Annotated in this window: 43 protein-coding genes and 1 pseudogene (1 of these 44 cut by a window edge); 21 read left to right on the forward strand and 23 right to left on the reverse strand. The window is 45.4% G+C overall.

Going from position 1 to position 44,178, the window contains the following annotated elements; all coding sequences use genetic code 11:
- Positions 1 to 199: the 3' portion of a LysR family transcriptional regulator gene (locus tag F9L33_RS01495; RefSeq protein WP_152140967.1), read on the forward strand. Its footprint begins 770 nt before the window's first position; 199 of the gene's 969 nt are visible here — the last part of the coding sequence; the start codon falls outside the window, past its left edge; the stop codon is at positions 197 to 199.
- 17 nt (positions 200 to 216) lie between these two features.
- On the opposite strand, the gene F9L33_RS01500 is transcribed toward F9L33_RS01495, so the two are convergent.
- The 4 genes from F9L33_RS01500 to F9L33_RS01515 all read right to left on the reverse strand — a co-directional run bounded on the left by F9L33_RS01500 (position 217) and on the right by F9L33_RS01515 (position 4,871).
- Positions 217 to 1,398: a DegT/DnrJ/EryC1/StrS aminotransferase family protein gene (locus tag F9L33_RS01500; RefSeq protein ID WP_152140968.1), complete on the reverse strand. Its 1,182-nt coding sequence runs from the start codon at positions 1,396 to 1,398 to the stop codon at positions 217 to 219.
- Between the two features lie 99 nt (positions 1,399 to 1,497).
- Positions 1,498 to 2,805 carry an FAD-binding oxidoreductase gene (locus tag F9L33_RS01505; RefSeq protein WP_152140969.1) on the reverse strand — a complete coding sequence of 436 codons (1,308 nt, stop codon included), beginning with the start codon at positions 2,803 to 2,805 and terminating at the stop codon, positions 1,498 to 1,500.
- Complete coding sequence (locus tag F9L33_RS01510) at positions 2,805 to 4,175, reverse strand: glutamine synthetase family protein (RefSeq protein WP_152140970.1); 1,371 nt, start codon at positions 4,173 to 4,175, stop codon at positions 2,805 to 2,807. Before F9L33_RS01510 ends, F9L33_RS01505 begins: the two co-directional genes overlap by 1 nt.
- A gap of 9 nt (positions 4,176 to 4,184) precedes the next feature.
- Positions 4,185 to 4,871: a type 1 glutamine amidotransferase gene (locus F9L33_RS01515; RefSeq protein WP_152140971.1), complete on the reverse strand. Its 687-nt coding sequence runs from the start codon at positions 4,869 to 4,871 to the stop codon at positions 4,185 to 4,187.
- Between the two features lie 143 nt (positions 4,872 to 5,014).
- On the opposite strand from F9L33_RS01515, the gene F9L33_RS01520 reads away from it, so the two are divergent.
- Entirely contained in the window at positions 5,015 to 6,238 is a 1,224-nt protein-coding gene (locus F9L33_RS01520) for an acyl-CoA dehydrogenase (protein ID WP_152140972.1), read from the forward strand.
- Here F9L33_RS01520 and F9L33_RS01525 read toward each other — a convergent pair.
- From F9L33_RS01525 to F9L33_RS01540, 4 genes are all read right to left on the reverse strand, one after another.
- Positions 6,235 to 6,969, reverse strand: coding sequence for a phosphate/phosphite/phosphonate ABC transporter substrate-binding protein (locus F9L33_RS01525; protein ID WP_152140973.1), 735 nt, complete (start codon positions 6,967 to 6,969; stop codon positions 6,235 to 6,237). The two genes, F9L33_RS01520 and F9L33_RS01525, sit on opposite strands and share 4 nt — an antisense overlap.
- Positions 6,959 to 7,879: a fatty acid desaturase gene (locus tag F9L33_RS16030; protein WP_152140974.1), complete on the reverse strand. Its 921-nt coding sequence runs from the start codon at positions 7,877 to 7,879 to the stop codon at positions 6,959 to 6,961. Before F9L33_RS16030 ends, F9L33_RS01525 begins: the two co-directional genes overlap by 11 nt.
- A gap of 92 nt (positions 7,880 to 7,971) precedes the next feature.
- Positions 7,972 to 8,409, reverse strand: coding sequence for a TerB family tellurite resistance protein (locus F9L33_RS01535; protein WP_152140975.1), 438 nt, complete (start codon positions 8,407 to 8,409; stop codon positions 7,972 to 7,974).
- Positions 8,410 to 8,491: 82 nt separating this feature from the next.
- Positions 8,492 to 9,241 (reverse strand): MarR family transcriptional regulator, encoded by a 750-nt coding sequence (locus F9L33_RS01540; RefSeq protein WP_193221932.1) that lies wholly within the window; start codon positions 9,239 to 9,241, stop codon positions 8,492 to 8,494.
- A 290-nt stretch (positions 9,242 to 9,531) separates the two neighbouring features.
- On the opposite strand from F9L33_RS01540, the gene F9L33_RS01545 reads away from it, so the two are divergent.
- Together F9L33_RS01545 and F9L33_RS01550 are read left to right on the forward strand one after the other, a co-directional pair.
- Positions 9,532 to 13,815 (forward strand): Hint domain-containing protein, encoded by a 4,284-nt coding sequence (locus tag F9L33_RS01545; protein ID WP_152140977.1) that lies wholly within the window; start codon positions 9,532 to 9,534, stop codon positions 13,813 to 13,815.
- Positions 13,816 to 13,979: 164 nt separating this feature from the next.
- The gene (locus F9L33_RS01550; RefSeq protein WP_152140978.1) at positions 13,980 to 14,531 is read left to right on the forward strand and encodes a pseudouridine synthase; all 552 of its coding nucleotides are present in this window, start codon (positions 13,980 to 13,982) and stop codon (positions 14,529 to 14,531) included.
- A gap of 6 nt (positions 14,532 to 14,537) precedes the next feature.
- Here the strand turns inward: F9L33_RS01550 and gloA are convergent, their stop codons facing one another.
- On the reverse strand, positions 14,538 to 14,963 hold the full coding sequence (gene gloA, locus F9L33_RS01555) for a lactoylglutathione lyase (RefSeq protein WP_152140979.1): 426 nt from the start codon (positions 14,961 to 14,963) through the stop codon (positions 14,538 to 14,540).
- A gap of 36 nt (positions 14,964 to 14,999) precedes the next feature.
- Positions 15,000 to 15,539, reverse strand: a complete 540-nt coding sequence (locus tag F9L33_RS01560; protein WP_152140980.1) for a protein tyrosine phosphatase family protein — start codon at positions 15,537 to 15,539, stop codon at positions 15,000 to 15,002.
- Positions 15,540 to 15,709: 170 nt separating this feature from the next.
- Between F9L33_RS01560 and F9L33_RS01565 the strand changes: the two genes are divergently transcribed.
- Positions 15,710 to 16,588: an AraC family transcriptional regulator gene (locus tag F9L33_RS01565; RefSeq protein WP_152140981.1), complete on the forward strand. Its 879-nt coding sequence runs from the start codon at positions 15,710 to 15,712 to the stop codon at positions 16,586 to 16,588.
- Positions 16,589 to 16,643: 55 nt separating this feature from the next.
- Here F9L33_RS01565 and F9L33_RS01570 read toward each other — a convergent pair whose 3' ends face one another.
- The 4 genes from F9L33_RS01570 to F9L33_RS01585 form a co-directional block, all read right to left on the reverse strand.
- Positions 16,644 to 17,273 (reverse strand): LysE family translocator, encoded by a 630-nt coding sequence (locus F9L33_RS01570; RefSeq protein ID WP_152140982.1) that lies wholly within the window; start codon positions 17,271 to 17,273, stop codon positions 16,644 to 16,646.
- Positions 17,274 to 18,917: a CTP synthase gene (locus tag F9L33_RS01575; RefSeq protein ID WP_152140983.1), complete on the reverse strand. Its 1,644-nt coding sequence runs from the start codon at positions 18,915 to 18,917 to the stop codon at positions 17,274 to 17,276.
- 173 nt (positions 18,918 to 19,090) lie between these two features.
- Positions 19,091 to 19,456: a preprotein translocase subunit SecG gene (gene secG / locus F9L33_RS01580; RefSeq protein WP_152140984.1), complete on the reverse strand. Its 366-nt coding sequence runs from the start codon at positions 19,454 to 19,456 to the stop codon at positions 19,091 to 19,093.
- A 216-nt stretch (positions 19,457 to 19,672) separates the two neighbouring features.
- Positions 19,673 to 20,503: a PHB depolymerase family esterase gene (locus F9L33_RS01585; protein WP_152140985.1), complete on the reverse strand. Its 831-nt coding sequence runs from the start codon at positions 20,501 to 20,503 to the stop codon at positions 19,673 to 19,675.
- Between the two features lie 156 nt (positions 20,504 to 20,659).
- Here F9L33_RS01585 and F9L33_RS01590 point away from each other — a divergent pair, with 156 nt between their 5' ends.
- Positions 20,660 to 21,844, forward strand: coding sequence for a winged helix-turn-helix domain-containing protein (locus F9L33_RS01590; RefSeq protein ID WP_152140986.1), 1,185 nt, complete (start codon positions 20,660 to 20,662; stop codon positions 21,842 to 21,844).
- Here F9L33_RS01590 and F9L33_RS01595 read toward each other — a convergent pair.
- Positions 21,828 to 22,181 (reverse strand): helix-turn-helix domain-containing protein, encoded by a 354-nt coding sequence (locus F9L33_RS01595; protein WP_152140987.1) that lies wholly within the window; start codon positions 22,179 to 22,181, stop codon positions 21,828 to 21,830. The genes F9L33_RS01590 and F9L33_RS01595 overlap by 17 nt on opposite strands.
- An 85-nt stretch (positions 22,182 to 22,266) precedes the next feature.
- Here F9L33_RS01595 and F9L33_RS01600 point away from each other — a divergent pair, with 85 nt between their 5' ends.
- The 3 genes from F9L33_RS01600 (at position 22,267) to F9L33_RS01610 (ending at position 24,316) form a co-directional block, all read left to right on the forward strand.
- Positions 22,267 to 22,698 carry a GFA family protein gene (locus tag F9L33_RS01600; RefSeq protein ID WP_152140988.1) on the forward strand — a complete coding sequence of 144 codons (432 nt, stop codon included), beginning with the start codon at positions 22,267 to 22,269 and terminating at the stop codon, positions 22,696 to 22,698.
- Positions 22,699 to 22,805: 107 nt separating this feature from the next.
- The gene (locus tag F9L33_RS01605; protein WP_152140989.1) at positions 22,806 to 24,101 is read left to right on the forward strand and encodes an adenylosuccinate synthase; all 1,296 of its coding nucleotides are present in this window, start codon (positions 22,806 to 22,808) and stop codon (positions 24,099 to 24,101) included.
- Positions 24,101 to 24,316 carry a DUF2842 domain-containing protein gene (locus F9L33_RS01610; protein ID WP_152140990.1) on the forward strand — a complete coding sequence of 72 codons (216 nt, stop codon included), beginning with the start codon at positions 24,101 to 24,103 and terminating at the stop codon, positions 24,314 to 24,316. Before F9L33_RS01605 ends, F9L33_RS01610 begins: the two co-directional genes overlap by 1 nt.
- A gap of 27 nt (positions 24,317 to 24,343) precedes the next feature.
- On the opposite strand, the gene F9L33_RS15675 is transcribed toward F9L33_RS01610, so the two are convergent.
- Positions 24,344 to 25,840, reverse strand: coding sequence for a hypothetical protein (locus tag F9L33_RS15675; protein ID WP_193221933.1), 1,497 nt, complete (start codon positions 25,838 to 25,840; stop codon positions 24,344 to 24,346).
- 182 nt (positions 25,841 to 26,022) lie between these two features.
- Here F9L33_RS15675 and F9L33_RS01620 point away from each other — a divergent pair, with 182 nt between their 5' ends.
- Positions 26,023 to 26,634 carry a thiamine diphosphokinase gene (locus F9L33_RS01620; RefSeq protein ID WP_193221934.1) on the forward strand — a complete coding sequence of 204 codons (612 nt, stop codon included), beginning with the start codon at positions 26,023 to 26,025 and terminating at the stop codon, positions 26,632 to 26,634.
- Here F9L33_RS01620 and F9L33_RS01625 read toward each other — a convergent pair.
- Positions 26,631 to 28,001 carry an L-serine ammonia-lyase gene (locus tag F9L33_RS01625; protein ID WP_152140992.1) on the reverse strand — a complete coding sequence of 457 codons (1,371 nt, stop codon included), beginning with the start codon at positions 27,999 to 28,001 and terminating at the stop codon, positions 26,631 to 26,633. The two genes, F9L33_RS01620 and F9L33_RS01625, sit on opposite strands and share 4 nt — an antisense overlap.
- 196 nt (positions 28,002 to 28,197) lie before the next feature.
- Here F9L33_RS01625 and rpiA point away from each other — a divergent pair, with 196 nt between their 5' ends.
- From rpiA to F9L33_RS01655, 6 genes are all read left to right on the forward strand, one after another.
- Positions 28,198 to 28,986 carry a ribose-5-phosphate isomerase RpiA gene (gene rpiA / locus F9L33_RS01630; RefSeq protein WP_152140993.1) on the forward strand — a complete coding sequence of 263 codons (789 nt, stop codon included), beginning with the start codon at positions 28,198 to 28,200 and terminating at the stop codon, positions 28,984 to 28,986.
- 21 nt (positions 28,987 to 29,007) lie between these two features.
- On the forward strand, positions 29,008 to 30,360 hold the full coding sequence (gor, locus tag F9L33_RS01635) for a glutathione-disulfide reductase (protein WP_152140994.1): 1,353 nt from the start codon (positions 29,008 to 29,010) through the stop codon (positions 30,358 to 30,360).
- A 65-nt stretch (positions 30,361 to 30,425) separates the two neighbouring features.
- Entirely contained in the window at positions 30,426 to 31,577 is a 1,152-nt protein-coding gene (hflK, locus tag F9L33_RS01640) for an FtsH protease activity modulator HflK (RefSeq protein ID WP_152140995.1), read from the forward strand.
- Complete coding sequence (gene hflC / locus F9L33_RS01645; RefSeq protein ID WP_152140996.1) at positions 31,577 to 32,446, forward strand: protease modulator HflC; 870 nt, start codon at positions 31,577 to 31,579, stop codon at positions 32,444 to 32,446. Before hflK ends, hflC begins: the two co-directional genes overlap by 1 nt.
- Positions 32,443 to 32,637 carry a DUF2065 family protein gene (locus F9L33_RS01650; RefSeq protein WP_370452068.1) on the forward strand — a complete coding sequence of 65 codons (195 nt, stop codon included), beginning with the start codon at positions 32,443 to 32,445 and terminating at the stop codon, positions 32,635 to 32,637. The genes hflC and F9L33_RS01650 overlap by 4 nt, the downstream gene beginning before the upstream one ends.
- A gap of 185 nt (positions 32,638 to 32,822) precedes the next feature.
- Positions 32,823 to 34,310, forward strand: coding sequence for a Do family serine endopeptidase (locus F9L33_RS01655; protein ID WP_370452069.1), 1,488 nt, complete (start codon positions 32,823 to 32,825; stop codon positions 34,308 to 34,310).
- A gap of 45 nt (positions 34,311 to 34,355) precedes the next feature.
- Here the strand turns inward: F9L33_RS01655 and F9L33_RS01660 are convergent, their stop codons facing one another.
- Entirely contained in the window at positions 34,356 to 34,862 is a 507-nt protein-coding gene (locus F9L33_RS01660) for a peptidoglycan-binding protein (protein ID WP_152140997.1), read from the reverse strand.
- A gap of 212 nt (positions 34,863 to 35,074) precedes the next feature.
- On the opposite strand from F9L33_RS01660, the gene F9L33_RS01665 reads away from it, so the two are divergent.
- Positions 35,075 to 35,398 (forward strand): 2Fe-2S iron-sulfur cluster-binding protein, encoded by a 324-nt coding sequence (locus F9L33_RS01665; RefSeq protein ID WP_152140998.1) that lies wholly within the window; start codon positions 35,075 to 35,077, stop codon positions 35,396 to 35,398.
- Positions 35,398 to 36,096 carry a VCBS repeat-containing protein gene (locus F9L33_RS01670; RefSeq protein ID WP_226803889.1) on the forward strand — a complete coding sequence of 233 codons (699 nt, stop codon included), beginning with the start codon at positions 35,398 to 35,400 and terminating at the stop codon, positions 36,094 to 36,096. Before F9L33_RS01665 ends, F9L33_RS01670 begins: the two co-directional genes overlap by 1 nt.
- Here F9L33_RS01670 and F9L33_RS01675 read toward each other — a convergent pair.
- Positions 36,093 to 36,974: a bestrophin family protein gene (locus tag F9L33_RS01675; protein WP_152140999.1), complete on the reverse strand. Its 882-nt coding sequence runs from the start codon at positions 36,972 to 36,974 to the stop codon at positions 36,093 to 36,095. The two genes, F9L33_RS01670 and F9L33_RS01675, sit on opposite strands and share 4 nt — an antisense overlap.
- Positions 36,974 to 38,236 carry a phosphoribosylamine--glycine ligase gene (gene purD / locus F9L33_RS01680; protein ID WP_152141000.1) on the reverse strand — a complete coding sequence of 421 codons (1,263 nt, stop codon included), beginning with the start codon at positions 38,234 to 38,236 and terminating at the stop codon, positions 36,974 to 36,976. Before purD ends, F9L33_RS01675 begins: the two co-directional genes overlap by 1 nt.
- A 77-nt stretch (positions 38,237 to 38,313) precedes the next feature.
- Here purD and xseA point away from each other — a divergent pair, with 77 nt between their 5' ends.
- Positions 38,314 to 39,747, forward strand: a complete 1,434-nt coding sequence (xseA, locus tag F9L33_RS01685) for an exodeoxyribonuclease VII large subunit (protein ID WP_152141001.1) — start codon at positions 38,314 to 38,316, stop codon at positions 39,745 to 39,747.
- Here the strand turns inward: xseA and F9L33_RS01690 are convergent.
- A complete protein-coding gene (locus F9L33_RS01690) occupies positions 39,744 to 40,139 on the reverse strand; it encodes a hypothetical protein (RefSeq protein ID WP_152141002.1) in 396 nt (131 codons plus the stop codon). The genes xseA and F9L33_RS01690 overlap by 4 nt on opposite strands.
- 1 nt (position 40,140) lies before the next feature.
- Positions 40,141 to 41,172 (reverse strand): alkane 1-monooxygenase, encoded by a 1,032-nt coding sequence (locus tag F9L33_RS01695; RefSeq protein WP_193221935.1) that lies wholly within the window; start codon positions 41,170 to 41,172, stop codon positions 40,141 to 40,143.
- 153 nt (positions 41,173 to 41,325) lie between these two features.
- On the opposite strand from F9L33_RS01695, the gene F9L33_RS01700 reads away from it, so the two are divergent.
- Positions 41,326 to 43,023 carry an NAD(P)H-dependent oxidoreductase subunit E gene (locus F9L33_RS01700; RefSeq protein ID WP_152141004.1) on the forward strand — a complete coding sequence of 566 codons (1,698 nt, stop codon included), beginning with the start codon at positions 41,326 to 41,328 and terminating at the stop codon, positions 43,021 to 43,023.
- Here F9L33_RS01700 and F9L33_RS01705 read toward each other — a convergent pair.
- Entirely contained in the window at positions 43,020 to 43,883 is an 864-nt protein-coding gene (locus tag F9L33_RS01705; RefSeq protein WP_226803891.1) for a lytic transglycosylase domain-containing protein, read from the reverse strand. The genes F9L33_RS01700 and F9L33_RS01705 overlap by 4 nt on opposite strands.
- 141 nt (positions 43,884 to 44,024) lie before the next feature.
- On the opposite strand from F9L33_RS01705, the pseudogene F9L33_RS01710 reads away from it, so the two are divergent.
- Positions 44,025 to 44,178 (forward strand): annotated as a pseudogene (locus F9L33_RS01710) (signal recognition particle-docking protein FtsY); the annotation flags it as partial.

Here is a 44,178-nt window from a genome sequence, read left to right on the forward strand (position 1 = left end):
TCATGATGATGTGGATATCCTGCCCTTGCCGTTCAAAGAATTGTCGCGGACAATTTCATTGATCGCGCGTAAAGGTGTTTTGGATACAGTTCCTTATGATATCGCACAGCAAATTCGCCCGCTTGTCACGTCAATGCTGGTGGATCCATGTGTTGAAAAATTTCCTTGGATGAAAGATAAACTGATCATCCAAGAATAGGGTAAAGGACTGATAAATCAGGCTGCTTTTCCAGATTTGATTTGTTCTACCGAGGCCAAAAGTACATCACCAATCGTGTTGACCTCTTCAAGCGTTAATGCTGCTGGAAGACGTACATCACATGCACGTGCCAGCATCGCTTTGGTTTTTGGTAATTCAGGTGTTTCTCCTAAGAATTTCCAATTCCAATAAGCGCGGGCGTTACCCGTGTGTAGGCCGAATATGCTGACAGGTACACCTTGTGTATGAGCTTCTGCCATAAAGGCTTGTGCTTGGCTGTTTGTGAAACCAATAAGGTTGAATTGAATGCTGTCTGGTGCGCGTTTTTCAGGTGCTAATGCTTCAGGCACATCGAAATAAGGGGAACTGTTCAGTTGGTTTGCAAGGCTGTCGTGATTGCGTAGGCCATCATCAACGCGGCGCTCAACCTCTTTTAACTGTGGGCGGATAACAGCGGCAGATAGGTTGCTCATACGTGTATTGTAAAGTGGTAGTTCGTTTTGGTATTTACTGAACGCGTTGCAATCTAGCCCATGTTTTTGCCAGTTACTTTCGTATGCACCAGACATGATCACACATTTAGCAATCATATCAGCATCGTCAGTGACCAAAATACCGCCTTCACCGCCGTTGACCAATTTGTAGGATTGGAAACTGAAGCAACCAACTTTGCCGATTGTTCCGATTTTTTGGCCGTTCCAAGTCGTGCCCAATGAATGAGCGGCATCTTCGATCAATGGAATGTCTTTTTCATCACAAAGCGCTTTGATTGCATCCATATCGGATGTGTGACCGCGCATGTGGCTGATGAGAACGGCTTCGATATCATCTGTGAATTTTGCAGCAAAGTCTTCTACATCGATACGATAATTATCGTTTACTTCGACCAAAACTGGGGTGCAATTTGCGTGAATGACTGCGGATGGAACCGCTGCGAATGTAAAGGCAGGGATCAGGACTTTGGCATTATGTGAAAGTTCTAAGCCGCGTAGTGTTAAGAATAGTGCCGCAGAACAAGAAGCCACAGCCAAAGCGTATTTAGAACCCATCATGGCGGCGAATTCTTTTTCCAACAGTGTTACTGGGGCATCTTCAGATGCGTGGTAACGGAATAAATCGCCGCTTTCTAAAAGGGCATCAATATAGGCGCGTGCTTCTTCTGGAATTGGCTCTGCTTGGTGGAAATTCTTCTTTAGCATAACATTCTTTCGTATTATCCGAAACTGAGTTTCGGTTTTTATAGATGTAATTTTATGCTGTGACTACCCAATAATTGCAACAGATTTATGAAAGGCGAATTAAAGCCCAAGTCGGTCGCGTAGAGCGTACCAAGTCATGGCTAAAACGAGACCTGGCCAGCGTAAATGCGCGCCACCTGGAAAGTTATGTGTGGGGATATGTGCCATGGCATCAAATTGTTCTGCGTTGCCTTGAATCGCGCGCGATACGATTTTTCCAGCCATCGTTGCCATGCCAACACCGTGACCTGAATAACCAGATAGAGAATAACATGTTGAGCTAAGTCTTTGAAAGTTAGGCATTCTATTCAATGTAATGCCGAGTGTGCCGCCCCATGCATATTCGATCTTGGCGTTTTTTAATTGCGGATAAACCTCTAGCATGGGTTTGCGCACAAGGGATGCGATGTCTTTTGGAAAACGGTAACCATAGGTTTCACCACCCCCAAACAGCATGCGGTTGTCTGCGCTGCGTCTGAAATAGTTTACAACGAATTTACTATCAGCCACGGCGACGTCTTGTGCGATTAAACTTTCGGCCATGTCTTGTTCCAATGGCTCGGTTGCAGCGATGAAATTGTTGATTGGCATGACTTTTGCGGCTGTTTTGCCCTCAAGTTTGCCCAAGTAGCCATTGCAGGCATAAATCAGGTTGGTTGCTGTGACATGTCCTTGTTTGGTGCATATTTGATGGGTGCTGTTACGTTGAACTTTGGTTACTTCTGAGGTTTCATAAATTTGAACACCGGCGCTTGCAGCGGCCTTTGCTAACCCTAAAGCGTAGTTTAGAGGGTGCAGATGTGCGCCCCCCATATCCAATGTACCACCATGATAAGCCTCTGATCCGATCAATGCACGGGTCTGGTCAAAATCGAGTGCTGTGATTTTATCATAGCCGTAATCACGGTTTAATTTTTCAACATAAGCATGATCATGCCCAACATCAGACGCATGCCAATTGGCGTGTGCGATACCATCGCGCAGATCGCACTCTATGTTATGCGTTTTGATTAAGCCACGCGCGGTATCCGTGGCTTCTAACGCGATGTTCCAAAGTTTTTTGGCTGGGCCTATACCCAGCAGTTTTTCCAGATAATCTTGCTCTTGGTTATGCCCGCTGCCCAATTGCCCACCATTGCGCCCAGAAGCACCCCAGCCAACGCGGTGGGCTTCTAAAACAGCAACTTTAAACCCTGCTTGGGCTAAGTGCAGTGCGGCTGATAAGCCTGTATAACCGCCCCCGATAATGCAGACATCTGCCTTTACGGCACCCTTTAAGGTCGGGAAGGGCACTAATGTGTTTGCTGTGGCTGCATACCAGCTGTTGGGATATGTGCCTAAACTATCATTTGAATGAAGGAGGTCCATCAGACACTCATAAGCAAATGTTCACGCTCCCACGGGGAAATCACTTGCTGGAACTCTTCATTTTCTGCCGTTTTAATAGCACGGTAAATTCTTACGAAATGTTCGCCCATTACGTCTGCTAATTCTGGACAATCATCCAATAGAACCAGTGCGTCATGGATTGTTTCTGGAATTTGGCTGTGCCCAAAGTATGCAACGCCTTTGGCGGCTTTGCGTGGCTGAATGCCTTTTTTCATACCCAAATATCCGCAAGCAAGACTTGCAGCTATGGCGATATATGGATTGCAATCCATACCTGCAACGCGGTTTTCGACACGGCGTGCTGCTGGCACTGATGTTGGGATGCGAATGCCTGTTGTACGATTATCAGCGGCCCATTCCAGATTGGTTGGGGCCGAGTATTCGGCAACGAAACGGCGGTATGAATTCACATAAGGTGCGATAAAAGCCAATCCAGCCGGTAGATATTCTTGTAGACCGCCAATGAAATGATTGTGCAAATCTGTGGCTTTGCCTTTTTCATCTGTGAACAAATTTTTGCCTGTCTTTGGATCAACGATTGAATGATGGATATGCATCGCAGATCCAGGCTGGTCCGCCATAGGTTTTGCCATGAACGTGGCAAAGCAATTGTGACGTAATGCGGCTTCTTTGATCAAGCGTTTAAAATAGAACACTTCATCAGCCAATCTGAGTGGATCACCATGTTTCAGATTGATTTCTATCTGACCGCCACCTCCTTCTTGGATAATCGTGTCGATTTCTAAACCTTGGGCTTCGGCAAAATCATATATGTCGTCAATGACAGGCCCGTATTCATCAACTGCTGACATGGAATAGGATTGTTGGCTTGCCGCAGGGCGACCTGTGCGCCCGATCATTGGTTCGATTGGAACATTTGGATCAACGTTAGGGCTGACCAGATAAAATTCCATTTCAGGCGCTACAACTGGCACCCAGCCCTCTTTTTCGTAAAGAGCGATAACGCGTTTCAATACATTGCGCGGCACCATTGGAATTGGTTTGCCTTTTTGATCCTCAACGTCGTGGATCACTTGAAGTGTGATGTCGCCTGTCCAAGGGGCCGCTGTGGCAGAGGAAAAATCTGGTTTTAACACCATATCACCTTCGACATATTGGTCTTTTAGATCGTCAATGTCGGCGTAACCGCCAGTAACTGTTTGGTAGTAAATAACATCAGGCATGTACATATGGTCCATGCTTGAAAACTTGAGCGCAGGCATAGCTTTGCCGCGCGCAATCCCTGTGGTGTCTGCAACGATGCATTCCACTTCTTCCAGTCTGCGTCCGTTGATATAGTCGCGTGCAGCTTGCGGTATTTGATCCAGCCAGTCATTTTGCGTGCTCATGATGTCCCCTTAGCATTTGGACTGTTTGAAGATAGCGGTAAACATATCTGCGATTGTTTCTGCTTGTGTTGGGCTATCTATACGCGATTGTGCTTCTGTGACCAAATCTTTGGGTACAGCACCTTTGCCATGGTGATCGATCAGACCTTGAACAATATCGCTGCCAAATTCTGGGTGTGGTTGAGTGGTCATAACGGTATCGCCATAAGCAAGAAATGCATATTTGCAAAAGTCGCTAGAGCCAATAACACGAGCATCTTTTGGTAATTCAACAACTTGGTCTTGGTGCCATGCGTTCAATTGCATCGGAGTATCTTGACCATCCATCAGATAGTCTGTGTGACCAATAGACCAGCCACCGTCGAATTTCTCAACTTTGCCACCTAAAGCTTGAGCAATGATTTGATGGCCAAAACATACGCCAACTAATGGGATGTTTGCTGCGTATATCGCGCGGATAAACTCTTCTAATGGTGGAATCCAAGGGTGGTCTTCATAGACGCCATGTCTTGAACCTGTGATGAGCCATCCGTCTGCATCTTTTATAGATGTGGGAAAAACAGCATTAACGATACTGTAACGGTCAAATTCAAAGCCGCGATTGGCCAAGAAACGTTCAAACATATCTGGATATTCGCCATGTTTGGCTGAGACTTGCTCTGGCGTAATGCCTGTTTGCAAAATACCGATTCTCATTCATCACCTGTTTCATCTTGTCTCATGGCTAGCAGAGGGCTTGTGGGGTGCGCAAGAATAATTTGATCAAATTATTTGCGGATACCTCTTGCGAACCCTGATTTCCCTCGTTAGCCATACCATATTGATTGATGGAGTTTGCAATGCCGAGCGATAAACCAGTTCTTAAAGCCAAAGATAATCCGTCCTTATCATCGTTTGATTGGGAAGATCCTTTGATGCTGGAAACCCAATTGAGCGAAGAAGAACGGATGATCCGCGACTCTGCACGGGCATATGCACAAGACAAGCTACAGCCACGTGTGATTGAAGCTTATGCGAATGAACAGACAGACCCTGTGATTTTTCGCGAAATGGGTGAAATGGGACTATTGGGGGCAACAGTTCCAGAGCAATATGGTGGTTTGGGCGCCAATTATGTGACATACGGTTTGGTTGCGCGTGAGATTGAGCGTGTCGATAGCGGATATCGTTCAATGATGTCTGTGCAATCTTCGTTAGTGATGTACCCCATCTATGCTTACGGTAGTGAAGAACAGCGGGTGAAGTATTTGCCAAAACTGTCTTCCGGGGAATTTATTGGTTGTTTTGGTCTAACAGAACCTGATGCAGGTTCTGATCCAGCAGGTATGAAGACACGCGCTGAGAAAACGGCGAATGGGTATAAGATCAGTGGCTCAAAGATGTGGATTTCAAACGCGCCAATTGCTGATGTGTTTGTGGTTTGGGCAAAATCTGATGCGCATGATGGCAAGATCAAAGGCTTTGTTCTGGAAAAAGGCATGGAAGGCCTGTCTGCCCCCAAGATTGATGGCAAACTGTCTTTACGCGCTTCGATCACAGGCGAGATTGTGATGGATGGTGTTGAGGTCGGCGAAGATGCATTGTTGCCAAATGTAGAAGGTTTGAAAGGCCCGTTTGGGTGTTTGAACCGCGCACGTTATGGTATTTCTTGGGGTGTTATGGGGGCAGCGGAATTCTGTTGGCACGCATCACGTCAATATGGGTTGGATCGCCATCAGTTTGGGCGCCCATTGGCACAAACACAGCTTTATCAGAAGAAATTGGCGGATATGCAAACGGATATTACCCTTGGGTTACAAGGTGCTTTGCAAGTTGGTCGTTTGATGGACGAAGCGAAAGCAGCACCAGAAATGATTAGTATGATGAAACGCAATAACTGCGGTAAAGCATTGGATATAGCGCGGATGTCACGTGATATGCATGGCGGTAATGGGATCAGTCAGGAATTTCAGGTGATGCGCCATATGGTGAACCTAGAAACTGTGAACACCTACGAAGGAGCGCATGATGTACATGCGCTGATCCTTGGGCGTGCACAAACGGGTTTGCAGGCTTTTTTCTAAGGGTTGAGAACAGATAGGTAATCCGCGCTTGGGATGTCTATCAGCGCTTTGATACCTAAGATATCGCGATCAGACGCCGTTAGCTCTGCAATTGCTGTTGCAACGGCTTGTCTGATATCATTTCGGTCAAAATGTAAGGCACAGATATAGGGTAGGCCTGGTGTAGCTGGTGTTGTGTCGATGATCCTTAAGGAACTTTCGTATCTATCATAGCGTTGAATGTCGCGCCATGTGACAGCATCTATGGCGGCTATGTCAGCGTCCCCCTTGGCGACCATTTGCGCGGAGGCGCGGTGAGCACCAGATAGGGTGATATTCTCAAACTTAAAACCCAGTTCTTTGGCCATGTTTTGTGGGGCGGCAAAGCCCGATTGGGATATTATAGCATTCACAGCCAGTGTGGATGTTCTATAGTCGCTTATCTTTTCGCGGTCATCCTGAACATTCACAATCAGAACACTTTTATAATATCCCGCAGGGCAACCTGTAATGTCAAAATCAGGCGTGCCGACCAATTGAACCTTGTCCTTAAGCACAAGGCGATAGGGCATGCCGCAGGTTTGACTGAAAACCATGTCTTGTTGTTGCCAATGTGCAATCGTTTCAACATCACTTAGGGTTTGTGGGGCCTCTATTCCGATTTCTAAAAGCTGTATACGTATCGCGGACCAATATCGTTCATATGCTGCGTGGGTTTCTGGACGCATATACATAGGTAAACTAGCGATCATTGCGGTTTTCTATACTCCACAGTGGATGAGGCACAGTCTCTTTGGCTTGGAACATGTATTTGGAGAAAATTGTTTTGTAGTTTGGGTAAGAATAATTATGTTTTTTATTTATGAACTTACTGCGGTTCTCGTTGAAAAAGAGAGGCAAATTATACCAGGGAATCTGTGGTTGTGCATGGTGTGCTGCGTGATAATTGTTGTTTAAGAATAAGAATGACAAAAGCCCTCTATCTTCGATTATGACACTGCGGTCGTTCATGTTTTCATGGGCGCGATGCTCTAAATAGGTGCGGATTTTTAAGATGGACAAACCGCAGTAACACGCGAGTATATATGTGCCCATTCCGATGGTTGTATATGTTAACAGACCCCATAAAACACAAGCGACAGATATGGCATGGATCAACCATGCTTTCAGAATGGATGTATCGCCCTTTAGTATGGCTTTAAAATCTTGATGCATAAATGCAATTTGGCCAATGCATGGGCCTATGAGGATCCGACCGATCAAGGTGTTGTTAAACGTCAAAACTTTTTGCACCCAACGGGGTTGGGTCGCCCATATTGTTTTGCACAAATAATAGCTTTCGGGATCATCATATGGATCCGTAAGATACTCATTCACATGGTGGGCTAAATGTGTGTCGCGAAATCTTATATAGGGTATAAAAAAGCCAATGGCTGGGAAAACCAACGATTGGCCTAGGAGCTTTGATTTTGGTTCTATGATGTGTAGGGTTTCATGCTGCAGCGATGAATGGAGTGTTATGATGGGAGCCAAGCACAGAATTGTAAGTATAGAGCCTAATGTCGATGCATAATACGTGAAGCAGCCCCATAAGAGGTATGTGATGCACAATAAGATAAGCGTAGGCCATTCATAGGCGCGCGACGGAATGAACCGCGACATATAAAACTCCGAAATCTTGGAAAAGTGATACTCACTTCGCGAAAATGGTACTCGATTTCATCAAAATCTCAAAATAAAAACTGAATGGGTTATTATGACTTCATAACACGTTGTCTGGCCAATGCGCTGTCGCGGTCATTCACACCCAACAAGTTCGCAACCAAGCGCATAAAGCTGTTTTCTTCGTCATCGCGTTCTCCATCAGATAAAACAACAGACCAAAGCGCTTCCACAATGCCAGAACGCTCTTCGTAAGCAACGGCCTCTTTGATTACGCGCGTGAAACGTACGTCATCGGGAGCAATAATCTCTAACTCTTCGGCTTCTTTTCGTAAGTCTTTGGCGGCATCTTCGCTTAATGTGTATTGCTTGATTAAGACACGCTCGATTGTTGAAATTTCTGCGGCCGCATATGTGCCATCAGCTTTAGCCACTCGTACCATAAGAGCTGCTAAAGCTGTATGGGCATCATCGGTGCTTAGCGATGGTTTTGTGGTTGCTTGAAAGGCTTTCAGAATATCTTTTATCATAAAGCTGGTTTAGGTCTTTAGATCGCTGTCATCAAGCAGTGTTTATCGATTTTCTAAACAGGTTTTCGTGATTGAAAGTATTTTACCGTGGACTGATAACTGGTTTGTTTTTAAAAACTTGGGGTAAGTGTCTGTGCAATTCTGTCGCCACATAGGATAGCGTTTGTCGCCCTGTTTTAGATACATATTTTTGCCTGAGACGTACCGCCCCATAAAGTTTTGTTTTATCGTAAAAGGGGATGCTGACATATGAATCATTATAATCCCATGCCATATTGCCATCTTCACGTGCTTTGACAATCCGCATTGCTAGACCACCAGAAATGATATCGTTTTTTTCATCGTCTTCCATGGTTTTCATTGCAATTGTGGACAAGCGTGTAATTTGCTCTCGTTCCATAATGCTAAATATTGCTGTAGATATATCGGAGTTCACTAATGATAGAGGTTGGGTGATGTCATATTTACTGTCAGTACTTTCTACCAGCCGTACAATGCCGCCCCCAAATAAGAAAGCAATGTCACCGTGTAAATAATGAGCGGTGCAAAGCTCTTTGAGAATTGGGTAGATTTGATCTTGTACTGGCTGACTAAAATTTGCATCCGCAGCGAGCTGGTCAAATTGATATGTGGCGATGCAGGCACGGTCGCCCAATTGAGTGCGTACCCAACCTTGTTCTACCAGTAAATGGATGCTGCGATGCACTGCACTGCGTCCTAATTGTGTCATTTCACAAATTTTAGCAGGTTTTATCGGGCCGTTTTTAAGAATCACCTCTAAAACAGTAAATGCGCGTGCAGCTGCGCCAATTTGTGCTGCTTCTTTTTTCATCACCATTTGCGCCTCTAGGTGGTTTATGTTAAAAATTAACACCTTTAAGTTGCATTTTGGCAACCTAATCATATCGTGAATTTGGTTATTGTTTCTTGTTATATCGTTTTTTCAATATATGCAAAAATAAATTTTACTTCCGCTCAAAATGTGGCATTCCTGTGTTCAATTGTGTCAGCAATGTGCGTTTTGCAGTTATTTTGGACAACGTACTGGGGGCCGACATTTTATAATTTGCGGATAAATACCGTTTTCTAGTGAGCCTTTTTAGGGTGTGGAGTGAGTGTAAGATGACTGTTTATGGTGGTGGAAGTTCAAATTCGAATGTTTTGAATTGGGAAGATAAAGCGGACAATACGGATTTAGAGGGGGGCGCTACATATGACATGGGCCTTATTTCTGCGTTTGTATCGTTCCAAGATCAGTCTGGTGGAGCTGCAACTGCCACAGTAAGCGACGAAGATATATTCCGCGGCCCAGAAAATTTTGATGGCGACAGTTCACTGCGTTTGTTTGGCCCAGGTGGGGATGGTTCTGCGGCGGATGATACAATCAAAGCCACAATCGATTTCTCTGCTAATTCTGGTTCGAACCTAAGTGACAATGTTTCTGACGTTGCTTTCCGCATCAACGATTTAGATATTGGTACAAATAGCGATCAACACATTGATATCGTTACGATCACAGCCTTTGACGCTTCGGGTAATGAGGTTGCGGTGACACTCACACCAACATCTTCAATGTCCCAAAACGGCAATACTGTAATAGGTAATGATGAACACTTTCTTCCGACTGATTCAGAAGCCTCTTTACTTGTAAACATCGATGGACCTGTTTCTAAGATCGTTATCGAATATGCAAATGGCGATGTAACGGATCAACAGGTGAATGTTTCTAATATCACTTATGACACACTTCCAGCAGATACGAGCAATGACATTGTAGATGGCACGGATGGTGACGATACAATGCTAGTTGGCTTTGTCGATGCAGACAATGACACAATTGACGGTGCTGATGGTGATGATGACATTATCGCAGGTTACGATGGTGACGACAGCATCCAAGGTGGTGAAGGCAATGACGTTATTTATGGCGGCAATGTTCCAGGTCAACCGACTGTATCCGCACGCGAGTCTTTCAACTGGAGCGATGTGCCTGATCCTGATGATGGCGGTCAAATCGATAAGTCTGATGACTTTGAACCGACATTCACACAAAATACGGGGTCTGTGGATGTTACATATACACAGTTGAATAACCTGAACATTGAAACAGATTTTGAAGACGATGATCAGAATATCACAGGCATTGATGGTGGTTCTGAGACTGTAGACAACAATAGTGCATTAGAATCTCAAACCGAGAACGATGGTGAGACAGCAACGTATCAATTGGAATTCTCTGAAGAAGTGGCAAACATCGATTTCCGTGTGAATGACGTGGACAACGATTCTGTTTTACAAATCCTAGCCTTTGATGCGAATGGGAACCCTGTAGAGGTATCTATCAGTGGTGCGGGCTCTGATGTAACACTGTCAGACGAAGACGGTGTTGCTGGCAATGACACAATCACTTCTGACGGCGGTAATTCTTCGAACGCAGGCGCAGATCACTCTGCTTTGGTTGAGATTGCAGGTCCTGTTGCCAAAATCCAGATCATACACACGAATGACGGTGGCGACAGCTCGCATGCAACAGTGACAGATGTATTCTTTGACACAATCGTTGCAGGTGGCACAGGTGGCAATGACACCATTGATGGTGGCGCAGGTGACGATGATATCTTTGGCCAAGACGGTGACGATGTATTGTCAGGCGGCACAGGCACTAACGAATTGTTTGGTGGTGCTGGCGATGATGTATTCATCGGCGGTGATGGCGCTGACAGTTTCCAAGGTGGCGCGGACCAAGACAATTTAGATTACTCAAATTCTGATGCGGCTGTGAACGTGAACCTTACAACAGGCGACTTGTCTGGTGGTGATGCGGATAACGATACGATCGTTGGTGGCATCGATGGTGTCATCGGTTCTGACTTTGACGACACATTGGTTGGTTTCGATCAACAAGGTACATCAGTTCCAGATGTATTCACTAACGAGCTATTTGGTGGCGCAGGTGATGATGTTATCGAAGGCAAAGGCGGCGACGACCTTCTTGAAGGTGGTGATGACAATGATACGATCACAGGTGGTGACGGCGCAGACATCATCAACGCTGGCGCAGATCGCGACTTGATCATTGGCGGTACCGATGGTGATGTTATTGACGGCGGCTCTGATGGTGATGACTTTGATACGCTCGATCTAACTGGCCAAGGGCCATTCCGTGTTATCAATCAGGTGGTTGATGGTAATGGCAATGGTACGAATGGTACTATTGAATTCTTGGATGCTGGTGGTGTTCCAACTGGTGCAAGTTTTACATTCACAGAAATTGAAGAAATTCTAGGCGACCGCGTTGCAGGGCCTGTTGATGGCACAGCAGGTGATGATGTGATCACACCAACAAGCGGTGCTGGTGGCGGTGTGTTTGTTGATGCACAAGGCGACAGTGTTGACGGTATTGATGGTGACGATGACATCATCAACGGCTTTGCTGGCGATGACACAATTGACGGCGGTGTTGGTGCAGATGAAATCTTTGCAGGTGCTGATGCAGACACAATCCTACTAGGCGACGGCGAGTTTGATGGTGACGTTATCGAAGGCGGCGAAGGCGGTGATGATAACGATACATTGGACACAACAGATGTTGTTGAAGGTGTGAATGTCACATTTGACGGTAACGAAAGCGGTGAGGTTGAAGGCGATACATCTGGTGATGAAGCGACCTTCTCTGAAATCGAAACTATTGAAACAGGTGCTGGTGATGACGTTGTTGACGGTTCTGTCACAACAGGTGGTATCGATGTTTCAACAGGCGCTGGTAATGACACTATTATTGGTGGCACTGGCGATGACACAGTCGATGGTGGCGATGACGATGATACAATCACAACTGGCGACGGTAGTGATAGTGTAGAAGGCGGTGACGGTAACGATACAATCGATACACGCGGACCAAATTCTGGTGGCCTTACACCTGCTGTAGATTTAGGTGAACCTTTCACAGCAAACGATGCAGACCCATTCAATGACCGCGATGTTGTTGATGGTGGTGATGGTGATGACACGATCCTAACTGGCGATGATGCTGATACAATCACTGGTGGTGACGGTAATGACTTTATCGACGGCGGTATTGATGCGGATAGCATTGATGGTGGTGACGGTGATGACACAATTATCGGTGGTGAAGGCAGCGATATCATTGATGGCGGCGAAGGCGACGATACGATCTTTGCAGCGCTTGACCCAAGCTTCCCTGATGCATTGAACATTCCTGATGATATCGACCCGATTTTGAACAATGGTGACGACACAGTCTTTGGTGGTGCGGGTAACGATACTGTTTACGGTGACGACGACAACGACATTATCTTTGGTGGTGCTGACAATGATGTATTGTTCGGCGGTATTGATGATGATGAATTGTTTGGTGGAACTGGTAATGACATCCTAGATGGCGGTGATTTCAGTGATACTCTTGATGGTGGCGATGGCAACGACACTCTTGATGGTGGCCGTGATGACGACGACATCATTGTTGGTGCTGGTGACATTGCTTTCGGTGGTCATGGTGATGACGTCTTTACTATTGATGCTTCTGCCAATGATGCCAGTGGTACAGGTCCAACTGGTGTAACTATTGTTGGTGGTGAAACTGGTGAAGCGAACCAGCCTGATAATGCTGACACGGATAATGATAACTTCCCTGGTGCGCCAAATGCATTCGGTGATGTTCTTGATCTGTCAGGATTGGTTGCAAGTGGCCAACTTTCACCAGGTGATATTAACTTTACAGATCCATCTCGTGAAAATGGTAACTTCCAATATACGAATGATGATGGCGATCTGGTTACTGTTAACTTCTCTGAGATTGAGAACGTAATCGTATGTTTCACACGTGGTACGATGATTGTGACAGACCAAGGTGAGAAGAAGATCGAAGATCTGAAAGTTGGCGATATGGTTTTGACCAAGGATAATGGCCTGCAAGAAATGAAATGGATTGGGTCGCGCACAGTACCTGCACAGGGTAACTTTGCACCGATAATGATCAAAGCGGGTGCTTTGGCAAATGATCGTGACTTGATGGTTTCACCACAGCACAGAATGGTTGTGGAAGGCTGGCAGTCAGAGCTATTGTTTGGTGAACGCGAAGTTCTTGCAGCCGCTAAGCATCTGGTAAACAATGATACTATCTATGTGAATGAAGGTGGCGAAGTGGAATATTTCCACATGCTGTTTGATCACCACGAGATCGTATTTGCCAACGGTGCAGCATCAGAAAGCTTCCACCCTGGTGAAGTTGGTATCAATGCTCTGACGGATGAAGCGCGTGATGAAATCTTTACCTTGTTCCCAGAATTGCGCGATGATGCCACATCTTATGGCCCAGCAGCCCGCACAAGTCTGAAAGGTCACGAGGCAAAAGTATTGTCAAAAAACCCTGACTTTCTAAGTTAAGAGAATTCAGTTCCAAGACTGATAGAAAAGGCCGGATTGTGTAAAATCAATTTGGCCTTTTTATCTGAAATAAGGCTGTATGATCGACGTATGACTTACGTATGATCCGCGTATGACATTTATGTGTACTTGCAGAACCGAACGGGTTGGTGCACAGACATCCTATGTCCAAAGTTATCCTGTTTAATAAACCTATGAATGTGTTGTCCCAGTTCACCGATAAGGGAACCGAAGGATCAACACGTCAAACTTTATCTGATTATATCGATGTGCCGAATGTTTATGCGGCTGGTCGGCTGGACAAGGATAGTGAAGGTTTGTTGATTTTGACAGACAATGGAAAACTGCAAAATCGTATTGCTGATCCGAAGTTTAAAACATCCAAGACCTATTGGGTACAAGTAGAGGGCGAACCGTCAGAGGATGATCTGCAAAAACTACGGGATGGTGTGCGTTTAAAAGACGGTATGACACGTCCAGCAGAGGTTGAAGTTATGGATGAGCCAGTGGAACTGTGGGATCGCAATCCGCCTGTACGGTTCCGCAAGTCGGTGCCAGACAGTTGGGTGTCTATTACGATCTCGGAAGGCCGTAATCGTCAAGTGCGCCGTATGACTGCGGCCATTGGCTATCCAACATTACGTCTGATCCGATACCGTGTTGGCAGTTGGACGATTGATGGAATTACCAATGGCGAATGGCGGTCTGAAAGCTAAGCCTGTTTAATGTAGAGCTTTTTGTATCAGCTCTATTCGATAACCGTCTGGATCTTCTATAAAAGCGATGATTTCTCGGACACCCGTTTCTGTGGGCGCATATGTCATCTCGCCCGCAGGCCTGATAACCTTAATCCCCATAGACATAAGGTGTTTTTCCATTGCGTATATATCATCGACTTCTAGCGCAATATGGCCATACCCTGTGCCAAGGTCGTAGCTTTGATCACCCCAATTGTAAGTTAATTCGATCACGGCATCCGTTGCCGCATCACCATAGCCAATGAAAACAAGTGTGAATTCACCTTCAGGGAATGTTTCGCGGCGCATTTCATGCATGCCAAGTGCATTTGTATAAAACTCTAAAGAACGCTCTAGATTAGCGACGCGGAGCATTGTGTATAGAATGCGATTGGGAATTGGAGATGTCATTATAAAATCCTGTTATTACGGTGATTTTGCACAGGCTTACTGTGCCTTTGTGATGTTGGTTTTTAAGAAATCTTGCCAGGTTGCATTACCATCAAGGTTATATCCGGCGACGTCTTTCCAGATTTGTTTTAAATCCTCGTACCCTTGTTCTGCGTTCTCAGGGTTTTGTGAGGCGCGGTATGCATATGCAAATGCAGATGCGCGTGCATTTGCCCAGCAATGTACAAGAACCTTTTTCCCTTCAGCTTGTTTCATTGCAGCTAGAAAGCTTTCCAATTCTGATGCTTTTGGATCTGACCAATTAACTGGATTGTGGATGTATTTAATCCCTTGCTTTTCCAGAGTTTCAGCTTCTTTGGGATTATAAATACCTTCAGAAGTTGGCACGAGATTGATGACCACTTGAATGCCATCATCACCTGCGGTTTCCAAAATGGATTGAGCGGGTTGTCCCGATGTTAAAAGGTTTTCATCGAAACTATGGAAATTTCGCGCTTTTGAGATATCGGCATGAGCGAAAGATGTCATGAAAATGAGCGAAAATATAATAGATGTCAGTTTTGTCGAGTAAGTCATTTATGTCTCCTTTTGAGGAGAAACCTGACATAATGTGTGTTTTCACCCCATACACAAAGATGATTTTGATATGGACAAAATGTTCACGAAGCATAAATTAATACTGTTTTCTGCGAATATAAATATGCACATTTCAATTGTCTTTGTGCCTAAATATCAGGATATAAAATATGTCATCTTTTAATGCTACTATGGTGTTGCCGTTTGAAGCGGGTGAAAATGCTGACTTACCTGCTTTGACAGTTCAAGCACAAGCAGGCGTAGCGCCAGAATATTCAATCCAGCTGTATCGGCTGTTTTGGAATACTCAGGCTGATATACAAGTGGTATTAGAAGGTGTCGAAGTAACGTTGCCTAAAGGACAGTTGCTTACCTTATCTCCTGGTGAGGTTGTTGTATTTGATGCAGATACAAAAGTGCAATCCATCTGTTTTCATCACGATTTCTTTTGTGTGCGTGTGATGCGTGATGAGGTCTATTGCGACGGTGTGGTTTTTAACAGGTTGAAAGGTTTACCTATCGTAGAGTTCCCACAATCTGAATGGCCTTATTTAGAGGGTAAGTTTCAAGAGTTACAAGCAATCCTTAGAAATATTGGACCGTTTTCAAATGACCGAGCTGTTAGTGTTATTAGATCATTGTTATTACATGCGGCTGATTTCAAATTAAATACAATGGCCAAAGAACAAGCGTCGCATCGCCGCAGTTTTAGGCAATCTCCTGTTGTTGTGGCTTTCCAAAACCTTGTCGAGGACACATATGCCGAACATCATGACGCATCATTTTACAGTGACGCTTTGAACCTTTCTACGGCTACTTTGAACCGCAGAGTAAAAGATGAAATGGGCAAAACTATCATGCAAGCCGTCAATGAAAGGCTGGCTTTAGAAGCGCGTGTTGCATTGCGTTCTGGCAATCGAAGTGTGAAAGAGGTGGCATTCGATTTGGGATTTCAGGACCCGCTATATTTTTCGCGATTTTTTCGGAAACATTTTGGTAAATCGCCTTTGCATTATTTTACGGGTGGCCAAGAAGTGGCCAATGCATGAATTGACTGAGCGCTTAGCTATATTTCTTGAAACAGATTGATAGGAATAGGGCGTATTAATTTCGAGTGTCGAAGACAAGGCGTGTTGCAAGGCCAACGAACACCGTAGATAAGAATATCTGTGGTAGGCGCTTAAAACTTGCTTTTACAGAAAAAATACTACCAAGTTTATCAACTGTTAGAATGACAATACCATTTACCAGCAGTCCAATAATATTCAGGATTGTTGCAAGGATCATAATCTGAAGGGCAACGTTGCCTGCATCAGGTTCAATAAATTGAGGGAAGAGGGCGAGGACGAATAATGCCACTTTGGGGTTCAAGAGATTTGTAAACATGCCTTGGCGAAACATAACCCAAAAAGATATTTTGCGTGTTTTCGTAAGTTCAGATGCATCACTCTTAGATTTGAGTGTGACCCATGCAAGGTACAATAGGTATATGGCTCCAATGATGCGAATTGCGTCATAAGCTATTGGAACTGCTAAAAATAACTTGGATAAACCAAAGGCTGCTGCCAGTGCATGGCAATATAACCCGAAAGCGATTCCCATGTATGTAGCAAGGCCAGCAATGCGCCCTTGGGATGCGCTGCGAGAGGCAATTAAAAGCATATCAGGACCGGGAGTGGCTGTTAAGGCAACACATGCAAGTGCAAAGACAACAAGTGTTGATAGCTCTACCATTTACACCAGCCGCGATTGTTCCAAAGCGGCTTTTACGAACTCACGGAACAGGGGGTGAGGAGCGAAAGGTTTGGATTTTAGCTCTGGGTGGTATTGTACGCCGATGTACCAAGGATGATCTTTGCATTCGACGATTTCTGGTAACTTGCCGTCAGGGGACATACCAGAAAAGATCAGACCGCAGTCTTCGAGTTGTTTGCGGTATTTGATGTCGACCTCGTAACGGTGGCGGTGGCGTTCGGAAATGGCTGTATCGCCATAAACCTCGGCCACTTTCGAGCCATCTGTGAGTGTTGCATTATAGGCGCCCAAACGCATGGTGCCGCCTTTGTCGTCGTCTACGGCACGCGCAACTGTGCGGTTGCCTTCGACCCATTCTTTTAGGTGGTAAACTACTGGCTCAAAACGTTTTTCGCCCGCTTCATGATCAAACTCTTCGGAGCCAGCATTTTTGATTTTTGCCAGATTACGAGCCGCTTCGATAACTGCCATTTGCATGCCTAGACAGATGCCAAGGTACGGCACTTTATTTTCGCGTGCGAATTGAGCTGCTTTGATTTTACCTTCTGTACCACGTTCGCCAAAGCCGCCTGGAACAAGGATTGCATCGAACCCTGTTAGTTTATCAGCAGCATCGCCATTTTCGAATACCTCTGCATCAATCCATTCGGTTTTGACTTTAACACGGTTGAACATGCCGCCGTGCGTAAGGGCCTCTGATATAGATTTGTACGCGTCTTCGAGTTGCGTGTATTTACCAACGATTGCAACTTTTACTTCGCCATCAGGCTTGTGAATACGCTCTGATACGTCTTGCCATGTGGATAGGTCAGGTTGTGGTGCTGGGCTGATGCCAAAGGCGTCTAGAACGGCTTGGTCCATACCTGCTTCGTGATATGCCAATGGCGCATCGTAAATGGTACTAAGGTCGTATGCAGGGATCACGCTGTCTGGGCGCACGTTACAGAACAAGGCTAGTTTGGCGCGTTCTTTTTCTGGGATTTTTTTTTCAGAACGGCAGACCAAGATATCTGGTGCGATGCCGATGGAACGGAGCTCTTTTACAGAGTGCTGGGTTGGTTTTGTTTTCAATTCGCCTGATGCGCCAAGGTATGGTAGCAATGTCAGGTGCATGAAAATACACTGGCCGCGTGGCTTGTCTTGGCTAAACTGACGGATGGATTCAAAAAATGGTAAGCCTTCGATATCTCCGACTGTGCCGCCGATTTCACACAGCATGAAGTCGACCTCGTCATCACCAATTTCGATGAAATCTTTGATTTCATTTGTGACATGTGGGATCACTTGGATGGTTTTGCCTAGATAATCACCACGGCGTTCTTTTTCCAATACGGTTGTGTAGACACGGCCCGATGAAATGGAATCGGTTTGGCGTGCAGCCACACCAGTGAAGCGCTCATAGTGACCAAGATCTAGGTCGGTTTCAGCACCATCATCTGTAACGAATACTTCGCCATGTTCAAAGGGGGACATTGTACCTGGATCAACGTTCAAATACGGATCCAATTTGCGCAGGCGTACAGAATAACCACGGGCTTGCAGCAGTGCACCCAATGCAGCAGAAGCCAAGCCTTTACCCAGAGATGAAACAACGCCGCCAGTAATGAAAATATAACGTGCCATAGTGTGGCATCCCCCGTGTTTTTATTGTTTTTGTGAACGATTCCGAACAGTCGAAAACGCCTGTATCACGGGATTTAAGTCATAATAGACCTTACCGATTCTGACAAGACCAGAACCGCTATATCCTGTGGTTTTTTGAAAAACCCCAACTATTTGTAGGGGTTAGATGCGAATTATTCAGCTTTTGGTGGTAACGCAGGAGTATCTGACGCAGATGGTGGCAACAAGTTACCTTCCAATCCTTCTGGGGCTGGTGTTCCACCTTGTTCGGATGCAGGAGCATCAGATCCTAAACGCTCGATCACGCTGTCAGAGTTTGAATTTTTCGAGGCAATGATTGTCAAGGTTATGCTTGTAATAACAAAGCCAACAGCCAAAATCCAAGTCACTTTTGCCAACGGAGATGCTGGAGGGCGTCCAGATGCACCGCCGCCGCCGCCGCCGATACCTAAACCGCCACCTTCTGAACGCTGAACCAATACAATACCGATCAAGCTTAAAGCTAGGATTAAGTGAATGACAAGAACGACGTTTTCCATTGATGTGCCCGTATGTGAATAACTACCTGCGGGTGTCTAATAGATGCAGGCAGACTTGTCGATGGGTTATTTGAATCTTGTTGGGGTGGCATGGGAAATAATCATAAAGATTCAGTGAAGACACTTATTTAAGCGTAGGCTGCATTGCTGTAAAATATATAACCCATTGGATCTGCAGCACGGAATGCCAGATGATTATGACCCGTTAAACTTACACTAGTTGAATACACCTTTGGCGGCAAATTGATCCCAAGCATATTGAATGTAAAAGCTGTTAAATTGGTGGCGACCTGGGAATAGGCAGTAGTTGAATATTTTGCCTGACGCGTTTTCGTGGTTTTCACAGGTCATGCTGTATTGTTTGTTTTTTGTGGTGCTTATTTTTTTGAAATCACCAAAGCTTTTGTACATTGCGATTGTCGTGGGGACATCGCCTTGTTTTGTCTGGCGAATTTGACGACCACCCAGTGGAACTGTGCGATCCGTTTTGCCATGAATGTGAACAACATTTGTGGCTGGGGTTTTGCATCCATTTGGAATTTTCAACCAAAAGGTACCTGCCATAGGTGCAAAGGCCGCGAATTTATCAGAACGAGCACACAATAGGTTCCATGTCATCATGCCGCCAGCCGAAAACCCAGTTGCCATCATTTTCGATGTGTCGATTGCAAAGTTAGCAGAGGCATGTTCGATGACGTTGTCAAAATAACGAAACTCTCTTTCACCGTTGCTGTTATAATTACTAGGGGAATAGGGCAGGTTCCAATCATCGCCTTTGGATTTTGTAGCGATCAATGCCAATCCCATATCGGATACGATCTTACGCATTTTCTTGTTCAACATCGTGCCGCGTGCAGTACCTTTGTACCCATGAGAAAATACAACAGCCCCAACAGGTGTTTTCCCATCATGACCAGCTGGCATAGCGATGTAATAGTGGCGGTTGTTATCAATTTTACATTGTGAATTAGGACCACATGCAAGTGCTGCAGTTGCTGTTGTGCCAAATAAGCCGATTGCAATGGTTAAGGTTTTGAAAATACGCATAGGGTGATCCCTTATTAATGAATATGGTTGTATTGCTGCAAGTTTTCCGCCGTTTTCTCAAATCACAAAACTGTGGGTAACACGCATAAAATGGATTGAGCTGACTAGTGTGATCGCATTAAACTTGTAGATGCATTTATAGAAAAGAGCTGACTCTTGGCTGACTTAAGAATTTCAAACAAAAAAGCACGACAATTGTGGTTGTCCAACCAAGGTTTGGCTACAGCACCAACGGGATCACTGGATGTGATGTCTATCATTCGCGGGCTTGGATTTGTACAACTGGATACGATCCAAGTTGTCTCACGTGCCCATCATCACATCATCTGGAGCCGTAATCAAAATTACCGCGAACCTATGTTGGATAAAGTGTTGGGAAAAGAAAATGGCGTGTTTGAACATTTCACCCATGACGCTTCGGTCTTGCCAATGGAGTTTTACCCAATGTGGCAACGTCAGTTTCGACGTAAGAAAGAAAAGATAGACAATGCGGGTTGGTATAAATCGATGCTGGATGCTGATGGGCGTGCAGCGATCAAACAACGGATAATGGCCGAAGGCCCCTTATCGACCCATGCGTTTGATACGAAGATTGTGGGTGAGAAACAGCCATGGTCGCGGCCACCACATAAATTAGCCTTGGATTACATGTGGTATGCAGGGGAATTGGCGACATCGCACCGCGAGAATTTCAAGAAGTTCTATGATCTAGGCGAGCGCGTTTTTCCAAAGTACTTACGTGAAGAGACGCATTCTGATGATATGCAGCAAGATTGGTTGTGCCGACAAGCGTTAGACCGTTTGGGATTTGCCACATCAGGGGAAATTCAAAAGTTTTGGGAAGCGATGGATGCGCGTGAAGTGCGCGCATGGATCGATCAGGGTCATTTGGTTCCAGTCGAAGTGCAATCAACAAATGGAACTTGGGGGAAAGCGTTTGCCCCAGCAGACATTGAAGAGCGGCTAGATAACCTAACATCCTCAACAACGCGTTTGCGTATATTGAACCCATTTGACCCAGTTGTCAGGGATCGCAACCGATTGGAACGGTTGTTTGGGTTTGAATACCGGATTGAGATATTTGTGCCCGAGGCCAAACGTAAGTGGGGGTATTATGTATTCCCAATACTCGAAGGGGATCGTTTCGTAGGGCGTATTGAGGTTAAGGCAGATCGTAAGAACAATGTTTTAAACATTATGAACGTCTGGGCTGAACCTAAGGTGAAATGGACTGTATCAAGACAACAAAAATTAGATGCTGAATTAGACCGAATGAGGCGTTTTGTTGGCCTACAAGATTGTATTTGGAAATGTTCTAGAAGGCCTAATCAGGCGCCATGAAGCTTTTGGGGGGTACCCAAGTTTCTGGGAAAAAACTATTTCCCCATATGCACATGGATTGAACAATTGGTTTCAAAGCTGACCCCATCGGCGTAAGAACATATTCAAAGCGTTTTGGTCGCTTGTTGTAGAGTTGTTTTGTGACCAACCCATATCGTTCCATATCTGAAAGTCGACTGGCAAGAATATTTGTTGTTATTTTCTCAGGTGAATCTAAAAAATCCCCATATCTTTTTTTACCACAAAGCATGTCGCGAATAAGTATTAGTGTCCATTTATCACCTATAACTTCAAGAGAAGTAGAGATTGGACAGCCTGATCTATGTGTATTTTCCATATTAACCTCACTAGTGACTTGCAATTTACAAGTCGCTATGTATTTATACTATCATTCGTTAGTTTCTTAGCAAAAGGAGAGTTTCATGTCAGTAGGGTTTAAAGGAAGTTGTTTATGTGGTGCAGTAACATATAAATCTTCAGCGGATCCCGTTGCGATTGTAAGCTGTCATTGTGCGGATTGTCGTAAATCTAGTGGTACAGGGCATTGCACACATATGGGTATTCCTGAAGCTGCTTTTACAATATTAGGGGACGTATCATATTTCGATAAAGGTACAGATTCAGGAAATATGGTACGCAGGCATTTTTGCCCAACATGCGGCTCGCCTATTTATTCCACAAACTCTAGCATGAAGGATATGGTTTTCCCGCGCGCTTCAATTTTGGATGATAGGCCAGAAATGACAGTAAGTATGGCAGTATATGCAAGCCGTGCAACCGCTTGGGATCCAGTAATTGAAGGTGTTCCAACGTTCGCAGAAATGCCACCCCAATCTGATATGCCGGAAATGTAATTATTAAGTGGGACGATCTTTCCTGAGTTCCATTACATTTTTCGGTTTCAGTCAGAAGCCTACAGGGGTATACCCGCTTCGGTTCTATTCAAAAAGCGAGTCTTTAAATGGCAAACGTCGTGGTTGTAGGTGCCCAGTGGGGTGACGAAGGTAAAGGTAAAATCGTAGATTGGCTCAGCGAGCGCGCTGATGTCATTGCACGGTTCCAAGGGGGCCACAACGCAGGCCACACATTGGTTATCGACGGGAAAGTCTATAAATTACACGCATTACCATCTGGCGTCGTACGCGGTGGTAAGTTGTCAGTCATCGGTAATGGTGTTGTTCTTGATCCATGGCATTTGCTAAGTGAAATCGAAACAATTCGTGGTCAAGGTGTCGAGATTACACCAGAGACATTGATGATCGCAGAAAACACGCCACTGATCCTGCCAATTCACGGCGAGCTTGATCGCGCACGTGAAGAAGCGGCAAGCAAAGGCACAAAGATCGGCACAACAGGCCGTGGTATTGGCCCAGCTTACGAAGATAAAGTGGGCCGTCGTTCTGTTCGTGTTGCTGATTTGGCTGATATGGCAACGTTAGAAGCACGCGTTGACCGTGCTTTGCAACACCATGATCCATTGCGTAAAGGCTTGGGGATTGAAGCTGTTGATCGTGATACGTTGATTGCTCAACTCAAAGAAATCGCTGAAAAAATCTTACCGTTCTCGGCGCCAGTTTGGAAAGTGCTAAGTGAAAAGCGCAAAGCAGGTAAACGTATTTTGTTTGAAGGTGCACAAGGCGCGCTTTTGGATATCGATTTTGGCACATACCCATTTGTGACATCATCTAATGTGATTGCAGGTCAAGCGGCAACAGGTGTTGGCGTTGGTCCAGGTGCGATTGATTTCGTATTGGGCATTGTAAAAGCCTACACAACACGTGTGGGCGAGGGGCCTTTCCCAACAGAGCTTGATGATGATGATGGCCAACGTTTGGGTGAACGCGGACATGAGTTTGGTACGACTACAGGGCGTAAACGTCGTTGTGGTTGGTTTGATGCCTGTTTGTTGCGTCAAACATGTGCAACATCTGGTGTGAACGGTATCGCTTTGACGAAACTGGATGTTTTGGACGGGTTTGAAGAGTTGAAAATCTGTACAGGCTACGAATTGGACGGCGAAAAATTGGACTACCTTCCAACTGCTGCCGATCAACAAGCACGCTGTACGCCTGTTTACGAAACGATGCCTGGTTGGTCTGAAAGCACAGAAGGGGCGCGGTCTTGGAATGATCTGCCTGCTGCTGCAATTAAATACGTACGCCGTGTGGAAGAATTGATTGATTGCCCTGTAGCAATGGTTTCAACAAGCCCAGAACGCGAAGATACCATCCTTGTAACAGACCCGTTTGCAGACTGATGGCTTTATCGTACAAAGCTCGTCGTCGTTTATCACTGGTCTTATTGCTAGTATGGTTGCCTATGTTCATCGTGGCGGCAGTAACCGTTATGAACTGGATCGAGCGCCCGCATATTTTGGTCGAATTGCTGATCTACATCGTTCTGGGTGTGATTTGGGCATTGCCGTTTAAATTTGTGTTTAAAGGCGTCGGAAAAGAAGATCCTGACGCCTGAAAACTGCTAGCATTTTTTAGATTGAGACTAACCCGCCAAGTATTTCTTTTGATAGGCGGCTTTGCGATCCAATGAAATCGTGTAGCTGCCGTCTTGAGCAGATTTCACGTACCCTCGTTTGTTCAATTGATCCAATGTTCCTACGCGCTCATCTTCTTTAACAATACGTTTGATGTGCGGAGGTAGGTTTGCTGAAATTTGCTTTTCAGTATAGCGATCTTTACCCAAAACCAATGTCATGTAAGCGGCGGATGCTTCAAGCAATTCGATCAATGTACTTGCACCCATCATGCGTGAAAATTCTTCAAAACTCGGTAGATCAGAACTCTTTGTGGCTGGTATAATATCTTCAACCGCCTCTGGCTCTGGGGCTGGTTGTTTTTTTTCTATATTGACGTCCACTTTTGGATGGCGTTTAGGTGCTGGTGCATCCTGATCACTAACCAGTGTTAAACCGCTTTTTTTTTGAGTGTTATCCTGAACGTCTATATCTTCAGCTTGCTCACTGTGGTCAATGCGCTGTCCCATGTCTAACACTAATGGGCGCGTGCCATTGGACTTGTTAACCGCTTTACGTGATTTAGGGCGTGAAAATACACTTGTCTCAGCTTCATAAGCTTTGCGCACTTTTGCAAGCTCGCGGCGGAACGTGATTGTATTATCCCTGCGTTCCTCGCCAGTTTCAACAACTTCCGGTACGATGTTTTCCATACGATTTGCACGCTCTGCTTCTGTTGCAGCAACAGCCGCTTTAAGGCGTTCTAATGCATTGGCTTTTGAAACATGTTCTGGTGTCGCCATTTTTTCATTAGCTGTTTCCAACCAGCGATCAATTGATTCATCACTTTGTAATGCCTGAACGGCTGCAGAAACTGTTTCAGATGGGATTTCTTCTTCTAAGCTTGGCGCTAATTCATCAGCAGTGGTTGTATCATTGATGTTCTTATCTAACGATGCCGCGATGTCTTTAACAGGTGGTGTATTTTCAGCGGTGGCTTCCGCTATGAATTTTTCTGCACTGCTTTCAACATCATCGGCCTTTTTAGGGGCGTCAGCTACTTCAGGATGAGTGTCCTTTTGAGTATCAACTTGAACATCTTCAATTTCTTTTGGCGCTTCTTCAACATCCTCTTGAACATCTTCAACAGGCGTTTTTTCTGAAGAAATGGCTCCATTTGTCTGACGGCGTGATTTGAATGTTGCAGCCGCGTCATCTGTTGTCTGTTCAACAGATATTTCTTCTTCAAGTTTGGAGGGAACATCAACAATCTCAGCTTGTCTTAGGACAATACTGTTGTCTGTGACTTCTGCGTCAATGCGATTTGGATTCGCACTCTCGGCGATTTGGTGCAGTTTAGATGCATCAGGTTGCAGAGGTTCGCTACCGAAATAGCGATCATCTGCAGAAAGCTTGCGAAAATATTCCGCTACAAGCTGCATAGTTGTGAAGGGATCATCGAAACCTTCTAGGGTACAAGAAAATGTACCATACGACACGGTCATTGCTTTTGGGTGCGAATCCATAATGTACTTACTCTACTCGTTAATCGCCCCCACGACGACCTTTTTTATAAGCCACCAAACATAGTTTTTACAGGATTAATTACGATTTTAGCTTTAATTTCCAAACATTTTTCGTTTATTGAATACAGATGGGAAACAATCAACATAAGTCTGTGAGGACTGTAGAATTTGACGGGGCTGTTATGCTTATCGGCGGGGGTTTTTGGGATTCAGAAGCCGCACAATTCATTGTTGATTCTGTTTCTGCTGTAATTTGTGCGGACAGTGGCGGATCCGCAGCAATTGATGCTGGTATCACGCCTGACATGATTATCGGGGATATGGATAGCTTTACGGGGCAGTTTGATGGCACTGTTATTCATTTATCAGAACAAGACAGTACAGATTTTGAAAAATGCCTCTATTCGGTAAAGGCGCCGTTTTATATTGGGTATGGTTTTTTAGGCGGGCGTCTGGATCATGAATTGGCAGCATTGTCTATATTAACGCGGTATCCAGAAAAGACTGTAGTATTGATTGGTGAAAAAGACATTTGTTTTCGATGTCCTGATGAAATCACTATGAATATAGAAAAAGGTGCGCGATTTTCAGTATTCCCTATGGGTGATGTGGAAATGAAGTCTACTGGGTTAGAGTGGCCATTAGATGGGCTTAAAATGTCACCTAAGACGCAAATAGCGACATCTAATAGAGTTTCAGATGACCAAGTTACCCTATCCGTTGATAAGGGGGATTCTATAGTTATGGTGCCTTTGGCCTATATGGATGCAGTGATAGCTGCACTAACATCCTAACAAGCTGGTAAGTTTACAGCCAAGCCACCCAATGAAGTCTCTTTATACTTAGAGTTCATATCCAGACCTGTTTGGCGCATTGTTTCGATGCAGGCATCCAAGGAGACCAAGTGTTTTCCATCACCCCGTAGAGATAGAGACGCCGCAGAAACTGCTTTAATAGCACCTAGGCCATTACGTTCGATACATGGTGCCTGTACTAAACCTTTGATTGGGTCACATGTCATACCTAAGTGATGCTCTAGTGCGATTTCAGCGGCATTTTCGATCTGTTCGGTCGTTCCACCCATAACGGCGCATAAACCAGCTGCTGCCATTGCCGAAGCTGAACCAACTTCTCCCTGACATCCAACCTCGGCGCCTGAGATAGATGCGTTTTCTTTTATAAGCGCGCCAATAGCCGATGCCGTTAGAAGAAATTCATTCACCTTTGAAGCGTCTGCTTCTGGGTAATGGTCCAGATAATAACGCAATGTTGCAGGGATAACGCCGGCAGCACCGTTTGTAGGTGCAGTTACAACGCGTGCACCTGCAGCGTTTTGTTCATTCACTGCCATTGCATAGGCTGCAATCCAGTCATTGATGATATGTGGTGCTGCAACGTTTGCACCGCGCTCAGCTTCCAACTCATCGTGGATACCTTTTGCACGACGACGAACATTTAAGCCGCCAGGTAGAATACCGTCAGTTTTAAAACCTTCTTCAATACACTCATTCATTACGTGCCAGATTTTTTGGATACCTTCGTCCAATTCTTCTGGTGTTCTGTGCATTGTTTCGTTTTCACGTTTCAACTCAGCAATGGTTTTGCCTGTCGCTTTGGACATTGCCATCATCTGGTTTGCGCTTTTGAATGGGTAGAATACTTTTTGGGTATATCCACCTTGGGTATCATCGGCCATTTCTTCTGGCGTTTGTACGAAACCACCGCCAACGGAATAGAAAATTTGTTCCAGCAGAACATCATCGCCTTTTAATGCCTGAAGGATCATAGCGTTTGCATGCCCTTCTAGTTGACGATCATAGTCGAAGATTACATCCGTGGATGGATTGAAGCTGTAAACAGGGTGGCCCGCTGGGCGCACAACATTTTGGTTGGCAATACGTTCTTCTGCTTCTTTTGCCAATGTAGCGTTGAAATCCGCAGGCGTGAAACCGTCTAAGCCTAAGACAACGGCGCGATCTGTACGGTGCCCCTTGCCTGTAAATGCTAAAGAGCCGTGCAAAGAACAGCGCAGATGATCTGCATCAATCTTTTGATCTTTGATCATACCCAGAAAACGTTCTGCAGCCACCATAGGACCCATTGTATGGGAACTTGATGGGCCGATTCCGATTTTAAAAACTTCAAAGATGCTGAGAAACATCGGGCTACTCCTAATATACGCTGACATATAGATGACAGATTCTTTTTTTATGAACAGACTAAATGCGACAGAATTTAATTCTGCTTTGGCCTTTTGTGTATTTAATTCACATCAAACTGAATATCGAAGCGTTTTACACTCGTCGAACCTGTGAATTGGTCTTATAGTGCTGCCGATAATATAAATGGGGAAATAGATGTCCGAAGAACTGTCTCCTGCGGAAAAAGCAAAATTTATTTGCGCCAAGCGTGCAATGGATTTTGTGAAACCTGGAATGCGCCTTGGACTAGGCACTGGATCAACAGCTGCTTGGTTGGTCAAATTAATCGGTGAAGAAGTCCGTGATAACGGGTTGAAGATTGTTGCTGTTGCAACATCTGATGCGACAGCGCAGTTAGCGGATGAATGTGGTATTACTGTACGCTCAATGGATGAAGTCAAATGGTTGGATTTGACAATTGATGGCGCAGATGAGTTTGATCCGAACTTGAATTTGATCAAAGGTGGCGGCGCGGCTCTCTTGCAAGAAAAGATTGTTGCAACGGCATCTGACCAGATGGTTGTGATTGCAGATGCTTCAAAAGATGTAGATGTATTAGGGCGCTTTCCATTACCTGTTGAAGTTGTTTGTTTTGGGTGGGAAACGACAAAAGGGCTTATTGAAGAAGCTATTTCAAATTTAGACGTTATGGGCCAACAAGTCACTTTACGTTTGGATAGCAATTCCAACGCTTTATTAACGGACGAGGGGCATTACATCTTAGATTTACATTTAGGTCGTATTGGAAATCCGCGCGAATTGTCATTGATCCTCAATCAAATACCAGGCGTCGTTGAAACAGGTTTATTCTTAGATATTGCTGACGCGGTTGTGATTGGACATGTTGATGGACGCGTGGAAGTCCGTGATATTAACAACGGAACAGTAGAGAACGAACATATTGAAGTGGTTGCAGCCGACAATATGTTTATGGACCTCGACTAACTTATATAAATTGGAGACATCATGTCCTTTGACTATGATCTTTTTGTAATTGGCGGTGGTTCGGGCGGTGTACGCGCTGGGCGTTTGGCCGCTGGAACTGGTGCTAAAGTTGCTTTGGCCGAAGAATACCGCATGGGTGGTACATGTGTAATCCGTGGCTGTGTGCCAAAGAAATTGATGGTTTATGCATCAAGTTATTCGGAAGCGTTTGAAGATGCCAAAGGCTATGGTTGGACGGTTGGTGACAGTAGCTTTGATTGGTCAAAGCTTATTGCAGCCAAAGATAAAGAGATTACGCGCCTAGAAGCAATTTACGGTAAAAATCTAGGTGCGGCAGGTGCTGAACAGTTTGATGCACGTGCAGAATTGGTTGATGCGCATACAGTTAAATTATCTACAGGCCAGACGTTTACAGCAAAACACATTCTTGTCGCTGTAGGTGGCACGCCGTTTGTACCGAACATTGAAGGCAAAGAGCATATCATCAGCTCGAATGAAATATTCGACCTTAAAGAGCAACCGAAACGGTTTTTGGTTGTGGGTGGTGGTTATATTGCTTGTGAATTCGCCTGTATAATGAACGGCTTAGGATCAAAGGTAACGCAATTCTATCGCAGCGAACAAATTTTGCGGGGCTTTGATAATGAAGTTCGCGATTTTGTTGCAGAAGAAATGCGCGGCAAGGGTATTGATCTGCGTGTGAATACAGATGTCAAATCCATTGAGAAGACTACAGATGGTTTGAAAGTCACTGTATCTGATGGGTCAGAGTTGATTGTGGACCAAGTGATGTATGCAACAGGCCGTATTCCAAACACACATGGTTTGGGATTAGAAAACGCTGGTGTTGAAATAGGACGTAAAGGCGAAATCATCGTTGATGGTTATAGCCAGACGAATATCCCATCTATTTATGCTGTCGGTGATGTAACAGACCGCGTTCAACTGACACCTGTTGCGATCCGTGAGGGTGCTGCATTTGTGGATACAGTGTTCCACGGAAATCCAAGCCAAGCAGATCATGATCTGATTCCGACAGCTGTATTCACACAACCAGAGATTGGCACAGTGGGTATGGGCGAAGAAGAAGCGCGGGCAAGCGAAGAAATCGAAGTTTATAAATCGGCTTTCCGCCCAATGGCGCATATTTTGGCAGGAAAATCTGAGCGTATGTTGATGAAATTGATCATCAGCAAAGCGACACGAAAGGTATTGGGGTGTCACATTGTCGGCCATGCGGCAGGCGAGATGATCCAAATGGCTGGAATTGCTGTAAAAATGGGTGCAACAAAGGAAGATTTTGATAGAACTATGGCTGTTCATCCGACTGCGGCAGAAGAGCTTGTGACAATGAAGACGCCTGTTGCGTCTTGATTTTTTGACATTCGGGACCAAGTGTTCCCATATATGCACGTTCAATAGAAAAGGATTCTAACAGAATGGCTGGAAATAATTCCGGAGGTCCCTGGGGCGGCGGTGGAAATCGCGGCGATCAAGGTGGTGGTAACAATGGTGGCGGGCGCAAGCCTTCTGGCGGCGGCGGCGGAAATCGCCCTGATATGCCAGAAATCGATGAAATCGTTCGTAAAGGTCAAGAACAACTGCGCGTTTTAATGGGCGGCAAAGGCGGCGCTCGTAAAGGAAATGGTGGTGGCGGTGGACAAGCCCCAAGTCTTGGCTTTGGCGGTATCGGTCTGATCCTATTGGCTGGCGTAGCGTTTTGGGGCTTTAACAGCTTCTACCGTGTGGATACATCTGAACAATCTGTAGAGCTATTTTTGGGGGAATATTACAAAACAGGGAATGAGGGACTTAACTTTGCCCCTTGGCCCCTTGTCACCAAAGAAATTCTACCAGTGACCAAAGAGAACATCGAAAATATTGGTGTGGGTCGCGGTGTACGTGCAGACGAAGGTCTGATGTTAACTGGTGATGAAAATATCGTGGACGTGGATTTCCAAGTTGTTTGGAATATCAACGATCCTCAAAAGTACCTGTTTAACCTGAATTCACCGCAAGAAACTATTCGTGCTGTGTCTGAATCTGTGATGCGTGAAATTGTTGCGCGGACAAACCTGACGCCAATTTTGACAACAGGTAAAGGTGCCATTGCGGCAGATCTGCAAACGTTGATTCAACAAACATTGGACAGCTATGATGCTGGTGTTTCGATTGTGCGTGTGAACTTTGACAAAGCCGATCCACCACGCGAAGTGGCGGACAGCTTCCGCGAAGTTCAAGCTGCAGAACAAACACGTGATACGCTGGAAAAACAAGCGGATGCTTATTCTAACAAAGTTGTGGCGGAAGCCCGTGGTGAAGCAGCTCAGTTGTTGGAACAAGCCGAAGGGTACCGTTCGCAAACAGTGAACGAAGCCGAAGGTGAGGCATCACGTTTTATCGCCGTATATGAAGAGTTTGCAAAAGCACCAGAGGTGACACGTAAGCGTCTGTACTTAGAGACATTAGAACGCGTTCTGGGCGATGTTGATAAAGTGATCATTGATGAAAACACTGAAGGCGGTGGTCAAGGCGTTGTAAAATACTTGCCGTTGAATGAATTGAACAAGAATAAAGGAGGAGCAAACTAATGAGAGTTTCTACACTTTTAGCACCTATATTTATAATAGCGGGTGTCATTGCTCTTTCTTCGTTCTACATCGTGGATGAACGCGAAAAAGCATTACGCTTATGGTTTGGTGAGGTTACAGCTGTTATTGATGAACCAGGTTTGAATTTTAAAGTTCCTGTGTTGCATGAAATTGTAAAATATGACGACCGTATTTTGCCTCTTGATACGCAACCACTTGAGGTGACGATGAAAGACAACCGTCGTTTTGATGTGGATGCATTTGCGCGTTGGCGGATTACGGATGTTGTTCGTTTCAGACGTGCCATCGGCTCTGGCGGCGAAAATTCTGCACGTAGTCGTTTGGAAACGATCCTAAACGCTGAATTGCGTAAAGTTTTAGGTGATGTGGATTCTGGTAAACTTTTATCTGCTGACCGTGTTGGCCTGATGAACCTTATCCGTGACGCGTCTCGTCAAAAAGCTGCTGCATTGGGTGTTGAAATCGTTGACGTGCGTATCAAACGTGCTGATTTACCTGAGCAAAACTTGGAAAAAACCTTTGAGCGCATGCGCGCAGAACGTGAACGTGAAGCGGCAGACGAGATTGCCCGTGGTAACGAGGCCGCTCAACGTGCTCGTGCGATTGCAGATCGTACAGTTGTTGAGACTGTTTCGGAAGCGCAAAAGAACTCACAGATTATTCGCGGTGAAGCTGATGCGAAGCGAAACGCAGTTTTCGCAGAAGCTTTTGGTCGTGATCCAGAGTTCTTCGCTTTCTACCGTTCTTTGACTGCTTATGAGAAATCGTTGAAAGGCAGTAACTCAACTTTGGTTATTTCACCTGACAGCGAGTTTTTTGACTATCTGAAGTCGGATAGCGGCAGATGATGCATGATTTGCTACTGGGCCTAGGTCTGGTTGCGGTATTAGAGGGGCTGGTGTTTGCGCTGGCCCCTTTACGCTTTGAAGACTTGTTGAAGGCTATGCAAGAAATGAGTGTTGAAAAACGTCGCACATTGGGTGTGGCTATTGTTGCACTGGGAGTAGGGCTGGTTTGGTTGGCGAAAAACAGCTTGTGACATTTATCAGTATTGATGCATTTGCAAATTCATGGCTAAATCCGACCTATGTTCGGTATGTGCTAACGTTCTTGTGAATAATGTTGCGACTGTTTCCCTTGCAATGTTACACCCAGAGCACAAGTTATAAAAAGAAGGCAGGTCGCGTATTGGCTTGTTAAGATGCAGTATTTCGGAGGAACACAGTGAAATCAATCGCTCTTACCCGCGCGCAGGTGCGGACAAAACCTCAAACCTTTTTAATTGGCGCGTTTTTAACGTTGGCTCTTATGTTCGCCCAAACATTGGCGGTATCCGCACGTGGTGCTCCTGACAGCTTTGCAGACCTTGCAGAAAAGGTCAGCCCATCCGTTGTAAATATTACGACAACGCAAACAGTTGCGCAGCCCAATCGCCCTGCATTGCCGCAAGTTCCAAAAGGGTCACCTTTTGAAGATTTTTTTAAAGATTTCTTTGACCAAATCCCGGGACAACAAGGCCAAGGGCAACGCCCGCCACGCCGCGCATCTGCGCTTGGTTCTGGTTTCGTAATTTCTGCGGATGGTTACATTGTGACGAACAATCACGTCATTGATAAAGCCGATGAAATTGTGATCGAATTCTTTGATGGTAAAGAATTAGATGCTAAGTTGATTGGCCGTGACCCAAACACAGATATTGCGCTGTTGAAAGTTGAAGCTGATAAACCACTGCCATTTGTTACATTTGGCGACAGTGATATTTCACGCGTTGGTGATTGGGTGTTGGCCGTAGGTAATCCATTAGGGCAGGGGTTCTCAGTTTCTGCTGGTATTATATCTGCCAACAATCGCTCGTTGCGCTCTGGCCCATATGATGACTTCATTCAAACAGATGCTGCGATCAATCGTGGTAATTCTGGTGGTCCATTATTCAATATGGGTGGTACAGTTATTGGCGTGAACACGGCTATTATTTCACCAACAGGTGGTTCTATTGGTCTTGGGTTTTCGATGGCATCTAACGTTGTTGGCCCAGTTGTTGATCAGTTGAAACAGTTTGGTGAAACACGCCGTGGCTGGTTAGGTGTGAACATCCAAGATGTTGACGCTGAAATGGCAGACGCTTTGGGGCTTGAAAAAGCGGCTGGTGCTTTGGTCAGTGATGTTCCTGACGGGCCTGCAAAAGAAGCAGGTGTTTTAGCGGGCGATGTTATCCTGAACTTTGACGGTAAAGATGTTAAAGATACGCGAAGCTTGATTAAGCAGGTTGGCAATACGGCTGTTGGCAAGTCTGTACGTGTAATCGTGCAGCGCGATGGTAAAACACAAACGCTTAAAGTTCTATTGGCGCGACGTGAAGATGCTGAAAAAGAGATCGTTGTTTCGTCATCTGAATCTTCTGAAAAAGAAAAAACAGAAACATCGCTTGGTATTAAAATGACAAGCTTAACTGATGAAATTCGTAAGCAACTTAAATTACCTCAAGATACTGTCGGTGTTGCCGTTGTATCCGTAGAAGAAACATCGGATGCGTATGAAAAGGGCCTGCGTACTGGTGATGTTATTGCTGAAGTAGGACAAGTTGCTGTGGACAGCCCAGAAGCCGTTACCAATGCGATTCAAGCTGCAAAAGATGCAGGCCGAAAATCTGCATTATTCCTAGTGCGCCGCGATGGAAGTCCGCGTTTTGTTGCTTTATCACTCGGTGATTAAAATCTGAGGATATTCATTGAAAACCCCGCCATAGTGCGGGGTTTTTTATTTTACGAATAGATGGTGGATTACCAAGCCGTAGCTTTCAGCCAAATCTAAGGTGACTTCTGAGGAATTCACACCGTAACTTTTTTGAACATTTCGAACCGCGCGTTTGGTGCGATCATCCATGATACCTGTAACGTTGCCGCGATAAAACCCACGAGCTGCCAAAGCACGTTGCAAGCTTTTTACAAAATTATCATTGTAATCGTTGGCGCAAATTACTTCTGCCCAGTCTTCTTTGCGGTCACTTACAATCTTTTGCACAGTCTCTGTTGCATATATTGCAGGCATCACAACAACCGTTTTACCTGTATCAGGATCAATGGTTGTTTTTTCAGGCTGCACAATGATTTGTTCTGTCACCGTCTCAATCACAGCAGGGGCTGTATAGCGGATATAACAGGCTCCTTCAGCGGCCCCTTCAGGCGCATCTTGTGTTTGGGCATTACCCAATAATGGGCAAGCACTGATAAGGCTTGCTATAAAAACTGCTCGTATAGGGGCCATTTGGTCCTCGGTTTTTTGAACAAAGTAACGATAAAAAGCTTTGATAAAAAGGAAAATCTACCCCTGCGTATATCTGCCGCTTTGAACATAGGGTTGTAACTGTATTTGTTTCAGTTGAATTCAACTCTTTGTATCCGCAAAAAAAGGGGCTGGCAGAAAACAAATTGTCAGTTTACACGGAATTTAGATTTTTTAACTGGAGGCAGACGGCAATGGCCAAAATCACCTATATTGAGCACAACGGCAAAGAGCACGTTGTAGACGTTGCAAGCGGTCTAACTGTAATGGAAGGCGCACGTGACAATAACATCCCTGGTATCGAGGCTGATTGCGGCGGTGCATGCGCTTGTTCAACATGCCACGTTTATGTGGATGATAGCTGGGTGGCTAAATTGCCAGCAAAAGATGCAATGGAAGAAGATATGTTGGACTTTGCATGGGAAGCGGACGCCACAAAGTCTCGTTTGACTTGCCAGTTGAAAGTTACAGATGAACTGGACGGCCTGGTCGTTCGGATGCCTGAAAAGCAAATCTAATGATACTACGGTCAGCCATTGTTCTATTCATGGGAATGATGGCTGCACCTGTTTATGCGGATATTGTATCCGCGACATATAGCGATCCAACAGACCGCTATAGACATGCTGTATTGGGCGATGCGATCGAATATGGCAGCCTGATTGTTAAAACTCCTACAGACACTCATAAATTCCAACTTCCAACGGATCATGTTTTCGAAGATACCCAGCCACGTTTGGCAGATGTTGATGCGGATGGAACTCCAGAAGTTATTGTTATTGAAACGGATATGAACCGCGGTGCTGCACTGGCTGTTTATGATAAGACAGGCAAAATTGCAGAAACGCCCCACATAGGGACATCACATCGCTGGCTGGCACCAATAGGTGTGGCTGATTTCAATGGTGATGGTGTAATTGATATAGCCTATATTGACCGCCCGCATTTGGCGAAAACGCTGCGGATCGTCAGTTATAAAGATGGTAAGCTTACTGAGATAGCCAATAAACAAGGGTTTTCAAATCACAAGATTGGTTGGGATTTCATCGCAAGCGGTGTGCGCAACTGTGGAGCAGGGCCAGAAATGATCCTAGCGCGTGGTGATTGGAGCGAAGTGGTTTCTGTTACACTGACTGAAAGCCAAATAAAGTCGCGCAGCTTTACACCTTACGTTACGCCCGAAAGTATTATGTCAGCCTTAAATTGCCAACATTAACTTAAATAATACCGTTTCAGTTTTAACGGTTCTGGCGCTTCAATATCCAAATGCGGTGCTAAGCTAATCTCGATTGTGCGACATGTGGAATCCAAAGGTAATCCATTCACGGTTTCCCCAAACGGATCTGCAAGTTCTTCGGTGACTTCTGCCAAACCAAAGAAAACATAAGCAACGACAGCAACAAATACAGGTGTCATCCAGCCAGCGCTTTCCAGCATCGCAAAAGGGATCAACAGGCAGTAAAGATAGGTCGTACGAAATACCAACAAAGAATAAACATATGGTAAAGGCGTATTGGCAATACGTTCGCAGCCTGCTTGTGCAAGAGATATATTGGCGAGCCGTTCCATTAATGTTTTACGCCCAAATCCATCTGCACTGGACTGTGCAATCGCTTTGCTTAATTGGTTCATGGCAGCACAAGGCGGATGCGGCGCGTTTGAAAAATCATCCTCCACCCACTGTTTCGGGGCACTGAAATCTGTCAGTTTGCGCAAATTGATGCGGTGTAGATGTATAAATGCCAGTGCCAAACGCAATATACGGGTTCTGATCTGATCTTCTGGGATAAACATTTCTGTTTCGCGCCCCAACGATCGCATATCAGCAACCAGCTGCCCCCAAAGTTTGCGACCTTCCCACCAACGGTCATAAGCCGCATTATTGCGAAAGCCCAGAAACAACGAAAGCGCGACACCAAACACAGCAAAAGGGGCTGAGCTTGTATGGGTCAACGTCAGGACAGAAGCGTCAATAAACACGACAATAATGGACAGAATCGTTACGACCAGAATGCGCGGTAATATACGCGGCAAAACCGAACCTCGCATGTCAAACAACAGCTGCAAAATGCCCGGTTTGTCGCGAACAATCATTAGAGCGCGCGCCAGCCGATGTCTTTGCGGTGAAAGCCTTCTGGCCAATCAATCTGATCTATCATGTCATAAGCGCGGTCGCGGGCTTCTTGCAGACTGCCGCCACGTGCTGTCACGTTTAAAACACGTCCTCCAACAGCCAAAACCTTACCATCCTCAGATTTAGTACCTGCATGGAACACCATGTTTTTACTGTCAGATGTTAAAGCATCCAAACCTTTGATCTCTGTGCCCTTATTATAAGAGCCAGGGTACCCATTTGCAGCCAATACAACCGTCATTGCATGGTCATCAGCCCAGTTGATTTGTGCCGTATCCAAACGCTCCTCTGCACAAGCGTGCAAAGCGTCCAAAGCTTGCGCACCCAAACGCATCATCAACACCTGACATTCAGGGTCACCAAAGCGCACGTTATATTCCACAAGGCGTGGTTGGCCGTCTTTGATCATGAAACCTGCGTATAGAACGCCTTGATACGGTGTGCCACGGCGGGCCATTTCATCCACACAAGGCTGTACGATTTCGTCCAAAGCTTTTTGTGTGACTGCATCTGTCATAACTGGGGCAGGGGAATAGGCACCCATACCGCCTGTATTTGGCCCTTCGTCACCGTCAAACACACGCTTGTGGTCTTGGGCTGTGCCGATTGGCAGGATGTTTTTACCGTCAGACAGGATAAAGAAGCTTGCTTCTTCGCCTTCCATAAATTCTTCGATCACCACTTCTGCGCCGGCATCGCCGAATGCACCGCCAAAGATTTCATCCAAGCCGTCTAAAGCTTCTTGTAATTCCATTGCAACGATCACGCCTTTACCAGCGGCTAAACCATCCGCTTTGATGACAATCGGTGCACCTTGTTCGGTAACATAAGCTTTCGCTGCTTCAAGCTCTGTAAATCGTGCATAAGCTGCTGTTGGGGCATTACAGGCATCGCAAACCTCTTTGGTGAAAGCTTTTGATGCTTCCAACAATGCAGCCTTTGCCGATGGGCCAAATGTCGTGATGCCAGCAGCACGTAAATCATCTGCAACACCCGCTGCCAATGGCGCTTCAGCACCTACGATAACAAAATCAATCTTTTCAGCCTGACAAAGTGCAACAACAGCGGCACCATCTTCTGTATTTACAGATAAACAATCGGCGATTTCAGCCATGCCAGCATTGCCAGGCGCACAAACCAAACGATCACATTTTGGGTTTTGCTTTACGGCCCATGCCAAAGCGTGTTCACGTCCACCTGACCCTAAAATAAGAATGTTCATGTTTTTACGCGCTCCTGACTTGGCCTTTGTTGCCGCTCGTTCTAAAGTCGCTTTTGATGATGTGCAAGGAGACACATGTGTCTGATTTGATCGACAACCCAGAACCGGGTGCAAATGCGCCAGAATTTAGCGTTTCAGAGATTTCTGGGGCGGTAAAACGCATGATCGAGGGTGAATTTTCCCATGTGCGTATTCGCGGTGAAATCGGACGGGTGAATCGCTATGCATCAGGGCATATTTATTATGACCTAAAGGATGAAGGTGCCGTTCTGAATGCCGTGACATGGAAAGGACAGGCATCAAAGCTGTCTGTGCAACCCGAAGAAGGTATGGAAGTTATAGCCGTTGGCAAACTGACATCGTTTCCAAAACAATCCAAATACCAGATGAATGTCATGGAATTGCGTGTTGCTGGTGTAGGCGCATTGATGGCGATGCTGGAAAAACGCAAAAAAGCATTGGCTGCCGAAGGTTTGTTCGATTTAGATCGCAAACAACCTATTCCATATCTGCCAGAAGTTATTGGTGTTGTGACATCGCCATCTGGTGCAGTTATTCGTGATATTTTACATCGTTTGCGCGACCGTTTTCCACGCAAAGTTCTAATTTGGCCTGTCGCTGTTCAGGGCGACCGCTGCGCACCAGAAGTGACGGCTGCAATCGAAGGGTTTAATAAAATGACACCAGGCGGGGCAATGCCGCGCCCCGATCTGATTATTGTGGCACGTGGTGGTGGTTCTATCGAAGACCTTTGGGGCTTTAACGAAGAAAACGTTGCACGTGCAGCAGCAGCCAGTGAAATTCCTTTAATCTCTGCAGTTGGGCACGAAACCGATACAACGTTGATTGATTACGTGTCTGATCAACGCGCGCCAACGCCCACTGCGGCGGCAGAACTATCAGTACCAGTGCGTTCCGAACTTGCTGCATGGCTTGCAGGGATGGAAGAACGCCGCGTTCGGGCGCTTGCCAATGGTATTGCGCAAAGAGGGCAACGGTTGCGCGACTTGTCACGGGCAATGCCCAATCCAGTTGAAATTGTTGCAATGCAACAGCAACGTTTGGACATGATCTCTGCGCGCCTACCACGCGCATTACAAGCAATGGCTCAAGGTAAGCGTGTTCAATTGGCTGAAAAAGCAGCTGCTTTACGTCCGCAATCCTTACAGCAGGCAATTTCACAAAAAGAACAAACGTTACAACGGGTAGCTGCAAACTTTACCAATACGGCTAGCCGCCAAGTAGAGCGTTGGCGTAATAAACTAGATGGCTTGGAACGTCTGCGCGGAACTTTAGGTTATGAAGCAACTATTGATCGCGGCTATGCTGTGGTTCGAGATCTAGATGGTACACTGTTGTCTACGGCGAAAGCGGCCCACGGAGCTGGACCGTTGGATATTCAATTCAAAGATGGGCATTTTAAAACAGACACAGCGAACGTGACAAAACCAAAATCGAAACCCAAAAAAAAGCCTAAAGAACCACCAAAAGACCAAGGCAGCCTGTTCTAAACTGCTAAACCTTTACCACTGCATAAAAGTGGTTTTGTATCAATACTTTCTAGTTTTAGAACTTCGTTTTTGGGGGCTCCCTCAGCACGTGCAGCATATCCATCATCGGTTTTGAGGAAATGCCAACATATGGTTTCCAAACCGCCATCATAATTAAAACAGATCAAGTCATTATCTGCGAACCATTCCCCATCTTCACAAGTACCATCTTCATAACGCCACTTACTGCGACGATCCTTGAAGAATTGTTCTACACCGAATGGCTTCCCTTCGAATGAGAAATACAGTGTTTTATCTGTTGAAAGTTTTTCAAATTGATCTGGAGTAACAATGGTCTCTGCAAAACTTGGTTGCACGACCCAGAATAGAATTAAAGTTATATATTTCAACATATTAAGTTTCTCGCCATTTTGTGACACGTGGGTTCATGATTTTACGCCATCGGCGCGGTGAAAATGCAATTGCTGCCATGATCGGCAAAGAATATGGCAGTTGCGGTGCTGTATCCTTATGCCCATCAAGTTCTGTATAAAGCTTTGCGGGGGATGCGTGATGATCTGAATGGCGTGGTGCATTCATTGTCATAAAAGCGCTAAACCAATGGGGGGCATTCCATGAATGGCGTAAAGAGACTGGTTCATACTTACCGTTTTCCAATTGGGTACGCTCCAAACCATAGTGTTGGACATAATCAATCATAAGCATTTGTAACTGAGCATATGAACACAAACAAATATATACAAAAACACCCGTAAAACCTGCGATAAGATAGGCGATCAGCACCATACAAAATGCACCAATACAGTACTGCCAATAAGGGTTGTGCAGGTTCATAGCCGCCAACCCTTGTTTACCCAAACGGTTGTTTTCAGCCCGTAACCCTTCGATAAATTCAGACACAGAAGCGCGTTTTAAAAAGCTATAGAAACTCTCATTATAACGAGCGGTATTTGGATCTTTTGGCGTGCACACATGAACATGATGCACCAACATATGCGCGCTTGTATGATGGCCAAACATCATAGAGATGAAAGCCCATTTGCCCAATCTGTGATGCAGCCTGTTTGAACGGTGGATCAATTCATGCGCATTTGAATGACTGATCATGCCAAAAAACAGACCAAAAGCCATGAACAATAGGATTTTATACCCAACAGATAAATCTAATGTAGCCAGACTGTATATGGCTAATGGAAGTAACATGAAATGTATCAAGCTCAGAGTGATAGGTAAGGCTTGTCGCGCCAACCAACTGTCGCCACCTTTGGAAAAATCCAACTCAAAAGCCTCATCACAAAACATAGCGAATCCAGTCAGATATAAGAACGCAAGCGGCACCCAAAAACCACCTGTAAACCCTGCCGCAAGCAATAGTGGGGCAGGAATCAGTGTGATGATAAAAAAGAGGGCTGTTCGAATGCTCATGTGACCTGTTTCAGAAACTTTTGAGCACAGTAGAAACAAATCCTTCATCTTTCAACAAAGCAGCGCGTTTATGAGGTCTGCGATGTCGTATTTATTCTGGTCTGTCGCATTGAAGCTGCATATAGTCCATCCAAACGAATAAGGAATGGGCCAATGGCACTGGATGAACGCAAAGGTGTTTGGAAATCGGGTAAAGGCAAAGGCCGTCATACCCCAAAAGGGCGTCAGGTTACTGAAGACGCTTTGGAAGAAGTGCAAGCACTGCTTGGTGATCGTCCACGCGATCGCGATTTACTGATCGAACATTTGCATTTGATCCAAGACCATTATGGGCATTTATCGTCACAACATTTGGCTGGTTTGGCCGATGAAATGAAGCTATCGCAAACAGAAGTTTACGAAGTTGCTAGTTTCTATGCGCATTTTGACATTGTAAAAGAAGGCCAAGATGCACCACCATCTTTAACAATCCGCGTTTGTGACAGCTTGGCTTGTGAATTAGCTGGTTCCGAAGAATTGTTGCGCGATCTAGCCAGCAAATATAACGACAAAGGCGAAGTTCGTGTTCTGCGCGCGCCATGCATGGGCCGTTGTGATACAGCCCCAACTTTAGAGTTGGGTCACAACCACGTTGATCATGCAACTGTTGAAAAAGTGGAAACTGCAATCGCTGCAGACGACACACATCCACACATCCCAGATTACCAAGACTTTTTAGATTACGCCGACAAAGGGGGGTATGACGAACTGAAATCCCTGCGCGGTGGTTCTAAAACACCTGACCAATTGCAAGATGAAGTTCTTGAAAGTGGTCTGCGCGGTATGGGCGGCGCTGGTTTCCCATCAGGCAAGAAATGGTCATTCGTACGTATGAACGAAGGCCCACGTTATTTGGCTGTAAACGGCGACGAAGGCGAACCAGGCACATTCAAAGATCGTTATTTCCTAGAGCGTGAACCACATGTATTCCTAGAGGGCATGTTGATTGCAGCTTGGGCCGTAGAAGCTGAAAAATGCTTTATCTATATGCGCGATGAATATCCTGCTGTTTTGCACCTCTTGTCAAAAGAGATAGCAAAACTAGAAGACGCAGGCATCGTTGAAAAAGGATACATCGATCTGCGTCGTGGCGCAGGGGCATATATCTGTGGCGAAGAAAGTGCCATGATCGAAAGCATCGAAGGCAAACGTGGCATTCCTCGTCACCGTCCGCCATTCGTGGCCTCTGTTGGTATCTTTAACCGTCCGACTTTGGTGCATAACGTTGAAACATTACACTGGATTTGCAAAGTCGCACGCGAAGGTGGCGACGTCTTTGGTGCACATGGAACAAATGACCGCAAAGGCATGCGCAGTTATTCCGTTTCTGGCCGTGTGAAAAAGCCGGGTGTGGTGATTGCAGATGCTGGTTTGACAATTAAAGAATTGATCGAGGATCACTGCGGCGGCATGTTGGATGGGCATACATTCAAAGCATACCAGCCAGGTGGACCATCTTCTGGTCTATTACCAGCGCATATGGATGATATCCCGTTGGATTTCGATACATTACAACCACATGGTACATTTATTGGCTCAGCGGCTGTTGTTGTTCTGTCTGACAAAGACAGCGCAAAAGAAGCTGCTTTAAATATGCTACGTTTCTTCGAAGACGAAAGCTGTGGTCAATGCACACCATGCCGTGTGGGGTGTGAAAAAGCTGTGAAACTGATGGAAAAAGATAAGTGGGATCAAGAGTTGTTGGAAGAATTGTCCACGGCTATGGTTGATGCCTCTATCTGTGGTTTGGGTCAAGCAGCACCAAATCCAATTCGTTTGGTGATGAAGCATTTTCCAGAGGAAGTCAGTTAGTTTTTATAAACAGCACAAGCACAACGATATTGTTTAAGGCGGGTACAAAATGTATTCGCCTTTCTCCTGCTGTCAAAGCTGATCCGTGCGACATAAGACGGACGGCGTAACTTCACCTGTGGGCTGGAATAGATATAATCAGGTTTACGATCCTTGATGGCGCGCCTGCACAGGCGGGAACGGTGTTTGTAACTGGTTGCGGCAGCTTCACGCGTTTTACCTGCTGCCAGCTGCACACCCCATTTTTTAAACTGTGGTTGAAAATCTCGATCCAAATCCAATTTACGCGTTTTGGCTAAATCCAGACAGGATTGTTGAAAACTCTGGTCTTTCTTTAGGCTGAAATCATGATCATTGGGTGGGGCATCTCGCCATGTTCTTGCATCCAGACCCGTAATAATCTGCACATATTTCCATGTTTCGTTTGGCAGCCCCGCAGTTTTTTTCTGAAAGTTCGCCGCCGCAGTTTCACCTGCATTATAAGCAGCTGCAGCTAAACCTAAGTTATCAAAGTCTTTTTCGAGTTCAGCAAGGTAACGCGCAGAGGCATCTAATGCTTCTGCTGGATTAAACGGGTCATCCAACCCACGCGCCTCAGCTGTGCTTGCAATAAATTGTGCAATACCCATGGCGTCTGCCGAACTGCGTGCATTCGGTTTAAAGCGGCTTTCTTGCCAGATCAGCCGCGTGAAAAAAGCGGGGTTTAAGGCATAATGATTGGCAAACTGTTCAAGTGCTGTGCACAGGTCCGCATCGAACGTATCAGGTTTAATACAGATTACGCTTGCATGTGCCCCTGATGAGCAAAACTCTTTTTTTTCAATATCTTGTGCAAATGTCTCAATTGGGACAAGTGTCAATAATAAGATGCTAAGAAAATATCTCATATCCATGAATTACGCGATAGATTTCAACAAATACAGTAAATTCACACACGTCTAGGGCTTCCATCCCAGTAAAATGCATATTAGGTGGGTATAAGACTGTTGGAGCACGGGTGTATGTCCTTTTTCAAAAAACTCAAAGACCGCTTATTTAAATCTTCATCCAAGATCGAAGAGGGCTTGGATGCTATTGTTGAAGACGGCGGTGTTGAAGAGGAAGAAATCCAAGAAGAAGTGCTTGCATCTGAACCCATTGAGGAACAGCTTCCAG

The organism is Amylibacter sp. SFDW26 (assembly GCF_009184395.1).
Taxonomy (GTDB): Bacteria; Pseudomonadota; Alphaproteobacteria; order Rhodobacterales; family Rhodobacteraceae; genus Amylibacter.

Excerpts from the sequence above, each read along its gene's own strand:
- F9L33_RS01500 (WP_152140968.1), bottom strand. The coding sequence starts at position 1,398 with ATGCTAAAGAAGAATTTCCACCAAGCAGAGCCAATTCCAGAAGAAGCA.
- F9L33_RS01505 (WP_152140969.1), bottom strand. The coding sequence starts at position 2,805 with ATGGACCTCCTTCATTCAAATGATAGTTTAGGCACATATCCCAACAGC.
- F9L33_RS01510 (WP_152140970.1), bottom strand. The coding sequence starts at position 4,175 with ATGAGCACGCAAAATGACTGGCTGGATCAAATACCGCAAGCTGCACGC.
- F9L33_RS01515 (WP_152140971.1), bottom strand. The coding sequence starts at position 4,871 with ATGAGAATCGGTATTTTGCAAACAGGCATTACGCCAGAGCAAGTCTCA.
- F9L33_RS01520 (WP_152140972.1), top strand. The coding sequence starts at position 5,015 with ATGCCGAGCGATAAACCAGTTCTTAAAGCCAAAGATAATCCGTCCTTA.
- F9L33_RS01525 (WP_152140973.1), bottom strand. The coding sequence starts at position 6,969 with ATGATCGCTAGTTTACCTATGTATATGCGTCCAGAAACCCACGCAGCA.
- F9L33_RS16030 (WP_152140974.1), bottom strand. The coding sequence starts at position 7,879 with ATGTCGCGGTTCATTCCGTCGCGCGCCTATGAATGGCCTACGCTTATC.
- F9L33_RS01535 (WP_152140975.1), bottom strand. The coding sequence starts at position 8,409 with ATGATAAAAGATATTCTGAAAGCCTTTCAAGCAACCACAAAACCATCG.
- F9L33_RS01540 (WP_193221932.1), bottom strand. The coding sequence starts at position 9,241 with ATGAAAAAAGAAGCAGCACAAATTGGCGCAGCTGCACGCGCATTTACT.
- F9L33_RS01545 (WP_152140977.1), top strand. The coding sequence starts at position 9,532 with ATGACTGTTTATGGTGGTGGAAGTTCAAATTCGAATGTTTTGAATTGG.
- F9L33_RS01550 (WP_152140978.1), top strand. The coding sequence starts at position 13,980 with ATGTCCAAAGTTATCCTGTTTAATAAACCTATGAATGTGTTGTCCCAG.
- gloA (WP_152140979.1), bottom strand. The coding sequence starts at position 14,963 with ATGACATCTCCAATTCCCAATCGCATTCTATACACAATGCTCCGCGTC.
- F9L33_RS01560 (WP_152140980.1), bottom strand. The coding sequence starts at position 15,539 with ATGACTTACTCGACAAAACTGACATCTATTATATTTTCGCTCATTTTC.
- F9L33_RS01565 (WP_152140981.1), top strand. The coding sequence starts at position 15,710 with ATGTCATCTTTTAATGCTACTATGGTGTTGCCGTTTGAAGCGGGTGAA.
- F9L33_RS01570 (WP_152140982.1), bottom strand. The coding sequence starts at position 17,273 with ATGGTAGAGCTATCAACACTTGTTGTCTTTGCACTTGCATGTGTTGCC.
- F9L33_RS01575 (WP_152140983.1), bottom strand. The coding sequence starts at position 18,917 with ATGGCACGTTATATTTTCATTACTGGCGGCGTTGTTTCATCTCTGGGT.
- secG (WP_152140984.1), bottom strand. The coding sequence starts at position 19,456 with ATGGAAAACGTCGTTCTTGTCATTCACTTAATCCTAGCTTTAAGCTTG.
- F9L33_RS01585 (WP_152140985.1), bottom strand. The coding sequence starts at position 20,503 with ATGCGTATTTTCAAAACCTTAACCATTGCAATCGGCTTATTTGGCACA.
- F9L33_RS01595 (WP_152140987.1), bottom strand. The coding sequence starts at position 22,181 with ATGGAAAATACACATAGATCAGGCTGTCCAATCTCTACTTCTCTTGAA.
- F9L33_RS01600 (WP_152140988.1), top strand. The coding sequence starts at position 22,267 with ATGTCAGTAGGGTTTAAAGGAAGTTGTTTATGTGGTGCAGTAACATAT.
- F9L33_RS01605 (WP_152140989.1), top strand. The coding sequence starts at position 22,806 with ATGGCAAACGTCGTGGTTGTAGGTGCCCAGTGGGGTGACGAAGGTAAA.
- F9L33_RS01610 (WP_152140990.1), top strand. The coding sequence starts at position 24,101 with ATGGCTTTATCGTACAAAGCTCGTCGTCGTTTATCACTGGTCTTATTG.
- F9L33_RS15675 (WP_193221933.1), bottom strand. The coding sequence starts at position 25,840 with ATGGATTCGCACCCAAAAGCAATGACCGTGTCGTATGGTACATTTTCT.
- F9L33_RS01620 (WP_193221934.1), top strand. The coding sequence starts at position 26,023 with ATGCTTATCGGCGGGGGTTTTTGGGATTCAGAAGCCGCACAATTCATT.
- F9L33_RS01625 (WP_152140992.1), bottom strand. The coding sequence starts at position 28,001 with ATGTTTCTCAGCATCTTTGAAGTTTTTAAAATCGGAATCGGCCCATCA.
- rpiA (WP_152140993.1), top strand. The coding sequence starts at position 28,198 with ATGTCCGAAGAACTGTCTCCTGCGGAAAAAGCAAAATTTATTTGCGCC.
- gor (WP_152140994.1), top strand. The coding sequence starts at position 29,008 with ATGTCCTTTGACTATGATCTTTTTGTAATTGGCGGTGGTTCGGGCGGT.
- hflK (WP_152140995.1), top strand. The coding sequence starts at position 30,426 with ATGGCTGGAAATAATTCCGGAGGTCCCTGGGGCGGCGGTGGAAATCGC.
- hflC (WP_152140996.1), top strand. The coding sequence starts at position 31,577 with ATGAGAGTTTCTACACTTTTAGCACCTATATTTATAATAGCGGGTGTC.
- F9L33_RS01650 (WP_370452068.1), top strand. The coding sequence starts at position 32,443 with ATGATGCATGATTTGCTACTGGGCCTAGGTCTGGTTGCGGTATTAGAG.
- F9L33_RS01660 (WP_152140997.1), bottom strand. The coding sequence starts at position 34,862 with ATGGCCCCTATACGAGCAGTTTTTATAGCAAGCCTTATCAGTGCTTGC.
- F9L33_RS01665 (WP_152140998.1), top strand. The coding sequence starts at position 35,075 with ATGGCCAAAATCACCTATATTGAGCACAACGGCAAAGAGCACGTTGTA.
- F9L33_RS01670 (WP_226803889.1), top strand. The coding sequence starts at position 35,398 with ATGATACTACGGTCAGCCATTGTTCTATTCATGGGAATGATGGCTGCA.
- F9L33_RS01675 (WP_152140999.1), bottom strand. The coding sequence starts at position 36,974 with ATGATTGTTCGCGACAAACCGGGCATTTTGCAGCTGTTGTTTGACATG.
- purD (WP_152141000.1), bottom strand. The coding sequence starts at position 38,236 with ATGAACATTCTTATTTTAGGGTCAGGTGGACGTGAACACGCTTTGGCA.
- F9L33_RS01690 (WP_152141002.1), bottom strand. The coding sequence starts at position 40,139 with ATGTTGAAATATATAACTTTAATTCTATTCTGGGTCGTGCAACCAAGT.
- F9L33_RS01695 (WP_193221935.1), bottom strand. The coding sequence starts at position 41,172 with ATGAGCATTCGAACAGCCCTCTTTTTTATCATCACACTGATTCCTGCC.
- F9L33_RS01700 (WP_152141004.1), top strand. The coding sequence starts at position 41,326 with ATGGCACTGGATGAACGCAAAGGTGTTTGGAAATCGGGTAAAGGCAAA.